This is a genomic window from Nonomuraea sp. B1E8, from assembly GCF_039871515.1.
Lineage (GTDB): Bacteria > Actinomycetota > Actinomycetes > Streptosporangiales > Streptosporangiaceae > Nonomuraea.
On the sequence record NZ_JBDPLS010000014.1, the window covers coordinates 55962 to 110323 of the forward strand.

The window sequence follows — 54362 nt, forward strand, 5'->3', positions numbered from 1 at the left end:
CAACACGGACGCCTGGGCCACGATGCCGGCCGTGGTGCCGAGGCCCAGCAGGACGAGATCACCGTCGGTGACCTTGGCGATGTCGCCCTTCGCGGTGCTGACCAGGGCGAAGAGAAGGAACGCGCAGATGACGACGACGTTGTTGAGCACCGGCGCCCACATGGGCGCGGCGAAGCGGTCGCGGGTGTTGAGGATGGCGCCCGCCACCGCGCCCATGCCGAAGAAGGCCAGCTGCGGCAGGATGAAGCGGGCCAGCATGACCGCGACCTCGAACTCCCTGCTGCCCCGGTCCCAAACCGTGTAGAGGTCGATGAGCAGCGGCGCGGCGAGAACGGCGGCGACCGCGATGACGGCCAGCGCCAGCGTGGCGAGCGTCAGCAGCCGCTGCTCGTAGGCCCGCCCTCCGTCGGCGTCGTGCTGCTGCGCCCGGACGATCATCGGCACCACGACGCTGCTCAGCACGCCCAGCAGCAGCAGGTCGAGGATGCTGTACGGGATCGCGTAGGCCGCGTTGTAGGCGTCGCCGAGCAGAGCCGTGCCGATGGCGTACGCCAGCACCATGGTCCTGACGAAACCCGTCACCCTGGACACCATCGTGCCCGCCGCCATGATGGCGCTGGCCCGCAGCATGCGGCTCATGCCGTGCTCACCTCCCGGTTCTTGGCGGCCCGGGCGAGCTTGCGTTCTGACCGTCGCCGCAGCACCCGCGTCACCACGGCGGCGAGCATAACGGTGAGAGCGGCTCCGACGATCACCGAGGCGATGCCGGTGTAGCCCGTGGTGCGGATGGTCAGCCGCACCGGCTCGCCGTACGCCTTGCCGTCGGTGGTCTTGAGCTGCACGGTGACCGTCGCGTCACCGTTGCTGGTGGCGCTCATCGGCACCTGGACCGTGCCGCTCTGTCCGACGCCGATGTTGAGCAGCTCGTCCTGATCTTTCACCTGCAGCAGCTTGCGGTTGTTGGACTGCACGTCGATGTAGAGGGCGATGGGGGCGCCCGTGGAGTTCTTCACGCTGATGGGCACCACGCCGTCGCTGCCGGCCAGCGTGCGCGGCCGATCGGGGCCGGCCCCGGTGATCGCGACCTTCTCCAGGCGGTCCTCGACCTCCGCGCCCACCACCTTGGTCAGCGCCCGGCCCGTCCGCGAGCTGGTGCGCCAGGCCGAGGAGGAGAGCCTGAGCACGGCCGCGTCGAAGCTCGACTGCGTCCTGGTCGTCGTGATCTCGGCGGTCAGCTGCGCCTGCGCCCAGGTTTCCTTGACCCGCTTGAGGTATTTGCCGCTCAGCTCGTCCTTGCGGTCGGCGTCGGTGTAGGTCAGCCCGGCGCGCGGCACCGACGCCTTGCCCGGCTTGATCGACTCGAGCGTCGTCATCTGCAGCCACGGCAGGCGGCCCGCGGTCTTCATCAGGGCGGAGACGAGCGCCGGGTCGGGGTCCCAGCGCCGGGAGGGGGCGACGACCAGCGACCTCGGCCTGGTCTGGCCCTGCTCGGCGGAGATCATCGCGGTCTCGGCGATGAAGCGCTGCGTGCTCAGCAGCGTGCTCGTGGCGCCTTCGGGCTCGAACAGGGCGCTCAGCTGGGGGTCGGCGACGAGCGCGGTGACGGGGCCGTTGACCGAGTCGAGAGTGGAGGCGGCGTCGGGGGTGAAGGTGACGGGCGGCTGCGGCGGCAGGTTGCCGGCGTCGAGCAGCACCCGGTCGACCTTGGCCTCGGCGACCGAGAGCAGGTCGAGCGCGTCCGGGTCGAGCCGGCCCGAGGGGGGCCAGTTGACGTTGGTCTTCACCTCGCGGCCCAGCAGTTCCCTGGCCTTCTGCCCGGCCAGCTGGATGGCCCTGTTGGGCTGCACGTCGAGGCCGCGGTGGGCCAGCCCGGTCACGTCGGGGTCGGCGTAGGGGACCGCGACCACGGGAGAGGAGGCCAGCGAGGTGCGCATGGTCGTCAGCCACGCGCCGGCCTCGGCGCTGGCCGGCCGCTGCTCGTCGCCGTCCTTCGTCTTGACCGTGTAGCCGCCCTTCATCATGTTGACGTCGTCGAGCAACGCCGGGTCGACGAACCAGCTGACGGTCTTGGGCGCGACCTGCGCGATGCGGGCCAGGTCGGCCAGCCGGCCCTTGCCGGTGATCGACTGGCTCAGCTTGTCGTCCACGAACCGCGACCCGTCGGTCGCCCGGTGCGGCTGGTCGATGACCGGCAGGGCGATGGCCAGCTTGTTGCGCGGCGGCTTGGGGACGGCGGGCGGCGCGTACGTGAGGAAAGTGCGCTGCGCGTAGACCGGCACGCCGTACTGGGCCACGTCGATGGCGATCGGATAGACCCCGAACGAGCGGTAGCCGAGCTGCACCGGCGTCGCGGTGAACTCCCAGCGCGCCTCCTCGCCGGCGGCGAGCGGCGGGATGTCCATCGCCGAGGAGCCCGAGACGTTGCCCGGGAGCGTCGCGGTGTTCTGGTCGGCCGCGTAGGCCGCCATGGAGGCCCGGTCGGTGAGCCTCTGCGGCGTGTAGCGCAGGCGTACGCGCTGGGCCGGCGTGGCCGCGCCGGTGTCGTTGCGGACCGTGCCGGTGAACTTGATCTCGTCGGCCTGCGAGGTGGGCACGTCAGGCGTGATCGACGCGAGCGACACGGTGACGGTCTGCCTGCTCGCGCTGGTGGCAGCCATGCTCGGCGTCGCCGCCACCATGGGGGCGAACAACGCGGAGGAGAGCACGGCGAGCAGCGTGGCCTTACGGATCACGCGGATGCCCGGGCTGGAGTACGACGACGCACGCCCGCAATGGTACGGGTTCAGTGCCGCCGCGCGACCGCCCCACGTGATCCTCTCAGGCGTGTGCCCCGTAGGTCGGCCAGCTTCCCCGGCAGGAGTGTCAGCAGGTCAACGGCGCGCAGGGAGAGCGCGGTGTGGCGTTCGCCGATGGGCATGAACACCGGTCCTTCGTCCACGCGCAGCCGGTCGTCGATGAACACGGGCAGCGACTCCGGCAGCAGCAGCGGGCACACCAGCCCGTCGGCGTAGTCGGTGGCCGCGTTGACCACGTGGGCCTGGGCGTAGCGCACCTGGCGCGCCGAGAGCAGCCCGCCGACGGCTCCTGGCCTGGGCGGCAGGGCGACGGGGGAGGTCACCGCGACGACGACCTCGCGGCCGACCCTGGTGGCCACCTCGAACACGGTGACCATCAGGCACCTCTCGGGCGCCTCGGAGACCGCCTTCGGCAGCTCTTCCGCGGATGTCATGGGACGCGGAAGGCGTACGATCTCATGATGGACCTGGTGTGCGAGGAGCCAGCGGTGGATCGCGAGGGCGTCCTTCATATAGTCCTCCTTACCTCGTTCCATGGCCCCCGACGGTCCCAAGACCGAAGGTAACCCGGACCTGGTGTGGCTCGGGGGATATGTTCCGGAAGGACCCACTGAGTTTGTCCGACTCAACTCTGACCGAAAGCCAGCGGCAGGCCATGCACGGCCTGCTCCGCAAGATCGCTCCGGCGGCCGACGAGCTCGGCCGCCTGTTCGCCGCGCACGGCCACGAGCTCGCCCTGGTCGGCGGGCCCGTACGTGACCTCCTCCTCGGCCGCATCGGCAACGACCTCGACCTGACGACCGACGCCCACCCCGAGCGGGTGCTGGAGCTCGTCAAACCCTGGGCCGACTCCGTGTGGACGATCGGCATCGACTTCGGCACCGTCGGCCTGCGCAAGGGCGGCTCGCTCATCGAGGTCACGACCTACCGCAGCGAGTCGTACGACCCGAAGTCGCGCAAGCCCGAGGTCATGTACGGCGAGACGCTGGAGGCCGACCTGGAGCGGCGCGACTTCGCGGTCAACGCGATGGCGGTGCGGCTGCCAGGGCACGAGTTCGCCGACCCGTACGGCGGGCTGCGCGACCTGCGCGCCAAGGTGCTGCGCACTCCGGGGCCTCCCGAGCGGTCCTTCGGCGACGACCCGCTGCGCATGTTGCGGGCGGCCAGGTTCGCCTCGCAGCTCGGGTTCGAGGTGGACGACGAGGCGCTGGCGGCGATGTCCTCGATGGCCGACCGCATCCAGATCGTCTCGGCCGAGCGCATCCGCGACGAGCTCGACAAGCTCCTCTGCGGCGCCTACCCGCGCGAGGGGCTGCGGCTGCTGGTCCAGACGGGGCTGGCGACCTACGTGCTGCCCGAGCTGCCCAAGCTGCGCCTCGAGATCGACGAGCACCACCGGCACAAGGACGTCTACGAGCACACGCTGACGGTGCTCGACCAGGCCATCGCGCAGGAGGAGGACGGCAAGCCCGACCGGATCCTGCGCTGGGCGGCGCTCATGCACGACGTCGGCAAGCCGAAGACGCGCCGCCACGAGCCGGGTGGGCGGGTGTCGTTCCACCACCACGAGGTGGTCGGCGCCCAGATGACGAAGAAACGGATGACCGAGCTGAAGTTCCCGAAGGACGTCGTGTCCGACGTCTCCCGGCTGGTCGAGCTGCACCTGCGCTTCCACGGTTACGGCACGGGCGAGTGGACCGACAGCGCCGTGCGCCGCTACGTGCGCGACGCCGGCCACCTGCTCGACCGGCTGCACAAGCTGACCAGGGCCGACTGCACGACCCGCAACAAGCGCAAGGCGGCGGCGCTGTCGCGGACGTACGACCACCTCGAGGAGCGCATCTCCAGGCTCGCCGAGGAGGAGGAGCTGGCCAAGATCCGGCCCGAGCTCGACGGGAACGAGATCCAGCGCGTGCTCGGGGTGGGGCCGGGGCCGGTCGTGGGGCGGGCGTACAAGTTCCTGCTCGACCTCAGGCTCGACAAGGGCATGATCGGCAAGGAGGCGGCCACGGAGGCGCTGCTGGAGTGGGCCAGGTCAAACGACCTCGGCACGTGACGTGGTGGTGATCATCCGGTAGGCGAGCGCCGCCGCGGGATAGCCGACCGAGATGATCAGCACGGCGGCGTACGACTTGCCGTCGGGAGGCAGGATCACCGCCGACAGGGCGGCGGCGAGCACGTACATGCCGTTGAAGAGCATGTCGTAGATGGAGAAGGCGCGGCCCCGGTAGATGTCCTCGACGTCGCGCTGGACCGTCGTGTCGGCGCAGATCTTGACGCTCTGCCCGGCCAGTCCCAGCACGAACCCGGCCACCGGCAGCCCCCACTCCTGGAACGGCAGCACGAGCACCGCCGTCAGCACCCCGGCTCCGGCCATCGCGATCTGCACCCACCGCTCGATCCCGAACCACTCGGTCGCGTACGGGGTGACGATCACGGCGAGGGCCGTGCCGAGGCCGGCGCCGACCACGACCAGGCTGACCCCGCGCAGCGCGGTCTCGGCGTCGCCGTCGGCGAAGTAGTAGCGGTAGAGGATGATGCCGAGCGCGGTGGACATGCCGAACAGGAAACGGTGCGTGGCCATCGCGCCCAGCGTCGCGGCGGCCACCCGGTGGCGCAGCAGGTGCTTGACGCCGTCGGCCAGGCCGGTGACGACGTTGCGCAGTTCCTGGCGCGCCTGCGGCCGGTCGGGGTCGGGCCACGGGCCGAGGAGCTGACGCTCCATCGTCCGCGCCACCAGCGCGCTCAGCGTGAACACCACGCCGGACGTGGCCAGCAGCAGCGCCACGCCGAAGTCGCCGCCGCCGAAGATCTCCCGCAGCAGGAATCCGACGCCCGCGCCGATGAACGTGACGACCGTCCCCGAGGTGGGGGTGACCGCGTTGGCCGCGATCAGCCGCTCAGGGGGGACGACGTGCGGCAGCGAGGCGCCGAGCGCGGCCAGGAAGAACCGGTTGACGCCGAGCACCAGCAGGGCCGCGCCGTAGAACAGCGGATCCGGCACGTCGGCGGCGATCAGCCCGGCGGCCACGAGCAGCAGCAGACCGCGTACGACGGGCGCGACGACCAGGATCTGCCGCCGCGACCAGCGGTCGATGAACACGCCGACGAAGGGCCCGAGCACGCTGTACGGCAGCAGCAGCACGGCCAGCCCCGCGGCCACCTGGAGCGCTGTCGTCTGGTTCTCGGGGCTGAAGAAGGCGAAACCGGTCACGCCGAACTGGAAGATCCCGTCGGAGAACTGGGAGACCAGCCGGGTCCCGAACAGGCGCCGGAAATCCCGGCCTCGTAGGACCACGCGGAGATCTTCGACGAACGACACTCCGTCAGCCTAGCCCCGTGCCCGCAGCCTGGGACGCGTGGATGCCGGTCCAGCAGGTGACCCCGGGGTTCCGCACGGTGCACATGATCACGTACGCTTCGAAGCGTGACGACTGAGGAACACGTTGTGCTGGTCGATCGCAGTGGCCACGCGCTCGGCACCGCGCCGAAGACGTCGGTGCACTCCCGCGACACCCCCCTCCATCTGGCCTTCTCCAGCTACGTCTTCGACCGGGAAGGCCGCGTCCTGCTCAGCAGGAGGGCCGACCACAAGATCACCTGGCCGGGCGTCTGGACCAACAGCTGCTGCGGCCACCCGCTGCCGGGCGAGCCGCTGGATCGGGCGGTCCTGCGCCGGCTCTCCTACGAGCTGGGGCTGAAGGCCGATCGCGCCGACCTGATGTTGCCCGGCTTCGCCTACCGCGCCGTCATGGCCAACGGCATCGTCGAGCACGAGCTCTGCCCGGTCTTCCGGGTCACGGTCGACGCGCCCGCCGTGCCCAACCCCGACGAGGTGGGGGAGGTGTCGTGGATGCCGTGGAAGGAGTTCACGGAGGGCGTGCTGAACGGCATGCTGGCGATCTCGCCGTGGTGCAGGGAGCAGGTGCCGCAGTTGGCGGAGCTCGGCTCCGATCCGCTCACCTGGCGGCCGGCCTCCGTCGGCGAACTGCCTCCGGCCGCCCGCCTCTGAGCCGCCCGCCTCAGCGTCGCCTCTGACGCGGAAGGCGCCGCGCCCGTTCGCGGGTGCGGCGCCTTGGAGACGGTCAAGGGGTCAGCGCTCGACCTCTCCACGGATGAACTTCTCGACGTAGTCGCGGGCCTGGTCGTCGGAGTACTGCTCGGGCGGCGACTTCATGAAGTAGGAGGACGCCGACAGGATGGGTCCGGCGATGCCGCGGTCAAGGGCGATCTTGGCGGCGCGGACGGCGTCGATGATGATGCCGGCGGAGTTGGGGGAGTCCCATACTTCGAGTTTGTATTCGAGGTTGAGGGGGGTGTCGCCGAAGGAGCGGCCTTCCAGGCGTACGTAGGCCCACTTGCGGTCGTCGAGCCACGGCACGTGGTCGGAGGGGCCGATGTGCACGTCGCTCTTGCCCATTTCGCGGGGGATCTGGGAGGTGACCGACTGGGTTTTGGAGATCTTCTTGGACTGCAGGCGCTTGCGCTCCAGCATGTTCATGAAGTCCATGTTTCCGCCGAAGTTGAGCTGGTAGGTGCGCAGCAGTTCGACTCCGCGGTCTTCAAACAGCTTGGCCATCACACGGTGGGTGATGGTGGCGCCGACCTGGGATTTGATGTCGTCGCCGACGATGGGGACGCCGGCTTCGGTGAATTTGGCGGCCCAGGCGGGGTCGGAGGCGATGAAGACGGGCAGCGCGTTGACGAAGGCGACCTTGGCGTCGATGGCGCACTGGGCGTAGAAGCGGTCGGCGTCTTCTGAGCCGACGGGCAGGTAGGAGACCAGGACGTCGACCCGGTTGTCGCGGAGCACTTGGACCACGTCGACGGGGGTTTCGTCGGATTCTTCGATGATGTCCTGGTAGAACTCGCCGAGGCCGTCGAAGGTGTGGCCGCGTTGGACCGTCACGCCTGTGGGCGGCACGTCGGTGATTTTGATGGTGTTGTTCTCGCTGGCGACGATCGCCTCGGACAGGTCGCGGCCGACCTTCTTGGCGTCAACGTCGAAGGCCGCGACGAACTCGACGTCGCCGACGTGGTAGTCGCCGAACTTCACGTGCATCAGGCCCGGGACCCGTACGTCCGGGTCGGCGTCCTTGTAATAGTGAACGCCCTGGACCAGCGACGACGCGCAGTTGCCGACACCGACAATGGCCACGCGAACCGAACCCATCGCACTCGCTCCCTTACTCATCAGTTGACGTGGTGTCTCTTCCGGGCTCTTCCGAGGCCCGGCGCTCCGTTGCGATCAGCTCGTTGAGCCAGCGCACCTCGCGCTCGACCGACTCGAGCCCGTGACGTTGCAACTCGAGCGTGTAGCTGTCGAGGCGTTCCCTGGTGCGCGCCAGCGCCGTGCGCACCGCGTCGAGCCGCTCCTCCAGCCGGCTGCGGCGGCCTTCGAGAATGCGCAGACGGACTTCGGCCTCGGTGTGCCGGAAAAAAGCGAAATGCACACCGAAGCTCTCGTCCTCCCATGCGGAAGGACCTGCCTGGGTGAGCATGTCCTGCAGGCGTTCCTTGCCCTCGGCGGTCAGTTTGTAGACGATCTTCGACCGGCCGCCGACGATCGTGGCGGGAGCGGGCTGCTCCTCCGCGATGAGGCCCTGAGCCAAAAGTGATCGCAGACAGGGGTACAGCGACCCGTAGGAGAACGCACGGAACATCCCCAGCAGGGCATTGAGCCGTTTGCGCAGCTCGTAACCGTGTAGCGGCGTTTCGTGCAGCGACCCGAGCACGGCCAGTTCCAAGACTCTGCCCTGTCCGCTGGCCATGGGAACCGCCCTCCTCTCGTGTCGATGTATCGAGCCGATACATCTTGAGGATACGTCGTGGCGCTATATCGCCGCAATCTATGAATCCGCGGAGTCGTTGGGATGGACACGCAAAACGCCGTAGTCTGGCGCTCATGTGGTCACAGCGAAGGGTGGTGGATTACGGTCTCGCGAAGAGGGCGGCAGTCCGCTCCCTGCGTTCCGGGCGAGCTTCGCGCGGTGACGTCTGTGACGCACAGCCCTACCTCCTTCGCGCGGCACGCCACTTCGGCGAGCCGACCGAACGTCTCTGCCCGGTCTGCGAAAGGGAGAACGTCACCCATGTGACTTATGTCTACGGTGAGTGCCTCGGGCGCCATGCCGGCCAGGCAAAAGTCACATCAGAGCTCATCGCCATGGCTCATGATTACGATGAGTTCCGGGTGTACGTTGTCGAGGTCTGCCAAGGTTGTTCCTGGAACCACTTGACGGTTTCGTACGTACTCGGGAACGGACCGCCTGACCTCGTCGGCCAAGCGTGAAGACCGAGGGCGGCGAGGAGCCTCACGCCCTACCGCCGTTTCAGTTCCGACGACGTTGCGAGGACGTGTGAGTAACAGCATGAATGAGGGGACGGCACGCCAAGGAAGGCGCCGTCGCTCCAGCTCATCCCGTTCTGTGCCCCAAGGTTCCTCTCGCCAAACCGGCGGACCCGGCTGGGGCGAGGCGCCGGAGGCTCGACGTCCTGAGGCGGCGTACGAGCAGACCGGGGCCATGGCCGCACAGCCGTACGACGAGCCTCCCCGACGCGGCGACCCGGCGGGCGAGCGCGGCGACCAGCCGCCGCCGCGCTCCCGCTCGCGCGAGGAGTCGCGCACGCTCGGTAACCAGGAGACGATGGTCAGCGACGCCCCGCGGCGCCGCAGACGGGGGCAGGGCGGCCCGCCCGACCCCCCGGGACCGCCCGTCAAGAAGGGCGGCGGCGGCCGGGGCGGCTGGCGCAGGTTCGTGCCGAGCTGGAAGGTCGTCGTGGCCGGCGTCGTGGTGCTCGCGGCCGGCATGTTCGGCATGATCATGGTGGCGTACGCCAACACGCCGGTGCCGACGACCGTGCAGGCCGAGGCGACCGCGCAGCAGAGCACCATCTACTACAACGACGGCAAGACCGAGATCGCCAGGCTGGGCATGCCCCGCGAGAGCGTCGAGATCAACGAGATGGCCGACAGCGTCAAGGACGCCGCGATCGCCATCGAGAACGACACGTTCTACGAGGACTCCGGCATCTCCTTCTCCGGCATGGCGCGTTCGCTGTACATGACCGTGACCGGGCAGCAGCTGCAGGGCGCCTCGACCATCACCCAGCAGATGGCCCGCGGTTACTACGACGGCCTCAGCCAGGAAGTGTCCATCGAACGAAAGATCAAGGAGATCTTCGTCGCGGTCAAGCTCGACGACCAGCTGACCAAGGACGAGATCCTGCGCAACTACCTCAACACCGTCAACTTCGGCCGCGCGTACGGCGTCCAGGCCGCCGCGCGGGCCTACTTCGGCAGGAATATGACGGCCGCGAAGTTGTCCCCCGCGCAGGGCGCCTACCTCGCCGCGCGGATCCAGCAGCCGGCCTGGGAACCCGACTCCCCGGCGCTGAAATATCGCTTCGACCGGACCATCAAGAGGATGGCCGAGCTCTGGCCCGAGAAATACGGCCAGCTCCCGCAGACCGCGAAGTTCCCCAAGACGAGGAAGAGCACCAGCAGCAACTCCCTGGGCGGTGACAGGGGCTACATGGTGCGGCAGGTGCTGAACGAGCTGGAGTCGCGCGGCCTCACCCGCGACGAGGTCGAGAGCGGCGGCTTCAAGATCACCTCCACCTTCGACAGGAAACTGATGAAGGCCGCCCGGCAGGCGATGAAGACCACGATGCAGGGCATGTCGAAGGAGTTCCACGGCGGCCTGGCGGCGGTCAACCCGAAGAACGGCCGCGTCATCGCCTTCTACGGCGGCGACAACTACGTCAACGACCCGTGGAACGAAGCCTTCGAGTCGAAGAAGCAGGCCGCCTCGGCGTTCAAGCCGTACGTGCTGGCCGCCTGGCTGCAGGCCGGCTACTCGCTCAAGAGCTACGTGCCGGGCAACGAGACCGTGCCGAAGGAGCTGCCGGGCCAGCAGAAGGGCGGCATCACCAACAGCCACAACGTCGGCAGGGCCGTCGACGTCGTCAAGGCGACCGCCCAGTCGGTCAACACCGCCTTCGTCTCCATGGCGTACGCGCTGCCCAACCAGCTCGACGACGTGAAGAACCTCGTCGTGGCGGCCGGGTTCAACGAGAAGGCCATGACAGCCGACATCGAGGAGCACCACTACCAGTTCGCCATCGGCAGCGCCCCTGTGACGCCGGTCGAGCAGGCCGCCGGCTACTCCATCTTCGCCAACGCCGGGAAATACACCCGCTACCACGTCGTGCAGAAGGTCGAGCAGAACGGCCAGGTCGCCTACCCCGAGCAGCAGCTCACCAAGTCGGTCATCGACCCCGGCGTGGCCGCCGACTCCACCGTCGCCATGGCGGAGGTGCTGCGCAGCGGCACCGCGTCGGGCAAGGGCCTGGGCAACAGGCCGGCCGCCGGCAAGACCGGCACCAACAACGACGAGAACGGCGCCTGGTTCGTCGGCTACACGCCGCAGATCTCCACCGCCGTCGGGTTCTACCGCGAGGAGTGCAGGACGAAGAGCGGCAAGGTCGTCGCGCCGCTCCACTCCAACTGCCCCATCACGCCCAAGGGCAAGGCGAGCAAGAAGTACAACCTCAACAACCCGTACACCAGACCGTACGAAGTGTCCCTGGGCTTCGAGGGCGCGGGTCCGCCCACGATCGCCTGGCAGCGGTTCATGCTGGCCGCGCACGAGGGCAAGCCGGTCGAGGAGTTCCCCGAGAAGGCCGAGATCGGCACGCCGGAGAACATCGTGCCGAGCCCGACGCCCACGCCGACGAAGACGCCGGACAACCCGTTCGACGACGGCGAGAACCCCTTCGACGACGAGACCGGCGACGATCCCGACTGCCTCATCGGCTGTGACGGCGACACCGGCGACGAGCCCACCATCGACGATCCGCCGCCGGCCGACGACGGGTTCCCCGAGATCGACGACCCCGACGTGGCGGGTGGCGACACCGGGCCCGACAGGAGAGCCGCAGGCCCGGGGCCGGCCAACGGCAGGCTCGAGGGCCGATGACGAGCACGGAGGTGCGCGCGCCGCTGGTGGCGCGCGCCATCCCGTACCTTCCCCTGGGGCTGTTCGCGGCCCTGGGGGCTTCTCTCGCGTACGTCGTACGGCTGCCGTGCCGCACCGGCGGCTGGAACGACCAGATCTCGACGTACACCAACTTCTGCTACACCGACATCTACCCGCTCTACTTCGACAGGCAGCTGGCCACCCAGAACCCCTACTTCGCCGATGTGCCGTTCGACAAGCAGGTCGAATACCCGGTGGTGCTGGGTGAGGTCATGCAGGCGTTCAGCTGGATCGTCCGGTGGCTGGAGCCCGACCAGGTCGCGCAGGCCGTCAGGTTCTACGACCTGACGGTCATCCTGCTCGGCGTCTCCCTCGTGGCCGGCGTGCTGCTGATGGCCGCGGTGGCCGGGCCCACACGGCGGTGGGACCCGCTCTGGTACGCCGTCGCGCCCGCCGTGGTCCTGGCCGCGTACATCAACTGGGACCTCATCGCGGGCGCGTTGTCCATGGGCATGCTGCTGGCCTGGGCACGTAAGCGTCAGGTGCTGGCCGGGGTGCTGCTCGGGCTGGCGATCGCCACGAAGTTCTATCCGCTGATGTTCGTGGGCGCGTTGTTCCTGCTCACCTGGCGCACGGGGCGATGGCGGCCGTTCCTGGTCACCATGGGCTCGACCGTCGGCGCGTGGCTGGTGGTCAACCTGCCCTTCATGGTCCTCGCGTGGGACGGCTGGCGCCGGTTCTACGTCTTCTCCCAGGAACGCGGCGTCGACTGGGGCTCGCCGTGGTTGTTCTTCCAGAACAAGGGCTGGCCGGTCCTGGGCGAGGCCGACGTCAGCACGCTCGGCATGGCGTCGCTGGCCGTCCTGTGCCTCGGCATCGCCGTGCTCACGCTGGCCGCTCCGCGCCGGCCGAGGCTGGCGCAGATCTGCTTCCTGGCGCTGGCCGCGTTCATGATGACGAACAAGGTGTGGTCGCCGCAGTTCGTGCTCTGGCTGGTGCCGTTCGCCGTGCTGGCCAGGCCCAACTGGAAGCCGCTGGCGTTGTGGCAGCTCGCCGAGGTGTGGTACTTCATCGCCATCTGGCTCTACCTGCTCGCGCAGCCGCCGCTCAGCAGGGACGACCTGGGCATCGGCGACGACACCTACTTCACCGCCGTCTGGGGGCGGGTCATCACGATCGGCATCATGATGGCGTTCGTGGTGCGCGACATCCTGCGCCCCGACAAGGACGTGGTGCGGCAGGCCGGGCTCGACGACCAGGCGGGCGGCGTGTTCGCCGACGCGCGTGACCGCTTCACCCTGGCGTCCATCGCCCGATGATCACACGCTCGTCCGGCCGGGACGCGCTGCTGCTCTGGTGCGGCTCGCGGGCGGGGCTGCTGCTGGCGACCGTACTCGGCGTGACGCTGGGCGAATATCTGGACAAGTGGCGCAAGTGGGATGCCACGCTGTTCATCACGATCGCCCAGTACGGCTACGACGGCGAGCCGGGCAAGCCGGTGGACGAAGGGCTGCCCGCGTTCTTCCCCGGGCTGCCCGCGGCGCTGCGCATGGTCTACCTGGTCGTCCCCGACTGGGCGGCGGCCGGGCTGCTGGTCTCGCTGGCCGCCGGGGCGGTCGCCATGATGGCGCTGGCCCGGCTCACCGAGTTCGAGGGCGCCTCCGGCTGGATGGCGGTGCTGGCGCTGCTGCTCTTCCCGATGGCGGTGTTCCTGGCCGCGGGCTACAGCGAGTCGCTCTTCCTGGCCTTCGCCATCCCCGCGTGGCTGGCCGCCAGGCAGGGACGCTGGCCTGCGGCGGCGCTGCTGGCCGCGGGCGCCTCATGCGTGCGGATCACCGGATTGTTCCTGGCGGTCGCCCTCATCGTGGAGTTCGTCACGAAGAAGGAGGCGCCGCGCCGGGCGGGGTGGCTGGTGGTGCCCTTCGTCCCGCTGGTGGCGTACTCGTCCTACCACTACAGCAGGACGGGTGACTGGCTGGCCTGGAAGCACGCACAGGAGGCCGGGTGGGGCCGCGACTTCGTGTGGCCGTGGGAGGCCTGGCAGACGACCTGGCACTCCGCCATGGGCGCCGACGACTTCGCGGTCGCCTTCAGGATGGAGATCGTGGGGGCCGTGGTGGCGGTCGCGGCGCTGGGCTGGCTGCTCGTGCTGCGCCGGTGGAGCGAGGTGGTCTACACGGGGGCGCAGGCGGCGGCGCTGATGACGTCGGCGTACTATCTGTCGATCCCGCGCTCGCTGCTGCTGTGGTTTCCCGTGTGGGTGCTGGTCGCCAAGGTGATGACCAGGAAGGCGTGGGTGCTGGCCCTCTATGCCCTGATCTCGGGGCCGCTCATGCTGGTCAACGCCGCCCGCTTCCTCGATGGCGCGTGGGCGGGCTGATCTTTCTACCCCCTTTCCTTCCTCGGTAATCCAGGGAAGTTATCCACAGGCTGTGTGTTTTCCCTAGAGGTTCTTCCTCAGGAAGGCGATGTCGTCGGCCTGGCCCTCGGCCGGCGTCTCCACCACGACGGGTGCCGCGGCCGCCCGGCAGACCGCCAGGATCAGCTCGGGGTCGATCTTCCCCTTGCCCAGGTTGGCGTGGCGGTCGGCGCCGGAGTCGAAGGCGTCGCGGGAGTCGTTGCAGTGGACCAGGTCGATCCGGCCGGTGATGGCCTTGACCCGGTCGACCAGGTCGACCAGCTCTTCGCCGCCCGCGTGGGCGTGGCAGGTGTCGAGGCAGAAGCCCACGTCGAACCCGTCGAGCGCGTCCCACAGCCGGGCGATGCGCTCCAGCTTGCGCGCCATCGCGTTGCCGCCGCCCGCGGTGTTCTCGATCAGCACGGGGATGGGGCACTCCATGCGCTCGAACACCTTGCGCCAGTTGTCGAACCCGGTCTGAGGGTCGTCGTCCTTGCCGACGTGGCCGCCGTGCACGATCAGACCCTTGGCGCCGATCCCCGCGGCCGCCGTGAGGTGCTGCTGCAGCAGCTTGCGGCTCGGGATCCTGATGCGGTTATTGGTGGTGGCCACGTTGACCAGGTAGGGGGCGTGGATGTAGATGTCGACGCCCTCGACCGGTTTGGCGGGCAGCACGGGCTTCTTGTAGCCCTGGGGGTCGCCGAGGAAGAACTGCACCACCTCGGCCCCCACCTCCTCGGCGTGAGCGGCGGGGTCGTCCTGGTCGACGTGAGCTCCGATGCGCACCATGTCACCGAGCTTATCCGTTTGACCAGGGCGCGCCGGGGAAGTCGCCTGGCACCCCCGATTCGAGGAGAAACCATGAGCCGCTGGCGCTTACGAGCGCTGATCATCTTGATCTACGTGGTCATCGGCATCTACGTCGCATGGGTCTACGACTACATCACCCCAGGACTCCTCAAGGATCTCGCCGAGGCGCTGCTCTCCGTCTTCCTCTGGTTCCTGGTGCTGCTCGGGATAGACCTGCACATCAGCGGATAAGTCCGCATCAATGACGGCCCCGGGCGGGGACGCCGGGGCCGTTGCTCCGCCGAAGGGCTCACGGATGGGGAAGGAAGCCGCCGTGGGCGATGCCGAGCGCGGCGCCCACGAACGAACCCACGAGCCCGACGACGTTCAGGGTGCGCTGCGGCGTGGTCGCCGAGATGTACTGAGAGTAGAGACCGACGCCGAACCCCAGCGTGCCGAACCAGGACGCGATCATGTGCGCGGAGGCCCAGAACGTCGCCACGAAAGCCACCACGCCGCAGACCAGTGTGACGACGGCCAGCGTGTTCTCAATCGGGTGCGAACGTCCGTCGGTGTTGAGCCTGAGACGGAACCGCTCCTGTTCGGAGGGCTGAAGCACATGTGGCACAACCACCACCCCCTCGGTTTCCTAAAGGCTTTCCCACCTTGTCGAGGCTGGTAACCTTGGGCACGCTGCGTTGTGATGGATGACCCATCACCCCCGGGCGCCGAAAGGGGCGTCAGGGCCTAGACGTCAGCGTCCTCCTGTCACGGCAGAGTGTCGTGACCGCAAGAGTCCAGAGGAGGTTGGAGTCCCGCATGCGTCGTTACGAAGTAATGGTCATTCTGGACCCTTCGCTCGATGAGCGCACCGTCGCGCCGTCCCTCGACCAGTTCCTCACCGTGGTCCGCAACGACGGCGGCACCGTGGAGAAGGTCGACGTCTGGGGCCGTCGCCGTCTCGCCTACGACATCGACAAGAAGTCCGAAGGCATCTACGCCGTCATCGACCTGTCCGCGGAGCCCGCGACGGTCAAGGAGCTCGACCGGCAGATGAACCTCAACGAGGGCATCCTCCGCACCAAGGTCCTGCGTCCCGACGTGCACTGAGCAAGCTCGTTGCCCGGCATTCTGTCGGGCCGGGACCGTAGTCTGAGCCGAAACCCAAGCGAAGGCGTGCAGGAAGGCGAGCGCTAGCCATGGCAGCAGGCGACACCGTAATCACCCTTGTCGGCAACCTTGTCGACGACCCGGAGCTGCGCTTCACCCCGACGGGGCAAGCGGTGGCTCGATTCCGCATCGCATCCACTCCGCGGTTCATGGATCGCCAGACCAACGAGTGGAAAGACGGCGAGAGCCTCTTCCTGACCTGCAACGTGTGGCGGCAGGCGGCGGAGAACGCCGCCGAGAGCCTCCAGCGCGGCATGCGGGTCATCGTGCAGGGGCGGCTCAAGCAGCGGTCCTACGAGACCAAGGAAGGCGAGAAGCGCACGGTCTACGAGGTCGAGGTCGACGAGGTCGGCCCGTCTCTGCGCAACGCCACCGCCAAGGTCAACCGCACCTCCCGCCAGGGTGGCGGCGGCGGCTTCGGCGGCCCGGCCGACGACCCGTGGGCCTCCGCGACGCCCGCCCCGCCCCAGGGCGGCGGCGGTGGTGGTGGCGGCTTCGGCGGCGGAGGCGGCCAGCAGGGCGGCGGCTTCGGCGGCGGCGGCAACGACTTCAGCGACGAACCGCCTTTCTAACACCCAAGATCCGCGCAAGCGGATGACTGTCCATTCCCGCCCTGGTGCGGGGCTCTGAGAGGAGCACCACGATGGCCAAGCCGGCACTGCGCAAGCCCAAGAAGAAGGTTTGCCTGTTCTGCCATGACAAGATCTCCTACGTCGACTACAAGGACACGGCGCTGCTGCGGAAGTTCATCTCCGACCGCGGCAAGATCCGTGCCCGCCGGGTGACGGGCAACTGCACCCAGCACCAGCGCGACGTGGCGACCGCGATCAAGAACGCCCGTGAGGTGGCCCTGCTGCCTTACACGAGCACGGCGCGCTAAGGAGGCATGTCGACATGAAGCTCATCCTCACCAACGAGGTCTCCGGCCTCGGCACCCCTGGCGACGTCGTCGAGGTGAAGGACGGCTACGGCCGTAACTACCTCATCCCGCGCGGCTACGCCATGCGCTGGACGCGCGGCGCCGAGAAGCAGATCGAGACCATCAGGAAGGCCCGCGACGCTCGCGAGATCCGCGACCTCGGCACCGCCAAGGAGGTCGCCGGCCAGCTCGGCGCCCTGCGCGTGCGCCTGGCCACCCGCGCCGGCGAGTCCGGCCGCCTGTTCGGCTCGATCACGACGGGCGACATCGCCGAGGCCGTCAAGGCCGCCGGTGGCCCGATCGTCGACCGCCGCCGCATCGAGATCGTCAACGCGATCAAGAGCGTCGGCTCGCACAAGGTCACCGTCAAGCTGCACCCCGAGGTGTCCGCCTCGATCGACGTCGAGGTCGTCGCAGGCTGACCTGCTCGAAGGCCCCCGCTCCGTGCGGGGGCCTTCTTTTTTGCGGCGAGTTCTAACGGCGAGCCCGCGCGGAGTGCTGTCTCCATCCGTTGCGCCCGCCACCCGGAGTGCTGCCTTCTTCTGTTACGCGCTGCCGTGGCTCGCCACCCGCCGCACTTCGGCTGAGGGCCTTCCAGGAAACGGCCTCTGACCCGTCACCGGCTGAGCGCCGTGACGCGAGCCCACGTTGCCCGGTTGCCGTGGTGAAAGGGGCACCCGTGAACGATATTTCCTATTAGGGCAGCGTAGAATGCCGTCGTTCTTTCGCACGTTCCCCCTGGAGGCTAGGCCATGGCCCGTCCCTTGATGCTGCTCGCGTTCGCGGTGGCGGTCGTTGGTTGCGCACCCGTCGACGACACGGCCACCACGGCCGCCCCGACCGGTTCCACCGCGTGTGCCAAGGAGCAACTCCAGCTCGTCACCCCCGGCAAGTTGACCGTCGGCACCGACAAGCCGGCCTACGAGCCGTGGTTCAAGGACGACGACCCGAACAACGGGCAGGGTTTCGAGAGCGCGGTGGCGTTCGCCGTGGCGGGTGAGCTCGGCTTCGACCGCACCGAGGTGCAGTGGAGCACGGTCAAGTTCGACTCGGCCTACGCTCCGGGGAAGAAGCAGTTCGACTTCGACATCAACCAGGTCTCGATCACGCCTGACCGGGCCAAGGCGGTCGACTTCAGCAACGGCTACTACACGGTCAAGCAGGCCGTCGTGGCGGTCGACGGGGGCAAGGTGGCCGGGGCGAAGAGCCTGGCCGAGCTGAAGGACGCGAAGATCGGCGTACAGGTGGGGACGACCTCGCTCGAGGCGGTCAAGAGCGTCATCCAGCCCAGCGATGACCCCAACGTCTACAACGAGCAGGTCGACGCCGTGAACGCGCTGAAGAACAAGCAGGTCGACGCGATCGTCGTCGACCTGCCGACGGCGTTCTACGTGACGGCCGCGCAGGTGGACAACTCGAAGATCGTGGGGCAGTTCAGCTCGACGGGCGGCACGCCGGAGGAGTTCGGGCTGGTCATGGAGAAGGGCAGCGCGCTCAAGTCCTGCGTCGACAAGGCGGTGGACGCGCTGAAGTCGAAGGGCGAGCTGGCCAAGATCGAGCAGCAGTGGCTCGGCTCGGCGGCGGGCGCGCCCGAGCTGAAGTGATCTCTCGGTGAGCGAGTGGGTCAAGTCGGAGCGGCAGGCCGAGCGCGAGCGGTTCCGCAGGTCGCGGGGCCGCCGCACGGCCTCCATCGCGACGGCTTCGACGGTCGTCTTCGTCGTCCTGGTGGCGTGGATCGTGACGCGCTCGCCGGGCTGGCCGCGGGTGGAGGAGACGTTCTTCGACTTCGGCCAGTTCCGCGAGGCGCTGCCCGACGTGCTGAGCGGGTTCCTGCTCAACATCAAGATCTTTCTGATCGCCGAGCCGCTGATCCTGATCGTGGGGCTGCTGGTGGCGCTGGCCAGGGGCATCAGGACGCCCGCGTTCTTCCCGATCCGGGCGCTGGCCACGCTCTACACCGACATCTTCCGCGGCGTGCCGACGATCCTGGTGATCTACCTGGTGGGGTTCGGTCTCCCCGCCCTCAACCTGCAGGGCATCCCCACCGACCTGGCCACGCTGGGCATCATCGCGCTGACCCTCTCCTACGGCGCTTACGTCGCCGAGGTGTTCCGCTCCGGCATCGAGTCGATCCATCCCAGCCAGGTGGCCGCGGCCCGCTCGCTCGGGCTGAGCCACGGCAGGACCATGCGGTTCGTGGTGCTGCCGCAGGCCACCCGCAGGGTGGTCCCGCCGCTGCTGAACGACTTCGTCTCGCTGCAGAAGGACACGGCGCTGGTGGCCACCATCGGACCGCTGGAGGCCCTGCGGCAGGCGCAGATCCACGCGGCCAGCACGTTCAACTACACGCCCTACCTCGCCGCCGCGCTGCTGTTCATCCTGCTCACCATCCCCATGGCCAGGTTCACCGACCATCTGGCCGCCCGTACGCGCAGGAGGCGTGGCGCATGAGCGTGCTTTCGATCGACGGGGTGTGGAAGTTCTTCGGCGGGCACGGCGTGCTGCGCGGCATCGACCTGGACGTGCGGCCGCACGAGGTGGTGAGCCTGATCGGCGCGTCGGGCTCGGGCAAGTCCACGCTGCTGCGCTGCGTCAACCTGCTGGAGACCGTGGACGACGGCACGATCCACCTCGACGGCGAGGAGATCACCGATCCCCGCGCGAACGTCGACGACGTGCGCAAGCGGCTGGGCATCGTGTTCCAGGCGTTCAACCTGTTCCCGCACATGACCGTGCTGGACAACGTCACGCTGGCGCCCCGGCAGGTGCACCGGGTGGCGAAGGGGCAGGCGGAGGAGCAGGCGCACGACCTGCTGGCCAGGTTCGGGCTGGCGGACAAGGCGCGCGCCTACCCCGACCAGCTCTCCGGCGGCCAGCAGCAGCGGGTGGCCATCATCAGGGCGCTGGCCACCCAGCCGCGGCTGATGTTGCTCGACGAGGTCACCTCGGCGCTCGACCCCGAGCTGGTGGTCGAGGTGCTGGGCATCATCAGGGAGCTCAAGGAGTCGGGCATGACGATGGTCCTCACCACCCACGAGATGGGCTTCTGCCGCGACATTTCGGACACGGTGTGCTTCCTCGACGGGGGCGTGCTGCTGGAGAAGGGGCCGCCCGAGAAGATCTTCACCGAGCCGGAGAACGCGCGTACCAGGGAGTTCCTGCGCAGCGTGCTCGAATCGGGGCGGTTCTAGCGCCGGTGCCGCCCGCGGGGCGGCTCGACCGGGTCGCGGGGCCGGGCCAGCAGGCTGTGGCGGCGGCCGTACACGAGGTAGACCAGCAGGCCGAAGGCCATCCACAGGACGAACCACGCCCAGGTCAGCACCCGCAGGTTGACCATGAGCCAGAGGGTGGCCACCAGGGAGAGCGCGGGCAGCAGCGGCGAGAGCGGCACCTGGAATCCGCGCTCCAGGCCGGGCATGCGCCGCCGCATCACGATCACCCCCGCCGAGACGAACAGGAACGCGAACAGCGCGCCGATCACCACGAGCTCCTGCATCGTGAGCACCGGCACGAACTCGGCCAGCATGATCGCCACGAAGCCGATCAGCAACGTCACCCTGGTGGGCGTGTGGTAGCGGCGGCTGACGGACGCCAGGCTCCGGGGGATCAGCCCGTCGCGGGCCATCGAGAACAGCACCCGGGTCTGCCCCACGATCAGCACCAGGATCACGGTCGTCAGGCCCAGCACCGCACCCACGTCGATGACGTGCACCATCCAGTCGACGCCCGCCGCACGGAACGCGCTGGACAGCGGCGCCTCCACCGAGATCCGCGTGTACGAGACCATGCCCACCATGACCAGGGCGACCGCGAGGTAGATGACCGTGGTGAGCACCAGGCTGCGGATCATGCCCTTGGGCACGGCCCTGGAGGCGTTCACGGTCTCCTCGGCCGCGGTGGCGAGCACGTCGAACCCGATGTACGCGAACGCGATGGCCGAGGCCGCCGCGAAGATGCCGAACCAGCCGAACGCCTGGCTCTGCCCGACCACGATCTCCAGCACGGTGGCGGGCGGGGTCGGCAGCGTCCTGGGTGGCACGTGGAACTCGCCGATGTTCGCCACGTCGACCTGGGTCAGGCCCACGACGATGACCGCCCCGACGGCCAGCAGCTTGGCCGACACCATGATCCACAGTGCCCGCAGCCCGACCCGCGCGCCGAGCGCGACGATGCCGGTGAGCACGAGCAGGATCACGAGCACCAGCACGTCGCCCACGAGCTCCGCGTCCGGCACGCGCACGCCGAAGGCGGCGATGGCCCCGACCGTTATCGAGGCCCACGCCCTGGCCACCACGGCCGCGGCGAACTGCAGCTCCAGGATCAGCGCCCAGCCGATGATCCACGCCCAGACCTCGCCGAAGATGACGTACGTGAAGGTGTAGGCGCTGCCGGAGGCCGGCATCGTGGAGGCCAGCTCGGCGTAGCACAGGCAGGCGAGCAGGCACGCGATGCCCGCGATCATGAACGAGAGGATCACGCCAGGACCGGCCGTGGTGGCGGCCTGCCGGCCGGCGATGCTGAAGATGCCCGCGCCGATCATCACCCCGAAACCGAGCACCACGAGGTCGGCCGGGCGGTAGACCTCGGCCAGGCTGTGCCGGGCGCCTGTGCGCAGCCCGGTCGCCTCAGAAGGCGGCAGTCGTCGCAGAATCGTGGACACGGAACACCCCTCAGGGAGCCCACCCTGTCTCACCCTGTGGACGACGGCAAGCACGAGCAGGTCACGCCCCGGTCACCAGCCAGGCAGTGCCGGCGGCCCGGCGTACCAGGGTGATCAGGCGCGCGAACATCCACACGCCGAGCGCGCACCAGAGAGCGACCACGCCGAAACCGGCGGCGAGGAGGGCGGCGGGCAGGTAGGCCAGCGTCGTCCACACCCCCGCCCACGCGAGGTAACGCTGGTCGCCCGCGCCGATCAGCACGCCGTCCAGCACGAACACCACCCCGCACACCGGCTGGAACAACGCCACCGGCCACAAGACGGACAGCAGCAGCGCGGTGACCGCGGAGTCGGCGTCGAACAGCCCGGGCAGCAGCGGCCGCGCCGCGATGACGAGCACGCCGAGCACGATGCCCGACCAGGTGCCCCACTGAACCATGCGCCTGGTCGCGGCCCTGGTCGCGGCGACGTCGCCCGCGCCGAGCGAGCGCCCCGTGATGGCCTGCCCCGCGATGGCGATGGCGTCGAGGGCGAAGGCGAGCAGCGTCCACACCTGGGTGGCGATGGCGAACGCGGCCAGCTCGGCCTGGCCCATCCTGGTGGCGACCATGGTGGCCACGAGCAGCACGACTCGCAGGCATGCCGTACGGATGAGCAGCGCGAACCCGGCCGTGCCCGCCTGCCTGAGCCCTTCGAGCCGGGGCGTCAGCGCCGTCCCGAGCCGCAGCGCACCCCTGACCACCACGACGAGGTAGACGGCCGCGCCGAGCGTCTGCGCGAGCACGGTGCCCCAGGCCGACCCGGCGATGCCCCATCCGAGCCCCAGCACGAACCACGCGTTGAGCGCCGCGTTCAGCGCGAACGAGCCCACGGCCACCACCAGCGGCGTGACCGTGTCCTGCAGGCCGCGCAGCACGCCCGTGCCCGCCAGCACGACCAGCATCCCGGGCGCGCCGAGCAGGCTGATCCGCAGGTACGTCACCGCCTGCGCGCTCTGCTCCGGAGCCGCACCGAACACCTCCACGATGGCCGGCGCGAGCGGCCAGCACACGGCGATCAGCGCGACTCCGATGCCCAGCGCCAGCCAGATCCCGTCCACGCCGTTGCGCATGGCCCGGTCGTGGTTGCCGGCGCCCGTCTGCCGGGCCACGGAGGCAGTGGTGCCGTAGGCGAGGAAGACGCACAGGTTGACCAGCGTGGTGAGGACCGCGCCCGCCACGCCCAGTGCGCCCACCGCGGTGGTGCCCAGGCCGTGTCCCACGATGGCGTAGTCGGCCAGCAGGAACAGCGGCTCGGCGACCAGCGCGCCGAACGCGGGCACGGCCAGCCGCAGGATCTCCCGGTCTCTGGAGGTAATGGGCATTAGTCCATTATGGGCCTTACACGGCATGTCGGGGAAACTTTCTTCCCTCCACAGTCGGTGGACGGTCTTTTCCCAGCTCAGGACGGTCTCCGTCGAAACCCGAAAGAGTTATCCCCAGCCCCGTCCACAGGCCTTTCACAGGCTGGGGGCGATAGTGCACAGGTTGACCACAAGGTTGTCCACAGGCCACGTTGCCGACTGACCGCGACTCCGCGAAACTGTCAGACCGGTCGACTACAAGTGGGGGTGGTGCGACCGCCTGCGAGGTGCGAGGGGGCGCGGTGAGCATTGACGAAGAGACCGGTGGCGCAGGTCCAGGCTTCGAGCGCACCCCACCGCACAACATCGACGCGGAGCAGTCGGTGCTCGGCGGCATGCTCCTGTCGAAAGACGCCATCGCCGACGTCGTCGAGATCCTGCGTTCCGACGACTTCTACCGCCCCGCGCACCAGATGGTCTACGACGTCATCACCGACCTCTACGGCCGGGGCGAGCCCGCCGACGCGGTCACCGTCTTCGACGAGCTGCAGAAACGCGGCGAGATGGCCAGGGTCGGCGGCGCCGCCTACCTCCACACCCTCACGGCCGTCGTCCCCACCGCCGCCAACGCCGGCTACTACGCCAAGATCGTCCGGGAGCAGGCCATCCTCCGCCGCCTCATCGAGGCCGGCACCCGCATCGTCTCCTACGGCTACGGCGGCCAGAACGAAGAGGTCGACGACCTCGTCGACCGCGCCCAGGCCGAAATCTACAAGGTCACCGAGCGCCGCACGTCCGAGGACTACGCACCGCTGGCCGACATCATGCCCGGCGCCCTCGACGAACTGGAGGCCATCGGCAGCCGTGGCGGCCAGATGGTCGGCGTGCCCACCGGCTTCCAGGACCTCGACCAGCTCACCAACGGCCTCCACCCCGGCCAGATGATCGTCGTGGCCGCCCGCCCGGCCATCGGAAAGGCGCTCGCGCTCGACACCCCGCTGCCCACGCCTACGGGCTGGACGACGATGGGTGAGGTCAAGGTCGGCGATCAGCTGATCGGAGCCGACGGACGCCCGACGCGGGTGGTCGCCGCAACGGACATCATCTACGCCCGGCCGTGCTATGAGGTGGAGTTCGGCGACGGCACCGTGATCGTCGCGGACGCTCAGCATCAGTGGCGCACCACCACCCGCGCGTCCAGGCGGGCCGCGCACGCCGGCCGAGCTCTCTACTGGTCCGACGCAGCGGTACGGCGGGTGGAAGAAGCCTGCCAGTCGGCTTGTACCGAGCCCGACAAGCCGGTCACTCACCGCGAAGCGCTTGCGCTCGTGGGGGAGGAATTCCGCCACGTCCTGCACACGGTGCAGAAGGGGATCCGGTCCGTCGGCAAGATTCCTGCCCGCGTGGGCGGGCCGATCCGCACCGACTACGTACGACACCTCCCGGCCTATCCGGCGGCGGAGCTTTTCGGAGCCCTCTACGCACGCGTCACGACGCCGAAGAACGCAGCCCTGACGGCAGAGCACAAGAGCGTGGTCACCACTGAGGAGATCGCGGCTTCGTTGCGCTGTACGTCTGACAACCGGCCCAACCACGCGGTGGCGGTCGCGGCGCCCTTCGACCTCGCGCCACAGGAGGTGCCGCTGCCGCCGTACGCGCTCGGGGTCTGGCTCGGTGACGGCGAGAGCGCGGCGGCACGCTTCACCACGACCGACCCGGAGATCATCGCTAATCTGAGGGCCGAAGGGCTGCGCATCACGCGAGCGGGCTCCACCATCACCTATCGCATGAGTCTTCCCGAGCCGGAGCCCGCCGGCGTCCGTGCCTGCGTGGTGTGCGGTTCCACGTTCGTGCCGCGGACTGCCGAGGTGCGCACGTGCGGCCGCACCTGTGGAGGCGAGGCGCGATTCGTCGCGGCGCCCGTGGCGGCACCGACGTGTCCTGATTGTGGTAGGCCTACGAGCGGCCTGCGACGTTGTCAGGAGTGCCACAGGAGTCATGGCACCGTTCAGGGCATTCTGCGTACGCTCGGAGTCCTCCGTGACAAGCACATCCCGCAGGTCTACCTGCGTGGGTCGGAGCAGCAGAGGCGTGAACTGCTGGCCGGCCTGCTCGACACTGACGGTTATGTCAGCGCAGCGGGGCAGATCCAGCTCGCGCTGACGAACCGAAGGCTCGCCCATGACGCCCTCGAGCTCATCCTGAGCCTCGGCTATAAGGCCACCATGCGGACGAAGCCGGTCAAGGGCAGGACCGAGGACTCCTCCACCTGCTACATGATCAACTTCACCACTCCTGACAAGGTCTTCCGGCTGTCCCGCAAGGCGTCCGGGCAGGTCGGCGCCGCACACCCGACCACGCTGGTCCGCTACATCGTCGACGTCCGCCCTGTCCCATCGCGTCCCGTCCGATGCGTTGAAGTGGACAACGCCGACCACATGTACCTTGTGAGCAGATCATGTATACCGACGCACAACAGCACGCTCGGTCTGGATTTCGCCCGGTCTGCGGCTATTAAGCATGGGATGACCACGGTCATCTTCTCGCTGGAGATGTCCCGCAACGAGATCACCATGCGCCTGCTGTCCGCCGAGGCCCGCGTGGCACTGCACGCCATGCGCTCCGGCATGATGGGCGACGACGACTGGACCCGCCTGGCCCGCCGGATGAGCGAGGTGGCGGAGGCGCCGCTGTTCATCGACGACTCGCCCAACATGTCGATGATGGAGATCCGGGCCAAGTGCCGGCGGCTCAAGCAGCGTAACGACCTGAGGTTCGTGGTCATCGACTACCTCCAGCTGATGAGCTCGCCGAAGAGGGTCGAGAGCCGCCAGAACGAAGTCTCCGAGATCTCCCGTGCCATCAAGCTGCTTGCCAAGGAGCTCGAGGTCCCCGTCATCGCGATCTCCCAGCTCAACCGAGGCCCCGAACAACGCACCGACAAACGCCCTCAAGTGAGCGATCTGCGCGAAAGTGGTTCTATCGAGCAGGATGCCGACATGGTGATCCTTTTGCATCGGGAGGACGCTTACGAGCGTGAGTCGCCCAGGGCGGGCGAGGCCGACCTGATCGTGGCCAAGCACCGTAACGGCCCCACCGCCACCGTGACGGTGGCGTTCCAGGGTCACTACAGCCGGTTCGTCGACATGGCCCAGCACTAGCGGCTTGCCAAGGGCCGCGCGGCCGGGCCGGTGCCGTCAGCCGGTCTTCGCGGCGAAGGGGCCGCCGTCGCCGAAGACCAGGCGCGCGAAGTTCTCGCCGATGCGGCGGTGCCCTGCGGGATCGGGGTGGATCTCGTCGGGCAGCGGGAATTCGGCGTAGTCGCTCTCGCCGTAAAGGGCACGGCCGTCGAGGTAGTGCAGGTTCGGGTCGTCGGCCGTACGTTGTTCGACGATCTGCGCGAGTTCGTCGCGGACGACGTTCAGTGTCAGGCGCCCGGCGGCGCGCTCGGCCGGGTCGCCCGTGGCCTTGAACCGCAGGGTCACGCCGTCGTAGTCGGGCGCGAGCGGGCCGGGGGTGTCCTCCTGGACCGGACACAGGATGGGGGAGACGACCAGCAGCGGAGTGGTCGGATGCCCCTCGCGGATGGTGTCGAGGAAGCCGTGGACCGCGGGGGTGAAGGCGCGCAGCCGCATGACGTCGCCGTTGACGACATTGATGCCGAGCTTGACGCTGATCAGGTCGGCGGGGGTGTCGCGCATCGCGCGGGCGGTGAACGGGTCCAGCAGCGCGCTGCCACCGAACCCCAGGTTGACCAGCTCCGCTTCGCCCCGGGCGGCTGCCAGGGCCGGCCAGGTCGCGGTCGGGTGGGCGGCGTTCGAGCCGTGGCTGATGGAGCTGCCATGGTGCAGCCACACCCTGCGCCCGCTGTCTCGCGCCGGCTCGACCGGGGCGTCGGTGCGCAAGGCGATCAGCTCGGTGATCTCCGTATGCGGGAGCCAGATCTCGACGTCCTTGTCACCTGCCGGCAGATCGGTGAACCGGGCGGTGCCGGCGGGCCCTTCACGCACCTCGGCGGACTGGGTGACCATGTCGGTGATCGTACGGACGCGGCCGCCGGCCACCGTGGCCTGTGCGGCGAGGTGTCCCTCGACCAGCAGGTCGTACACGCCGTCGGCAGGGGGCGGGAACCCGTGGAAGACCCGCTTGGTGGGCAGGGTGTCCAGTTCGATCGTGGTGGCGCGGGTGCGGAGGGCCAACCGTACGCCGGAGGGCTGCGCCTCGGCCATGGCCAGCCGGTCGTCGGGGATCTGCCGGCGCGCGCGGGCGGGCAGCCGATGCGGCAGCAGGCCGTGCGCGGTCGTCTCCACGTCGAGGAAGCCGCGCAACAGGTCCGCGGTGACCGGCGTGGTGATCCAATCGGTGATCATTGTCTCCACCATTCTGGGAAGAGTTCGTCAGCGGTGTGGGTCAGGACGCGGCCCGGTTACGTAGCAGGGCGTCGAGGGAGTCCAGGATCCAGGCCCAGGACTCCTGTGTGCCGACGGGAGTGTGGCTGAAGCCGCCGGCCATCTCCAGGCTGACGTAGCCGTGGAAGACGCTGCCCAGCATCCGGACCGCGTGTGTCTGGTCCGGCTCGGTCAGGTCGTAGCCGCGCAGGATCGCCCGCGTCATCTGCGAGTGCCGTACGCCGGCGCTGGCGGCCGCCGTCTCGGGGTCGAGCCGGAGCCGGGCGGCGGCGTAGCGGCCGGGGTGTTCGCGTGCGTAGTCGCGGTAGGCGTCCGCGAATGCGGCCAGGGCGTCCTTGCCGGCACGTCCGGCGAGGGCGGCGGCCACCCGGTCGGCGAGTTCTTCCAGGGCGAACAGGGCGATTCTGGTCTTGAGCTCCTGGGAGTTCTTCACGTGCGAGTAGAGGCTCGCGACCTTGACGTCGAACCGCCGGGCGAGCTCCGAAACGGTCACCTGGTCGAAGCCGACCTCGTCGGCCAGTTCCGCCCCCGCCCGGGTCAGGCGTTCGGGGGTCAGCCCTGCTCTCACCATAAGCCTCCTCCTTTCTGCCGACAACTATAAGGCATTTGCCTAATAGCCTTAGGCAACTGATCCAGGCACGCGGGCGCCGCACGGCCGGAGGCGGCCGGTCACACCGCCGGGATGAGTCCTCCGTCCACCCGGAATTGGGCGCCCGTCCGTCCGTGACGGTGTGACCAAGCAGACACCGGGCCCCGGAATGGCGCCTGATCGCTTCGGTGCTTCACCGGTGGAGCTTCGGTGCTCTGCTGAAAGAGCGAAGCGAAGGGAAGAACACCATGACCATCCTCGTCGCCTACGACGGCTCTGCCGACTCGCGCGCCGCCATCGAGTTCGCGGCCGAACACCTGACCGCCGAGCCCACCGTCGTGGTCACGGTGTGGGAGCCGCTGCTCGTTCAGATCAAGAGATATCCGCTGGCCGCGGCGGCGTTCGACGCGGGCGCCGAGGACGCGGCCCACGCCCAGGCCGAGCAGCACGCCAAGGAGGGGGCCGAGTTGGCGATCGCGGGCGGGATGTCCGACGTCACCTATCGGGCGGTGGCCGACAACGAGTCGATCTGGAAGAAGATCGTGGACGTGGCGGACGAGATCGACGCCTCGCTCATCGTCACCGGCTCGCGCGGCCTGGCCGGGGTCAGATCGGTGCTGCTCGGCAGCGTCTCCAACCACGTGTTGCACCACGCGGGCCGGCCCACGCTCATCGTCCCCCCGCGGAAGGAGCCGTCGTAGCAGCACCTGTGTCGGCGGGCGGGGCGCAGCACAGCGTCCGGGGAGGGCACAGCCGGGTGTCGATGCGCCGGGCGCCCGGCCCTTCGTCGCCCAGCCGATCGTACGGGTTGGCCACCGGGCACCGGTCCAGCGACAGGCAGCCGCACCCGATGCACTCGGTGAGGTCGTCGCGCAGCCGCTGCAACTGCTCGATGCGGTCGTCGAGCTCGCCGCGCCAGGCGGCCGACAACCTCGCCCAGTCGTCGCGGGTGGGGGTGCGCTCGTCGGGCAGCCGGCTGAGCGCGTCCTTGATGGTCTTCAGGGGGATGCCGATGCGCTGCGCCAGCCTGATGAAGGCGACCCTGCGCAGGCTGTCGCGGGTGTAGCGGCGCTGGTTTCCGGACGTACGGCGGCTCGTGATGAGGCCCTTGGACTCGTAGAAGTGCAGGGCGGAGACGGCGACGCCACTGCGCTCGGCGAGCTGGCCTACGGTGAGCTCTCGTGTGTTCCAGGCGACCTTCGTCATACCTGGAGTTTACTTGAGGGTCCGTTCGAAGAGGGTCTGCAGGACGACGACCGTCTGCGTGCCCGTCACCCCGTCCACCTGGAAAACCTGACGCAGCAGGTCCTGCAGCTCCTTGGGCCCGCTCGTACGCACCTTGAGCAGCACCGACGCGGGCCCCGCGATGACGTGCGCCTCCTCGATCTCCGGGATCGCGGCCAGCCTGTCACCGCTGTCGCCCATCCACGTGTTGCCGTCGACCAGCACGTACGCGGTCACCGTTCGCCCGAGCGTCTCCTGGTCGACCTCGATCGTCGTGCGCCTGATGACGCCGCGCTCGCGCAGCTTGCGCACGCGTTCGTGCGCGGCGCCGCTGGACAGCCCCACCGCCTTGCCGAGCATCGCGTACGACCGCGTCGCGTCGTCCTGGAGCAGGCCGATCAGCATCCTGTCGATATTGTCCACGACAAGATGATATATCGTGGTTCGTCGGAAGGTCTGAACTACGTATGGTGGATGACATGACGGACACGATCCCCACTGAGTTCGAGGTGCTCGACGAGCGGTTCGCCGCCGTCGGAGGAGACGACAGGGTCGAACGCCTCCACACCGGCACCCGCTGGGCGGAGGGCCCGGTCTACTTCCCGGCCGGCCGGTTCCTCGTCTGGAGCGACATCCCCAACGAACGCATGCTCCGCTGGGACGAGACGACGGGCGTGGTCGGAGTCTTCCGGCAACCGTCCGGCTACTCCAACGGCAACACCCTCGACCGCGAGGGCCGGTTGATCACCTGCGAGCACGGCAACCGCCGGGTCACCCGTACCGAGCACGACGGCTCGATCACGGTGATCGCCGACCGCTGGCAGGGCAGGCGGTTCAACAGCCCCAACGACGCGGTCGTGCGCTCCGACGGCTCCGTCTGGTTCACCGACCCGCCGTACGGCATCCTCAGCGACTACGAGGGCCACGCGGCCGAGCAGGAGATCGACGGCTGCCACGTCTATCGCGCGGATCCGGTGACGGGCGAGGTCCGCGTCGTGGCCGACGACTTCGTCCGGCCCAACGGCCTGGCCTTCTCCCTGGACGAGAGCCGGCTCTACGTCGCCGACACGCGGGCCAGGCACGTACGCGTGTTCGACGTGCGCGACGATGGCTCCCTCGCGGGCGGCGGGGTGTTCGCCCAGGGCACCGAGAACGACAACTTCGACGGGATCCGGCTCGACAACACCGGCCGCGTCTGGACCGCGGCCGGCAAGGCGGTGCTCTGCTACGACCCCGACGGCACGCTGATCGGCCGCCTCAGGCTGCCCGAGTTCACCGCCAACCTGGTGTTCGGCGGGCCCAAGCGCAACCGCATGTTCATCACGGCCTCGACCTCGCTCTACTCGCTGATGAGCAACGTGACCGGCGCGCCGCCCGTCTGGGCCGCGCGCTAGCCTCACTCCCACCGGAAGAGCCGTACGGCCAGCCCACCGAAGATCACGAGCCCGGCGGCCACCACCGCGAGGTGCCCGAGCTCGGGAGGCTGTCCGGCCCAGGCGTCCTTGAGCGCCTGGGCGAACGGTCCCGCCACGGAGAAGTCGCTGACGGTGCGCAGCGCGTCCGGCATGATGTCGCGCGGCACCCACATCCCGCCCAGGAACATCAGCGGGAACATCACCACGGCCCCGATGCCGGGAGCGGTCTTGCCGTTCGGCGCGAGGGCGGCGATCACCAGCCCGATGGCCAAAAGCGCGGCGCTGCCGAGCAGGAACACGAGGACGAAGACCGCCGGCTGCCCCGGCAGCGGCGAGCCGAACACCACGGCCGCGGCCGTGATGAGGATGGCCGCGGACACCACGCCGACGACCAGGTTGATCAGCAGTTGCACGCCGAGCAGCCGCACCGGATGCACGGGCGTGGTGGACATCCGCCTGAGCACGCCCCGCTCGCGGTAGGTGGTGAGCACCGCGGGCAGGATGTTGCAGGCGAGCGTGAGCAGTGCGAGCAGCGTCATCATGCTGGGCATCTGGGTGTCCATCGGCCGCTCGCCCGACGCGTTCGCCTCAGTCATGAACGGGATGCTGAGGCCCAGTACGAGCAGGAGGGCGACCGGCAGCCCGATGGTGAACAACAACGACGGCCAGTCACGCAGGTAGAGCCTGGTCTCCACGATCAGCATCTTCTTCACGTGAGCTTCCTTCCGGTGAGCGCGAGGAACGCGTCGTCGAGTGTGGCCTGCTCGATACGCAGGTCTCCGGGCACGATCTGCTGCTGGGCGAGGGCCAGGGTGACGGTGGGGGCGAGGTTGCCGGAGCCGGTCACCACGATCTGGTCGCCGCTCCTGGTGACCCCGCGCACTTCGGGCAGGGCGAGCAGCACGGCGTCGTCGACGGGAGCGGACGGCCGGAACTTCACCCGCTGCTCGTCGCCCACCTGCGCGATGAGCCCCGACGGCGTGTCGGTCGCGGCGACCTTGCCGGCGTCGATGAGCGCGAGCCGGTCGCAGAGGCGTTCGGCCTCCTCCATGAAGTGGGTGACGAGCACGATCGTCACCCCGGAATCGCGTACCTGCTCGACGAGCTCCCAGGTGTCTCTGCGGGCCTGCGGGTCGAGCCCCGTCGTCAGCTCGTCGAGCACCGCCACGCGCGGCCTGCCCACCAGCGCGAGCGCGACCGACAGCCGCTGGCGCTGCCCGCCGGAGAGCTGCTTGAACAGGGTGTCGCGCTTGCCGCCCAGCCCGACCCGCTCGATCAGCTCGGACCAGTCCGCGGGGTCGGGGTAGTAGGAGGCGTAGAGGTCCATGGCCTCCCGCACCTTGATTTTCTCCGGCAGCTCGGCGCTCTGCAGCTGCATGCCCAGCACCCGACGCAGCTCGATCCGGTCACGCTGGGGGTCGAGCCCGGCCACCTGTACGGTGCCGCCGTCCGGCGCCCGCAGGCCCGCGACGCACTCCACCGTCGTGGTCTTCCCTGCGCCGTTCGGGCCGAGAATGCCGAAGATCTCGCCCTCCGCAACCTCGAAGGACACGTCCTCGACCGCCACGTGGTTCGGATACTGCTTGCGCAGGTTCCTGACCTCGATGATTTTCATGCCATCGACGCTAGAAAGCCGTGGTCCGCCGGGGAATCCGGGTGGATGCCCGCCAAGGGTGTACTTAGATGCAGTGACCCTGGCGCGGCGTTGCCCCAGACTGGAGGCATGCTTCGAAGCTTCGGCCGGATTCTGGTGCTTCTCGCGCTTCTTGTCCTCGAGGTGCCCGCGATCCCGCTGGCCGGGCTCATGATGCTGCTGACGTTCGGCCTGGGCATGGTCTTCCTGTTCCCGTGGCAGATCATGATGGTCCGGCGCCTGGCGGAGCTGAACCGGCGGCTGATGCGCAGGTGGACGGACATCGAGATCGAGCCCCCGTACCTGCCGGAACCGCCGCCCCCGGTGCCGCAGTCCGACGGCATGTACCGTTCCGACCGCACCCTCTACAAGACGCCACGGATCCCGGCGTGGAACAACCGCTGGAAGTGGCTGCTGTCCGACCCGGGCTCGTGGCGGGACCTGCTCTGGCTGGTGCTCGACGTGGTGGTGAAGCCGCTGCTGGTGCCGCTGTTCATCGTGCTTCCCGCGCGCGGGCTGCGCCTCTACGCGCAGTGGAGCGAGCTGCTGCTCGGCGCGACCACCGCCAGCCGCCTGGCGGGCCAGGTGAGCCATCTCAAGCGCACCCGCAACCTGGCCAACGACTCCCAGGCGGCCGAGATGCGCAGGATCGAGCGCGACCTGCACGACGGCACGCAGGCCAGGCTGGTGGCCATCGGCATGACGCTGGGCGCCGTCGAGGAGCTGGTCGACAAGGACCCCACGGCGGCCAAAGCGCTGCTGGCCAAGGCCAGGGACGCCTCCTCCGAGACGCTGACGGAGCTGCGCCAGGTCATCCGGGGCATCCACCCGCCGGTGCTGGCCGAGCGCGGGCTGGCCGACGCCGTCCGCGCGCTCGCCATGGACAGCCCGATGGACGTCACGGTGGACGTCGACCTGCCCCACCGGCCCGACGCGCCGGTGGAGGCGGCGGTCTACTTCGCGGTCAGCGAGCTGCTCTCCAACGCGGCGAGGCACGGCAACGCCCGCAAGGTGACGGTCGACGTCAGCGCCAACGGCCCTCACCTGCGCATCTCGGTCACCGACGACGGCATGGGCGGTGCCGACCCGTCGAAGGGCACCGGCCTTTCCGGCATCGAACGCCGGCTGGCCGCCTTCGACGGCGTGCTCGCCCTGAACAGCCCGCCGGGCGGGCCCACCACCGTGACGATGGAGATGCCCCGGGTGCTGCCCGAGCACTGGGCAGGCGACCTGCACAAGATGCCGCGCTGGAAGACGGTGGCGGTCGTCGTGTTGTGGGCGACGGCCTGGTGCCCGACGATGCCGCAGGGGGTCGTGGCGGGCGTCTTCAAGGCTCTGGGCGCCGAGCAGAAGTCCTGGTTCCTCGCGCTGTACATGCCGGAGTTCTGGCAGTGGCCTACGATCTTCGGCATGATCACGGTGGGCATCGTCATGCACGTCCTGGCCATCCGCATCCCGGCCGCCCACAACCGTGAGCGCTTGCTCGCCGGCACGCCGGCGGCCAAGGTGTTGTGCTGATGAAGAACCGCGTGCTCGTCGCCGAAGACCTCTACCTGCTCAGAGATGGGCTGGTCCACCTGCTCCAGGCTCACGGCTTCATGGTCGTCGCGGCCGTGGAGAGCGGGCCCGAACTGCTCAAGGGCCTGGTGGAGCTGCGCCCCGACGTCTCGATCGTCGACGTACGCCTGCCGCCCACCTTCACCGACGAAGGGCTGAAGGCGGCGCTGGCAGCCAGGGAGAAGGTGCCCGGCCTGCCGATCCTCGTGCTGTCCCAGCACGTCGAGCAGCTCTACGCCCGCGAGCTGCTGGCCGACGGCTCGGGCGGGATCGGCTACCTGCTGAAGGACCGCGTCTTCAACGCCGAGCAGTTCGTCGACGCCGTACGCCGGGTCGCCGAGGGCGGCACGGCCATGGACCCCGAGGTGATCGCCAAGCTGTTGGCCAGCAACGCCAGGGACGAGCCGCTGGCGGCGCTGACGCCCCGCGAGCGCGAGGTGCTGGAGGCCATGGCCGAGGGCCGGTCCAACGCGGCCATCTCCCAGCGCCTCTACCTCAGCGAGAGCGCCGTGGCCAAGCACACGGCCTCCATCTTCGGCAAGCTCGGCCTGGCGCCGTCCGACGACGACAACCGGCGGGTGCTGGCCGTGCTCGCCTACCTCAACAGCCGTTAGCCTCGCCGCCCGCCGCGAGTTGTCGGTCGTAGCGGCTATTTTCGTAGGGGCACGGCGACGAAGAGGTGGTAACAGGTGAAGATCCGGGTTAACCGCGATGTTTTGGCAGATGCGGTGGCGTGGGCCGCCCGAGTCCTGCCCAGCCGCCCTGTGGTGCCCGTCCTGTCCGGGTTGCTGCTGGAGGCGGGTGACGAGCTCACCCTGTCCGCGTTCGACTACGACGTCTCCGCGCGGGCCGCGGTCGAGGCCGACGTGGCCGAGACGGGCAGCGTGCTGATCCCCGGCCGGTTGCTGGCCGAGATCAGCCGGAGCCTGCCCGCCGACGATGTCGAGATCGTCACCGAAGGCGCCGAGGCGGTGCTGACCTGCGGCAGCGCCGAGTTCGGGCTGATCACGATGCCGGTCGAGGATTTCCCGACCGTGCCGGCCATGCCGCCGAGCGTCGGAGCGATCAGTGGCGTCGTGTTCGCCTCCGCCGTCGGGCAGGTCGCGCCGGCGGCCAGCCGCGACGACACGCTGCCCATGCTCACCGGCATCAGGGTCGACATCGAGGGCGAGTCGGTGGCGATGGCGGCGACCGACCGCTATCGCATCGCCGCCCGCGGCTTCACCTGGCGCCCGGTCGCCTCCGACGTCGCCGTCTCCGCGATGGTGCCGGCGCGGGTGCTGGTCGAGGTGGCCAAGTCGCTGCGCGGCGGCGAGGTGTCGGTCTCGATGGGCGACGGGGTCGCCGGGTTCGAGAGCGTCGGCCGCAGCACGACCGTGCGCCTGCTCGACGAGCAGTTCATCGACTATCGCGCGAGGCTGACCAACGACTGGTCGATCAGGGCCGACGTGGCCGTGGCGCCGTTCGTCAACGCGATCAAGCGGGTGGCGCTGGTGGCCGAGCGCAACACCGCGGTCCGGCTGTCGTTCAGCCAGGGCCAGGTGCTCATCCAGGCCGGCGGCGGCGACATCGGGCGCGGCACCGAGGTCGTCGAGTGCGAGTTGCGCGGCGACGACATCCAGATCGCCTTCCAGTCGCAGTTCCTGCTCGACGGGCTGACCGGCATCGAGAGCGAGCTGGCGCGCATCAACATGGAGTCGCCCACCAGGCCCGCCCTCATCCAGGACGTGCCCGGCGACGCCGAGCCCGCCTTCCGCTACCTCGTCATGTCGCTGCGCCAGTCATGACCCTCGCCTGACGTTCAGGCTTCGGTCAGGGCGATGAGGATGTGCTCCATGCAGGCGTGCCCGGCCCGCTCGGCGGCGGAGGCGTCGCCGGCGGCGATGGCCCTGGCGATCGCGTCGTGGGGGATATAGCTCTTGTTCAGCGACGTGCCCGCGGCCGTGATGCTGGCCCGCAGCGCCGCCGAGAAGTCCTCGTAGAGGTCGATCAGCACCAGGTTGTGCGTGGCGTGCGCGACCGCCATGTGGAAGGCCAGGTCGGCCTCCACGAAGAGGTCGGGGTCGTCCAGTTCCCAGGCCCGGTCGCGCTCGGCCAGCGCCGCCTCGATGCGCTCGATGTCCTCATCAGTGCGCCGCGTGGCGGCCAGGCGCGCCGATTCGACCTCGAGCGCGCGGCGCACCTCGAAGATCTCGAGCTGCTCGGCCTGGCGCAACCGCCGCAACATCGCGCCGGACAGCTCGCTGGTGGCCCGGACGTAGGTGCCGTCGCCCTGGCGGCATTCGAGCAGCCCAGCGTGCGTGAGCGCGCGTACGGCCTCCCGAACGGTGTTGCGGCCAACACCGAGCTGCTCAGCGAGCACCGTCTCGGTAGGGATCTTGCCGTTCATCGGCCACGTCCCTGAGGTGATCTGCTCCTTGAGCTGATCGATCACCTGGTCGACGAGCGAAGCTCGCTGCGCCGTACGCAGACTCACAGTCCGCCTCCTCCGGGAAACCAATCATCCTATGAGTGAATGACTGGTAGACCCTAATTATTCCAGACTCGAAAAGCCAAATCTGGAGCTCCCGGAGGTTCAGCGAGAAACCGTGGCGTCGACCGTCACCCCCGCCATGGCGGAGCGGACTCCGGCCGATTCGAGAGCCTTATGGTAGGCCGCGGTCTGCTGGGTCACGGATCCGATCCTGCCGTAGAGGTCGCCCAGTTCGCGCCAGCAGCGTGCGGCCTGCCGATCGGAGCCGAACACCGGCCGGTCGAGCCCGGCGAGCAGTTCCTGCGCGTCGTGTACGTGGGCCGCGGCGTCGCCGCCCAGGTCGAGCGCGACGGTGGCCAGCACGAGGTGCGCCTCGGCGGCAGTCGTGCCGGAACGGTCGTGCGACAGCCCGAGGGCCACCGTGGCGAGCTCTCCGGCGCGCGCCGGGTCGCCGGCCCGCAGCCGGACCCGCGCGTGCACGACAAGGCTCTCGCCGTGCTCGCGGGTCGTGCCGGGGAAGGCGGCGAACGCCTCGGAGGCGGCCGTGGCGAGCCGCTCGGCCTCGTCGATGTCCGCCGTGGGCAGCCGCGACCAGTGCATGGCGGCCCGCGCGAGCTGCAGTGCCAGCCGTGTCTCGCGCCCGGCCATGATCGCGTCGTCGGCCAGGCTGACGGCCAGCGCGGAGTCCTCGCCCGCGGCGGCGGCCGAGCTCGCCTCCCACAGCGCCCTGATCTCTCCGGAACGGTCCACAACCCGTGGGACCCCGGTCGCGTCGAGCACGCTCTTGACGTAGTCGAGCTCGGGGGAGTCGTCTTCGCGCTCGCTGCGCGACTCCACCAGGGCGGTGGCCAGGTCGATGGCGACCTCACCCTGGGTGATGGACAGCCGCTCGGCCTGCCGCAGCGCGGAGACCGCCAGGTCGTGGGCGCGCAGCCGGTCGCCCGCCCGCTGGTAGCAGCGGCTCAGCGAGATGGCGAGCGGCAGATCGGCCAGCCGCTCGGGGTGGGCCGACGCCTCCCTGCGCAGGCGCTCGAAGGCCTCGACGGCCTGGCCGAGCCGGCCCTGCGCCTCCAGAGCGCGCGCCCTGCCGAAGCGGGCGTGCGCGGTCAGCATGGCGTTTTCCTCGTCGGCCGCCTTCACGATCTCCGTGAAACGGTCGGCGGCTGTGGACGGGTCGCCGTGCTGCAACTCCAGCTCAGCGTGGCGCAGCCCCAGCTCGGTGTCGATCCGCTGACGGGGCTCGATCCCGTGCAGCAGGAACTCGGTCGTGCAGCCGAGTCGCTCGGCGAGCAGCCGGGCCACGACAGGAGTCGGCGTGCGCTTGCCCGACTCTATGAGCGAGACATAACTGTCAGACAGGTCGGGCCCGGCCAGTTGGGCCTGGGACATCCGCCTGTTCAGCCGCAGTCCTCGGACGCGGTCACCGATGGTTCCCTGACTCGGCATCTCATCTCTCAAGGCGGGGAAGGGTCAACAACACGCAATGATTGCATGAAGTAGCCGAATCGGGTATCCCCACATGAAGAATTCCCCGCAGGGAGATTAATCGTCGCTGTCGTCCTTGCCCGGGAAAAGCATCTGACAGACCTCGAGGTAGAGGGTCTCTGGATACGGAATGTACTCGACCGTTGACAGTGCCTGGTCCTGACCTGCCGACTCCAGGATGAACTCACCGTAACCGAGCATGCGCCCAAGCAGAGATCTTTGGAAGCTCATGTCGGTGACCTTGCCCAGGGGCATCATCGCGACCTTGCGGGTGATGAGCCCGGTGGTCAGCAACATTCGTGTGGACGTCACCACAAAGTAATCGACCGACCACTCTGCCACTTTCCATACGAAACGGATCAGCAGCAGGAGCCACAGCCACCAGACGACGACGAGCGCCGTGCCACCCGCCTCGGCGCCGCCGAAGAAGCTGCTGAGCAACCCGGCGACGACCAGGCCGCCGAAGACCTCGGCGACAGGACGGAGCAGGATGGCAGGGTGCCGCCGCACCATGAGGACCTGTTGTTCGTGGGGGAGGAGGTAGCGGTTGACCGACGACGGAGCGGAGTCCCCGTGGGTCACAAGTCTCATGCGAGGCTGTTCACGAATTGGGCCAGCGAGTCGGCCGCGTTGAACACCGTGTCGAACGCTCCTCTCACCGCGTCCGCGGCGTCAGCTGGTCGCGCGAACAGGTAGTACGCGACAAATGCGATACCACCGTATGTGAGGACTTTTTTGACCTGCACTGTCGCCTCCGTGCCACTTACCCACTCCACCCACCGTCTACATTACCCACCCGGGTGCCCGGGTAAAGGTAACTTGGCGGGTATGTTCGGATCTTGCTAACCACGTTCGCTGGCCACCAGGGCCAGCACGTGAAGGTGCTTACGCGCGATGCGCTCCACGAGGCTGGGATGGGCGTAGCCAGTGACCTCCAGCGCGCCGTAGTGCGCTGCTTCGACACAGCGCGTTACGGTGGTCGAGGAATGGATGCCGGCGAACTCGTCGCGCAGCAGCGCCTCCACCTCCGCGTACGGAGTCGGATCGGCCTTGGTGTGATCGTTCACGAGAACACCTCGGCACTGGGCATGTCGCTCATCGTGCTCCCCCACGCGCAATGCGGAAGTTGCCTTCCTGTCTCTTCGTACCCACTCAACCACAGTATGTAACGAAGTGACGACTCCGCGTGACGGAGAAAGGACTTTTCGCGACAGTGCTTCTGCTCACACCGCTCAGACCACGCCGTAGAGCCGGTCGCCGGCGTCGCCGAGACCCGGCACGATGTAGCCGTTGTCGTTGAGTCGTTCGTCGAGCGCGGCGGTCACCACGCGGATCGGCTTGCCGGAGCTGGCGAACACCTTGTCCATGTGGGCCAGGCCCTCGGGCGCGGCCAGCAGGCAGATGGCAGTGACGTCGACGGCTCCCCTGTCGAAGAGGAACTGCACGGCCGCCGCCAGCGTGCCGCCGGTGGCGAGCATGGGGTCGACCACGAAGCACTGCCGCCCGGACAGGTCGTCGGGCAACCGCGTGGCATAGGTCTCCGCCTGCAGCGTCGACTCGTTGCGGATCATGCCGAGGAACCCGACCTCGGCCGTCGGCAGCAGCCGGGTCATGCCGTCGAGCATGCCGAGCCCCGCGCGCAGGATGGGCACGACCAGCGGGTGCGGCTTGGCCAGCCGGACGCCGTGGGCGGGGGAGACGGGCGTGTCGACCGTGACGTCGGTGACGCGCACGTCGCGGGTGGCCTCGTACGCGAGCAGCGTCACCAGCTCGTCGGCGAGCCTGCGGAACGTCGGCGAGTCGGTGCGGACATCACGCAGCGCGGTCAGCTTGTGTGCCACGAGCGGATGGTCGACGACGAGGGTTTCCATAGAGGACCACGCTATCTCGTGACGGCCGGGGGCGCAGATCGTGCTGCGTACGGCCGCTCACCTCATCGGTTTTGATCACAATTTGGTCGGAGAGGCACACGGCCGGTGGCCGACTCTGGAACCATGAGGTGTTGGTGATATCTGTCGTGTCAGAGGTCGGGTGGAGATGGCGATGACAGACGAAGACGCTCTCGACTTCGCCATCGTGGTTTATCGCGAGGACGATCGCTGGGACGCCGGGCTGTTGCCCAGCACGCTCACGTCTGATCTGAAAGGGCTGATCCACGCCCTCAGGCAGCAGCCCAGCGAGAGCAGCACGATCGGCCTGGTCGCCGTGGGCGACGAGTTCTTCGTGGCGCTGCGGGTCCTGGGCGAGCGGGTCGAGGTGTTCCTGTCCGACATCGCCGCCTCGTGGGACTTCCCGCTGGCGGAGCAGGTGCTCGACTACCTCGACGTGCCCGTCCCCGACGAGGAGGAGCTCGACGAGATCCTCCAGGACGAGGAGACCGTGCTTCCCGCAGGAGATCTGTCGATCTTCGCCGATCTCGGGTTGGACGAGATGGAGCTGGGCATTCTCTCCGGCGACATTGACCTGCTGCCCGAAGACGTGTTGTCCAGCATCGCCGCCCGGCTCGGCTTCTCCGAGCCGTTCGAGCGTGCCATCGAATCAGTCTTCGGCTGACCCCCTGGAGCGCGGATATGGCGTCCAACACCTTCTCTGCGGCTTTTGTCAGGACCTCCGATGGTTGGAGTGGCGCCGAGGTCGATCTGGATGACGCCGAGATCGTCGACGACTTCGGCGACGCCGTCATGGAGACGCTGGGGCTCACGGGCGACGAGCTGGCCCTGCTCTGCGTCGAGGTGGAGGACGAGTGGTTCGCCCTCGTCCGCTACCGCGGCGTCGACGAGCCGCGCGTCTTCCTGTCCGACGTGCACGCGGTCGTCTCCCACCGCCTGGGCGAGCTCTTCGCCGAGTTCGCCGGCGTGGTTCCGGAAAAGGAGGGCAGCGGCCTCGGCGTGCGCCCTGCCGGCGACTTCGAGCTGCTCAGCGACCTCGGGCTGAGTTCGGAAGAGCTGCTGGAGCTGAGTGTGGAAGAGGGCATGTTGCCCGCCGACATCCTGTCGGTGATCGCCGAGCGGCTGTCGTTCGCCGACGAGCTCGACCGGCTGCGGTGACCCACGAGGAGGCCATGCGCCTGGCCCTGGCGGAGGCCGCCACGGCCGGCGACAGGGGAGAGATCCCCGTGGGGGCCGTCGTGCTCGACCAGTTCGGCGAGGTCCTGGCCGCGGCGGGCAACGACCGCGAGTCGTCCGCCGACCCGACCGCCCACGCCGAGGTGCTCGCGCTCCGCCGGGCCGCCGCCCGCCGCGGCCAGTGGCGGCTGACCGGCTGCACGCTCGTGGTGACCCTCGAGCCCTGCACGATGTGCGCGGGCGCCGCGGTGCTGGCGCGGGTCGACAGAATCGTGTACGGCGCCGTCGACGAGAAGGGCGGCGCCGTGGGCTCGCTCTGGGACGTCGTACGCGATCGCCGGCTCAACCACCGGCCCGAGGTCGTCATGGGGGTCCTGGCCGCCGAGTGCTCCGCCGTACTAAAGCGGTTCTTCGCTACCCGCAGGATCCGGTAAGCTCGTTCGCGGTGGTGTCGCCTAGTGGCCGAGGGCGCACGCCTCGAAAGCGTGTGATGGGGCAACTCATCCGTGGGTTCAAATCCCACCACCACCGCCGCTCAGTTGGGCCTCCGACCTGGATGAACAGGTCGGAGGCCTTTCGTTTTCCAAGATCATGGGGGCATGTTTCGACACCCTGCTCGCCGCAGCCATGTTCACCGTCGCGGTCGGGCAGGCCGTCGCTGCGGGATCACAGTGACGTGGGAGTGGCCAGCTTCATGGCGGCGCGCATGAGCGCTTCCCTGGCTGTTTCCTGGGTCGCCGGATCGTCGGCATGCATCATGCGCGCCATCTGCGGAACCGCGTACCACCAGCCTGCGAGGGCCAGGATGAGGAAGGCCAGGTCGGGGCCTGGCATGTCGTCGCTGATCAGGTGCGCCTGCTGGGCTCGGGTGAAAGCCGCAACCTTGGTGCGGTAGTAGGCAGTGCGGGAATCCTCGTCGGGCACTTCCGGCAGATCAAGCAGGCCCTCCCACAACAGCAGCCGGGTCAGCTCAGGGTGCTCTGCGTGGTAGTCGTACACCGCGCCGGCGTACGCGGCGACGGCTTCCGGTCCATCCAGGTCGTTCAGCGGCACGGCCGCCGCGACTTTGTTCAGTTCGTCCGCGAGCACGGTGGCGAACAGCCGGGATTTGTCGCCGAAGTAGGTGTACAAGCGCTCCTTGTTGATCCCCGCCCGGCGGGCTATGCGCTCCATGGTGGTGCCGCCGAGGCCGTGAGCGGCGAACTCGGCGACTGCGGACTCCTTGAGCCTGCGTTTGGTCTCGGCGGTGTTCCAGGCCATGCCTGCCAGCATATCCAACGCTTGCGTTGCAAATCCTTGACGGGACGCTAGGATGGATTTCCAACCACAACGTTGGAGTTGGAAACTATGTCCACCCTCGTGAACACGCCGCCGCCCACAGCGGAGCGGGCCGTGCGGGCAGGCACCATCCCTCTTCTCGTCGCCACCGCGCTCGTCGTACTCGTTCAGCTCTACGTGGCCATCCCGCTTCACCAGTCCGTGGCCGCCGACCTCGGGTCCGCCGACGTTACGACCGCGCTGGCCGCCGGTTACTCATTCGCCTACGCACTGGGGTTCCTAATCTACGGGCCGCTGTCGGACCACTACGGTCGCCGCCGAATTCTCGTCTCCGGCCTCGCGGCTCTCACGGTCGCCACGTTCGCCGTGAGCCTTGCCCCCTCAACGGGTGCCCTCGCCGTCCTGCGAGTCCTGCAGGGCCTGGCAGCGGCCACGTTCGCGCCGACCGCCCTGGCGTACCTGGGTGAGGCGCTGCCCCGTCCACGGCGCGCCACCGCGATCGGCGCCATCTCGGTGGCCTTCCTCACCGCGGGAATCATCGGACAACTGGCCGCCACCGCCATCGCCGCCGCCGCAGGCTGGCGCGGCACGTTCTCAACCGGCGGCATCCTGCTCGCCGCCCTCACCCTCGCGGCCTTTGTCATCATCCGCGAACCCCACGCCGACCGGACCCATCAGCCTCTCCCGGCACGCTACGCCGGTCTCCTCCGGCTCGCCCTCCGGCCCCGTTCCCTGTTCCTCGCGCTCGGACATCTGGTCGTGCTGGGCGGTTTCGTCGGGATGTACAACCTGCTCGGCACGCATCTGACCTCGGCCGGTTTTTCCGCCACCGAGATCATGCTCGCCCGCGCCGCCGCCCTGCCCGCGATGCTCTGCTCGCTCCTCGCCGGGCCACTGGCCGCACGCCTCGGTCCGGCGCGTGCCGCGCTCACCGGCTTCATCCTCGCGGCCGTGGGACTGGCGGCCGAGTCCGTACTGGCCGACGCCCTCACAGGTCTCCTCGCCGCCAGCGTTGTTTTCGTCGCCGGCGTCGCCGTACTCGTCCCCACAATGATCACGCTGTGGGGCGAAGCCACGCACCCCGCCCGAGGCGCCGGGATGGCCGTCAACGGGTTCGTCCTTTTCGTCGGAGCCGCTCTGGGCTCCTACGCCATCGAGCTGCGGGGAGGTTTCGGCGGCGCGCTCGGCGTCATGGCCGGGCTGTACGTCGCCGCAGGCGCCATCGTCTACGCGGCCTGTGCCATGAAGGCCGCCACCCAGAGAACCGCCCGTATCGCCACGTGAGGAGTCACTCCATGCCTCGTCCGAACTCCATCGTCCTTTCCGGGGTCGCCCTCGCGGTCCTCGCCACCTCCGGAGCCACCTACACCGCAACCACCCGCGACGAGATCCCGCCGGCGGCCGCCGAGCCCAGAACCGGCCGACAAGCGATGACCATGCCGACCGCCACCGAACCTCGGGACGCTGACGTCAACGGTGCCCAGCGCTTGGAGGCCGGCGCGCTGAACGGTACCGGTCTACGCATCCCCCACGGGTGGGAGATCGTCAGGGTGCGCCGGGAACGGCACGACGACCGTGATGTCGCCGTGATCCGTCACCAACCCGACGGTTACCGCCTCAGCGGCCCTCACACCAGCCTCGTCCTCGACGCCGACGGCACGATTCTCGGATTCACCCGCCTCCAGGGCGACGATCATCGCCCGCTCCCCCACGCACGTCGCGCCGAGGAGATCGCTCTGCGCTTTCTGCGGGAAGTGGCGCCCGACCATGCCGATGGGCTCACCGTCAACTGGGTCGCGCAACACGATGAGACCGTGACCCGGCCCGACGGCGCCACCGAAAGGATCTCCGGGATGAAGGTGAAGACGCGTCACGACAACGGCCTCTACACCTGGGTCATCGTCGGCCCCGACGAGACCGTGCTGACCTATGAGCGCGACATCACCTGGGACTCCGGGCGAGGACGCCGAGGCACCCAGATGTGGCTCCACGACTCCTGGATCGCCGCCTACGAGGGAACCGGCCCGCAACCCGCCTCCCCGTACGCTCTAGGTCGTGTTCCATAAGGCATTGAGCCAGTGGTTGATCGCAGCGATGATGACGACGGCTTCGCAGCGTACGACGAGCTTGTCGTAGCGGGTTGCCATGCCGCGGTTGCCTTTGAGCAGGTCGATGCCGCACTTCACAGCGTGCCGCAACCGGTGGAACGCGGGGTCGAAGGCCGGCGGGCGGCCTCCCTTCGGCCCCTTGGCTCGTCGGTCTGGTCCGCTTCCGTCCGGGAGGGGCTCTCACGCGTGTCCGCGCACCGCAGCGCGGGCCGCGCTCATTCGGGCAGCTCGAGGACCCTGGCGTGCAGGATCGATCGTTGGTGGAGCGCGGTGCGCAACGCGCGGTGCAGGCCGTCCTCCAGATAGAGCTCGCCTTGCCACTGCACCACGTGCGGGAAGAGATCACCATAGAACGTGGAGTCGGCGGCGAGCAGCGAATGCAGGTCCAGCATGGCCTTCGTGGTGATCAACGAGTCGAGCCGGACCTGCCGTGGCGGGATCTGCGCCCACTCTCGGGGCGTCAAACCGTGTTCGGGATAAGGGCGTCCGTCGCCGACAAGCTTGAAGATCACCCCCCTGATTTTATGAGAGAATCCGAATCCTCGCGTTATCCGCGGTGTGTCGGCCCAGCTGAGCCCGCGCATACGGGTTTTCCCGGCCCTGTGGGAAAAGGGGTTTCCCGCGTTCCTTGATCGGTTCTTTCCGGCTCAGATGTCCCCGGAGAAGGTGTCGCACCGCTGGGGCCGGCCGCTCTCATATCCTCTGCCGCGCTGCCGCGAGGTGCCGCGCGTGAAGGCGTCGGGGTTCACCCGGCCCTGGGAGCGCCGCTGGATGCTGTTGACCGTGCCGACGATGCGGCAGTCCTCGGGCTGGTCGGCGTCGGCGCCGGTCCGGCAGCGTTCGGCCAGGTTGCCGCTGCTGCTCGGTGAGAGGGCCGGAGGGTCGCTCGGCGCCTGCCTGTCACGCTGCTCGCCACCCTGCCCGCCGTTCTGGCGGCCGAACGGCGAGGGGACGATCCCGAACAGGAACAGCCCTGCCACCGCCAGGGCCGGCGTCAGGCAGCCGCCGCGCCGGCCGAGGGGCACCATGCAGCCGCCGGGCATGCCGCCCCCGCGTGGTCGCGGGCGCGTGGCCCGTGCGTCCTCGACCTGCGACGGGTCGAGAGGCGCGTCGTCATCGAACTGCATGTCACCTCCGCAAAGGTCATCCTCAGTAGTTCGGCGAAGACGAAGGGTAGCCAACGAAGGTGTTTTTTCTGGATATGCCGGATAATCTTCCGACATGACGGTTGGAATAGTCGGGATTGCGCTGGTTTCGCTGGGCATGGTTCTCACACCGGGCCCCAACATGGTCTATCTGATCTCACGCTCGATCGCCCAAGGCCGCAGGGCCGGCCTGATCTCCCTCGCCGGAGTCGTCCTCGGCTTCACCGTCTATCTGGCGGCGACGTGCCTCGGGTTGACGGCCGTCTTCGCGTACGTGCCGGCCGCGTACACCGCGCTCAAGCTGGCCGGCGCCGCCTACCTGCTCTGGCTGGCCTGGAACGCCGTCAAGCCCGGCGGCACGTCGGCCTTCCAGCCACGCGACCTCCCGGTGGAGCGGCCGGCCAAGCTGTTCGGCATGGGCCTGCTGACGTGCCTGCTCAACCCCAAGATCGCCATCCTGTACCTGTCGCTGCTCCCGCAGTTCATCGACCCGTCGATGGGCCACGTGCTGCTGCAGAGCCTCGCGCTCGGCTCCGTGCAGATCGTGGTCGCCACCACGGTCAACGGCCTGATCGCGATCTCGGCGGGAGCGCTGGCCGCGTTCCTGGCCGGCCGCCCGGCCTGGCTGCGCGTGCAGCGCTACATCATGGGCAGCCTGCTGGGCGGCTTCGCCGTACTCATGGCGACCGACCGCTCCAAGGCGCTCGCCCCCGCCTGAGCCGCGCGGCCGCGGAAGCGCGGGAAAAGGATGAGACCTCGGAGCGGCGGTCTGTCAGCATGCACGCTCATGGACGACTTCGAGCCGACCCGCGAAAGCCTGGCCGCCATCGCGGCCCGGCACGGAAGCCCTGCCGAGACCGTGCGCCCGGCGCAGTCCGGCGTCGCCAACCGGGCCTATCTGGTCGGCGACGACCTGGTGTTGCGGATTCCGCGTACCAGGCGGTTCCTGGCCGACCTCGTGAAGGAGTCGGCGGTCATCCCCGCAGCCCGGCGCCTCGGCGTACGGACTCCCGACGTCGTGACCTTCGATGACACCTGCACCGAGGTGGACGTGCCCTACATGGTCCTTGAGCGGGTGCGGGGCGCCGACCTCGAGCGGCTCGACCTGCCCGCGGACCGGGCGGAGCAGGTCTACCGGCAGGTGGGCCGGGAGCTCGCCAGGCTGCACCGGCTGCCCGCAGACGCATGCCTGCCCGCCGTCCCCCGGGACAGGAGCCCCGGGGATCCGCGGGTGCTCGTGGACCGGCTCCGCGCCGACGGCTGGATCGACGCCGGCGCTGCCCGCTGGCTCACCGGGTGGTTCGACGCGCTCGGCCCGTACGTTCCCGCCGAACCGCCCATGGTCCTGGTCCACGGCGACATCGCCCCGCAGAACCTGCTCGCCGCGGAACGAGAGACCGTACTGACCGGCATCGTGGACTGGGGCGACGCGCAGTGGGCCGACCCGGCGACCGAGTTCGCCAAGACACCGCTGAGCGCCGTGCCAGCCATGCTCGACGGATACTCCCAGGAGGCCGGCGAGGGCACCTCGGCGCGCTCCTGGGAGGCGCGGGTGTTGTGGGTTCACCTCACCTGGGCCCTCGGCCGCCTGGCGGATCCCGTACCGAAGCCAGGCGAGCGCCACTGGACCGCGCCGCCGGCCAGCCGGCTCCTGGGTCTTCTGCGCTTCTTCGCGTCCAACCCGCCATCGCCCTGGGCGGATCTGGTGAGCGGCGCGCCCGGCATCGCGAAGCGCGTCCGGGAGGCGGGCCCGGGCTGAAGGCCGCCGGGCACCACGTCGAGATCGCCTGCGGACACCGCGGTCCTGATGTTCCTGACCTGCTGCGGACGGCGTGGGTCCGCGGGTCGGCGAGCGTGGGTGGTGCAGATCCGGATGCCGGTCCAGTTCACCGTACGTACGCACAGCGTCGGCAGGATGCTCTTTCCCGTGGTGTCGGGGGGCAGCGTCTACGTGACCTCGGGATCGATGATCCGCGACTTGACCGCGATGCCGAGGCCGAGGTTGCCCGGCAGGGAGCCACGGCAGTCGACGATGTGGTCGTCGCTCGGGGTCCTATTCTGTAGAGCGTGATGAACCGGGGACGATCGGTGTCGGGGGAGCTGCACATCACGCGTGCCAACGCACGGTTCCAGCAGTGGCAGGCGCTGCTGGGAAACCGGGCCAAGCGGCAGCGGGCCGGAGAGTTCCTGATCCAGGGGGTGCGCCCGATCAGCCTGGCGGTCGAGTTCGGCTGGCCGGTGCGTGCGCTCATCTATGACGCCGAGCGGCCGCTGTCGAACTGGGCGAAGCAGATGCTGAAGGTGGCCGGCGGCGGGCGGGTGGCCATGTCCGCCGAGCTGCTGCGGGAGCTGGGCGGCAAGGACGAGGACACACCCGAGCTGGTGGCGGTGGCCGAGCTGCCGGACGACGAGCTGTCCCGTATCCAGGTGGGGCCGTCCTTCCTGGGTGCGGTGTTCGACCGGCCGAACAACCCCGGCAACATCGGGACGATGGCACGCTCGCTGGACGCGTTCGGCGGAAAAGGGCTGATCATCACCGGCCACGCCGCCGACCCCTACGACCCCCGATCCGTGCGGGCATCCACCGGGTCGCTGCTCGCGCTGCCGGTGGTGCGCTCCCACTCGCACAGGGAGGTGCTGGAGTGGGTCGCGGAGCTACGCGCCCAGGGGCTGCCGCTGACGGTGGTGGGAACCGACGAGAAAGGCACTCTCGACCTCGCCGACCTGGACCTGACCGGCCCCACCCTGCTGATCTTCGGTAACGAGACCACCGGGCTGAGCGCGGGATGGCGGCAGGCGTGCGACACGATGGCGCGCATCCCGATGTCCGGTTCGGCCAGTTCCCTGAACGCCGCCAGCGCGGCGACCGTGGCGTTGTACGAGGCCGCCCGCCAACGCGGGGCGAGCCGCCCCCGATGAGCTATCGCCACGCGACCGTACGGGCCGACTACAGCGACCTGTCCAGCGGCTCGGTGCTGCACTCCGCCGCCGGGTTTCCCGCATTCCCCGTCCGGCTGGCCAGCGAGATCTTCCAGCGCGCGCTGGCCCTTCGTGGCGGCGACCGGCCCGCCGTGGTCTGGGATCCATGCTGCGGCAGCGGCTACCTCCTGACCGTTCTGGCGTTGTCGCACCGGAGCCGGATCGCCTCTGTGCTGGCCTCCGACCTCGACCCCGAAGCGCTGGGCCTGGCCGGACGCAATCTCGCCCTGCTGGGCCGGGCCGGCCTGGCCGCCCGCGCCGCCGACCTGGAGGCGCGCTCCGTCCGCTTCGGCAAGCCGGCCTATGGCGCGGCGGCGCATGCCGCCCACCGGCTCGCCGCCGAGCTCGACGCCGCCGGAGGGGATGTGCCGCACGCGGTGCGCCAAGCCGACGTGTTCGACCCCGACCAGTTACGGCGGGCACTCGGACACCGTGCGCCCGACATAGTGGTCACCGACGTCCCCTATGGCGAACAGACCCACTGGTACGGCTCCGGGGCGGCGTCAGGAGTCACCGGCATGGTCGCCGCTCTGTCGGCCGTGCTCCCGCCTGGCAGCGTGATCGCGGTGACCGTACGAGGCCGCAAGGTCCCCGTGGAGCACGGGCCACGTCCCCGAACATCCTTCAAGATCGGCACCCGGGCGGTCGCGCTGTTCCAGACCTCCGGCGTCTCCTGAACCCCGCGCCGGTGGCCTGTTACCACCGGTTATGTCGGCGCTGCCGTGGAATCACTTCTGAAGGGTCACGAGGCAGGGCTGGTGGCGATTTCGCCGGAGGGCCCGCCGGCGGAAGCGGAAGAAGCGGTAGCAACGCCGATGCCGAGTGCGAGGAGACCCGTCGCGGCCACGACGGCGAGCTTCTTGAGCAGCCTGGCATGCTTCACGAGGCCTCCCACGCGATGTACACGTGGGGTGATGGTATTGGACGCATAGATCACGACACACTCCTCCATGTAAGGCTGGGGTGCCGACCCTATGCACGCAAGGACGGTGACGGCGTCAGGTGATCACCCGACAAATGCGGGACATCCTTGCCAGGGTGACGGGTGACCTGGCGGTGTGAAAGGCGCCTGTAAGTCCGCACGTCTATACCTGCACAGGCGGAGCACGTAGCCGGGGTTTCACCAACCATCGGCGCGAACGGCCTCGTCCCTCACATGACATTGCCGACCTTGTTGAAGGAGAGTGGCGCTCCTCGTGACGCTGGAGATCAGATTTCTCGGCCCGTTGCAGGTCCTGGCCGCTGACGAACCGGTGCAGTTCGCCGGGCATCGACGTATCGGTGTGCTGGCCAGACTCGCCCTGAACGCGGGGCAGCCCGTGAACGCCGAGCGCATCCTCACGGACATATGGGGAGACAGCTCCGCGGCGACCGCGGCCAAACAACTCCATATCGTGATCTCCAAACTACGCCGGGCGCTCGGACACCACACCGCCGAGGAGATCATCCAGACCGTGCCCGGCGGCTACCGGCTCGCGCTCGACCCCGACCACATCGACGCTCACCTGTTCCTGCGCCTGGCCGAACGCGCCCGCACCGGCCAGTCGCAGGGAGCCGGGGCCGCCGCGGACGCCCTGTTCCGCGAAGCTCTGCGGTTGTGGCGGGGCGAACCACTGGCCGAACTGACCGTTCCCTGGGCACGATTCGAAGCCACCCGCCTGGAAGAAGAGCACCTCACCGTCCTGGAGGACCACGCCGATCTCCGCCTGGCCGCCGGGGACCATCACGCGGTGGCCGCCGAACTGGCCGTACACGTGCGTGCTCATCCTCTGCGCGAACGCCCCGCCGCCCAGCTCATGCTCGCCCTGCACCGTGCCGGCCGCCCATCCGAAGCGCTCGCCGTCTACCAGGACACCCGCCGGCTCATGATCACCGAACTCGGTCTCGAACCGGGCGCCGAACTACGCCGTCTGCACCAGGCCGTCCTGGTCAAGGACCCCGTCCTCGACCTGACCACCCCGGCCCAGCAGGTCACGGTCGGGGGACCGTACACCCTGGCCGAGCCGCCCGCAGACACCCGCACCTTCACCGCCCGTGCCGCCGAGATCCACCACCTGCGCACCGCACTCGGCCCGGACGGAAGCCCGGCCTACGGACCGTCCATCACCGTGATCGACGGACCTGGCGGCATCGGCAAATCCGCCCTGGCCGTCCACGTCGCCCACGCCGCGGCTGCCCGATTCACCGACGGCGTCATCTACATCAACCTGCACGGATCCACTCCCGGACTCGATCCGCTGACCCCGGTCCAAGCCCTGCGCCATCTGCTGCGCTCCCTGGGCCTGGACGGCACCGCGACCTCCACCGACCCCGACGAGGCCGCCGCCCGCTACCGTTCCCTGACCGCGACGTGCAACCTGCTGGTCATCCTGGACAACGCCCGCGACGTCCGCCAGATCCGCCCGCTCATCCCCGCCGGCCCTGGCTGTCGTGTCCTGATCACATGCCGGGACGGGCTGGCCACCTTGGACAACGCTCGTCACCTCCACCTGGGCGCGCTGAACGCTGCCGACGCCGTCGCCCTGCTGTCCCGTCTGGCCGGACCCGACCGGGTACACGCCGAACCGCAGGCGGCCGCACGGATCGCCCACCTGTGCGGCGGCTTCCCGCTCGCCCTGCGGATCGTCGGCGCCCGACTGGCCGCCCACCCCGGCTGGACGCTGTCCGACCTGGAAGGACGACTGGCTGACGCCACTCGCCGCCTGGACATGCTGGAGTACGGCGAGCTGGCCATTCGCGCCAGCATCGCGGTCAGCCATCATCAGCTGCGAGAAGAACCCACCGGCCGTGACGCCGCCCACCTGCTGCCCCTGCTCGGCCTGCTCGACTTGCCCGCTTACACACCCGCCGCCACCGCCGCCCTGACCGGCTGGCCCCACCACCGTGCCGAAGCCGCCCTGGAACGCCTGCGGGACGCCCGCCTCCTCGAACTCGGACCCGACCGCTACCAGTTCCACGACCTGGTCGGGCTTTACGCCCGCGAACGGGCACATCAGGACCTGTCCGAGGAGAAACGCGCCGTCGCTGTACGCCGCGTGCTCCACCACTACCTGACCACCGTCTGGATGGCGGGCACCGTGTTCGACCGCGATGCCATACTGCGATGCCCTGTCGAGTTGCCCGACATCTCCTTCGGGGGCCTGGCGGAGGCGGGACAATGGATGCAGGACGAACGAGACAATCTGCTCGCCGTCGCGCAGCAGGGGCTGGCCGGCCCCGACCCGGCGACTGCCATCGGCCTGGTCATCGGACTCCATTGGCCCTTCTGCTACCAGGGCTGGCACACGCAACTGGGCGAGGTCTACGCGTACGCCATTGAGGTGGCTGATCGTATCGGGGCTTGGGAGGACAAGGCCCAGCTCCGCAGCTTTCTCGGCTGGGTCTACCGAGACGAGGGCCGCTACGACGCCGCGATCGCGCAGTTGGAGACAGCTCTCGCCGACTGGGACCGTGCCGGTCTGCCCCGGCGGAAGGCCGGGGCGCTCAACAACCTCGGCGTCATCAACACGATCGTGGGCCGTCTCGACGAGGCTCTCGGCCATTTGGAGTCCGCGCTGAAGCTCAACGACGACGCCGAACGTCCTGGGGCCACGGCCACGATCCGCAACAACCGGGTGCACGTCTACTACCGTCAGGGGCGCTTCGACGAGGCGATCGCGGAAGCACGCCAGTTGGTGGAGCCGCGGCCAGAGGGGGGCCCGCTCGCCGATGCGGGCATCGCACATGGTTCGTTAGGTGACGCCTACCGCTATGCCGGTCGGCTGGCCGAGGCGGCGGAAAGCTACACGACGGCCGTCCGGCTGCTCGGCGAGTCGGGATACCGCCTGAAGGAAGCAGTGGCACGCTGGTGGTTCGGCGCCACTCTGCACGACCTCGAACGGCACGGTGAAGCCCGGGAACAGTGGAAGGAGTCCGTCCGTCTCCTGCGCGACGCCCGACTGCTCACGCCCCGGGAGGCGACCGAGATCCTCGCCCAGGAGGTGCCGGAGACACCTCAGCCGATCAGAAACATGCTCTGAAACGAGTGGCGGATCTTATCCGGCTTGAGACCGATGCCCGCGTACCATTCCCACATGCTCATGGGCTTAGTGATCTTATGCGTCATCCTCGCTATTCCCGTGGCGTTGGTGTGCGGCTCGGTGGTCTTCGCGTCCGAGTCGGCTCGGCGCGCCCATGTGAGGTCACGGCCCCTGTTGTGGGGGGCGGCCCTGGCGTTCGCCGGTCTTCTGGTGATGGCCCTCATCGCCTGGTCAACACGCGAAGACGAGCACTATGACGACTTCGGATCCGCTCTGCAGCTCTTGGCGGCCATCATCGGAGGGTCGCTGTTTCTCACCGGATTGGGGCCGTTCACTCCGCAGCTGCTCGACATTCTGCGGCGGCGGACCGCCCGGCTGTCGCCGGTGATCCGGTTGGCCGCCCGTGACCTGGCCCGTAACAGCCTCCGTACCGCTGCTCCGATCGCGATCACGATGGTGACGACGGCCTTCGCGGTGGCTTTTCTGATCGTCGCGGTCGCCACGACGGCACAGAACAGGGCTAACTACCACCCCCAGGCTCGCCCTGGCGCCCTCGTCGTGAATGTTTGGGGGGAAGGCGCGACAGGTTTACGGGCGGTCATTCAGCAGGAGCTGCCCGGAGTGCCCATCGTCCAGATGGATATTCTGCACCACCGCGGATATTTCAGCCTGGACGTCAAGGACGTGGACCTCCCGGAGGTGGAGAGCGTCGGTCTGCCTGGTTCCATCGGTGATCAGGCGCTCCTGCGCTATCTCACGGGAAATCCGGCCACGCCGTACGACGAGGGCACAGTCGTGGTGGTCACGCCTGATGACATACAGGTCGACACGGTGACCCTTTCCTACTCGTTGCCCACCGAGAAGGAGGACCGGCACAAGGCCTTCCCCGCGGTCGCGGTCAGATCCTCCGACCCGCACGTCAACGAGGTCTTCATCCCGACGAAGATCGTAAAGGATTTGGGTCTTCGCCCGGAGCCGGACAAACTGATCGTCGACCCCTCCGCCCATCGGACGACGCAGGCCGAGCAGGACCGCATCAACCGGCGACTGGGTGATGGGGAGGGTGCCTACGTCGAGCGAGGGTTCCAGGAATCGGCCGGATGGATGGGCGTGGTCGCGGCGGCGATCGTCGTAGCGCTCGGCAGCGCGCTGGTCGCGGGTGGCCGGGCGGGCGCCGGGCGGTCGAGACGGGTGCTGCTGCGCGTCGGCAACGGTTCGGTCCTGACTCTGCGGATGTTCGCCGCGAGCCGTTCGGGACTGAGCACGTTCTGCGGAACGGCGCTGGGGGCGGCCGCAGGATGTGTCATCGGACTGCTCGTGGCGTGGCCGAGCACGACCTCGATCGACTGGGAGGTGCCACCTCGGGTGTCCTTCGAAACCCCGTGGTGGGCGGTCGCCGCCCTGGTCGCCGGTCTGCCCGTGCTCGCCGGGATCATCGCGGCGCTGCCCAGGCCTCGCGTCCGTGATGAGAGGTCTCATGACCTCCATGACCGAGTGCGTTGAGAACCATCGTCGACCGGACCGTACGCGCTCAGGCGGGCGGCGCCAGCCGAGCTATCCGGTCAAGAAGCACATCGTCCACGTTCCCCGCAAGCAGCCCGTTGTTCGCCGAGGGCCGACAACGGGGAAGGATCCGCACCCAAGCCGGCGGTCCCTCCGCATAGCCGAAGTGCAGCAGAAACATCTCCCGTTTTCCATCGCCGACTTCCCTGCACGTGTTCCCGCCCGGTTCGGGGTCCAGCGAGTTCAGCTCCGCTGCCAGCTCGCGCGCCTGCTGCTCCCCGTGCTCCAGCCCGCGGGGAGTGAAGCCCCCACGCTGTTCATCACGGCAGACCAGCACCTTGATCGCCCCATCGGGCACCATCCGCTCATCCTGCCCTCGCCGTCCGGTCGCCGGGTCGCAGCGGTTCTTCGGCGGGAGGGGCGCCC

57 protein-coding genes, 1 tRNA gene and 1 pseudogene (2 of these 59 cut by a window edge) are annotated in these 54362 nt (G+C 68.9%); 32 read left to right on the forward strand and 27 right to left on the reverse strand.

What is annotated here, in order from left to right:
• The 3 genes in view from murJ to ABGA98_RS36180 are tightly spaced (at most 50 nt apart) and all read right to left on the reverse strand, a layout consistent with a single transcriptional unit that may run on beyond the window.
• On the reverse strand, nucleotides 1-639 hold the start of the coding sequence (gene murJ / locus ABGA98_RS36170; protein WP_347622944.1) for a murein biosynthesis integral membrane protein MurJ. 969 nt of this gene lie to the left of the window's left edge; only the first 639 of its 1608 coding nucleotides appear in the window; the start codon lies at nucleotides 637-639; the stop codon falls past the left edge of the window.
• Nucleotides 636-2732, reverse strand: coding sequence for a DUF6049 family protein (locus ABGA98_RS36175; protein ID WP_347622945.1), 2097 nt, complete (start codon nucleotides 2730-2732; stop codon nucleotides 636-638). Before ABGA98_RS36175 ends, murJ begins: the two co-directional genes overlap by 4 nt.
• 50 nt (nucleotides 2733-2782) lie before the next feature.
• Nucleotides 2783-3307 carry a YbaK/EbsC family protein gene (locus ABGA98_RS36180; RefSeq protein ID WP_347622946.1) on the reverse strand — a complete coding sequence of 175 codons (525 nt, stop codon included), beginning with the start codon at nucleotides 3305-3307 and terminating at the stop codon, nucleotides 2783-2785.
• A gap of 143 nt (nucleotides 3308-3450) precedes the next feature.
• Here ABGA98_RS36180 and ABGA98_RS36185 point away from each other — a divergent pair, with 143 nt between their 5' ends.
• Nucleotides 3451-4851 (forward strand): CCA tRNA nucleotidyltransferase, encoded by a 1401-nt coding sequence (locus tag ABGA98_RS36185; RefSeq protein WP_347623130.1) that lies wholly within the window; start codon nucleotides 3451-3453, stop codon nucleotides 4849-4851.
• Here ABGA98_RS36185 and ABGA98_RS36190 read toward each other — a convergent pair.
• Nucleotides 4831-6117, reverse strand: coding sequence for an MFS transporter (locus ABGA98_RS36190; protein WP_347622947.1), 1287 nt, complete (start codon nucleotides 6115-6117; stop codon nucleotides 4831-4833). The two genes, ABGA98_RS36185 and ABGA98_RS36190, sit on opposite strands and share 21 nt — an antisense overlap.
• Nucleotides 6118-6222: 105 nt before the next feature.
• Between ABGA98_RS36190 and idi the strand changes: the two genes are divergently transcribed.
• Nucleotides 6223-6807, forward strand: coding sequence for an isopentenyl-diphosphate Delta-isomerase (idi, locus tag ABGA98_RS36195; protein WP_347622948.1), 585 nt, complete (start codon nucleotides 6223-6225; stop codon nucleotides 6805-6807).
• An 81-nt stretch (nucleotides 6808-6888) separates the two neighbouring features.
• Here the strand turns inward: idi and ABGA98_RS36200 are convergent, their stop codons facing one another.
• A complete protein-coding gene (locus tag ABGA98_RS36200; protein ID WP_347622949.1) occupies nucleotides 6889-7968 on the reverse strand; it encodes an inositol-3-phosphate synthase in 1080 nt (359 codons plus the stop codon).
• 13 nt (nucleotides 7969-7981) lie between these two features.
• Entirely contained in the window at nucleotides 7982-8566 is a 585-nt protein-coding gene (locus tag ABGA98_RS36205) for a PadR family transcriptional regulator (protein WP_132512827.1), read from the reverse strand.
• Nucleotides 8567-8700: 134 nt separating this feature from the next.
• On the opposite strand from ABGA98_RS36205, the gene ABGA98_RS36210 reads away from it, so the two are divergent.
• From ABGA98_RS36210 to ABGA98_RS36225, 4 genes are all read left to right on the forward strand, one after another.
• The gene (locus ABGA98_RS36210; RefSeq protein ID WP_347622950.1) at nucleotides 8701-9087 is read left to right on the forward strand and encodes a DUF5318 family protein; all 387 of its coding nucleotides are present in this window, start codon (nucleotides 8701-8703) and stop codon (nucleotides 9085-9087) included.
• A 232-nt stretch (nucleotides 9088-9319) separates the two neighbouring features.
• Nucleotides 9320-11776, forward strand: a complete 2457-nt coding sequence (locus ABGA98_RS36215) for a transglycosylase domain-containing protein (RefSeq protein ID WP_347622951.1) — start codon at nucleotides 9320-9322, stop codon at nucleotides 11774-11776.
• The gene (locus tag ABGA98_RS36220) at nucleotides 11773-13095 is read left to right on the forward strand and encodes a glycosyltransferase 87 family protein (protein ID WP_347622952.1); all 1323 of its coding nucleotides are present in this window, start codon (nucleotides 11773-11775) and stop codon (nucleotides 13093-13095) included. Before ABGA98_RS36215 ends, ABGA98_RS36220 begins: the two co-directional genes overlap by 4 nt.
• On the forward strand, nucleotides 13092-14156 hold the full coding sequence (locus ABGA98_RS36225) for a mannosyltransferase family protein (protein ID WP_347622953.1): 1065 nt from the start codon (nucleotides 13092-13094) through the stop codon (nucleotides 14154-14156). The genes ABGA98_RS36220 and ABGA98_RS36225 overlap by 4 nt, the downstream gene beginning before the upstream one ends.
• A gap of 63 nt (nucleotides 14157-14219) precedes the next feature.
• On the opposite strand, the gene ABGA98_RS36230 is transcribed toward ABGA98_RS36225, so the two are convergent.
• Entirely contained in the window at nucleotides 14220-14963 is a 744-nt protein-coding gene (locus ABGA98_RS36230; RefSeq protein WP_347622954.1) for a deoxyribonuclease IV, read from the reverse strand.
• A 72-nt stretch (nucleotides 14964-15035) separates the two neighbouring features.
• Here ABGA98_RS36230 and ABGA98_RS36235 point away from each other — a divergent pair, with 72 nt between their 5' ends.
• Nucleotides 15036-15215, forward strand: a complete 180-nt coding sequence (locus ABGA98_RS36235) for a hypothetical protein (protein WP_132597084.1) — start codon at nucleotides 15036-15038, stop codon at nucleotides 15213-15215.
• A 58-nt stretch (nucleotides 15216-15273) separates the two neighbouring features.
• On the opposite strand, the gene ABGA98_RS36240 is transcribed toward ABGA98_RS36235, so the two are convergent.
• Nucleotides 15274-15591 (reverse strand): hypothetical protein, encoded by a 318-nt coding sequence (locus ABGA98_RS36240; protein WP_347622955.1) that lies wholly within the window; start codon nucleotides 15589-15591, stop codon nucleotides 15274-15276.
• A gap of 191 nt (nucleotides 15592-15782) precedes the next feature.
• On the opposite strand from ABGA98_RS36240, the gene rpsF reads away from it, so the two are divergent.
• The 7 genes from rpsF to ABGA98_RS36275 all read left to right on the forward strand — a co-directional run bounded on the left by rpsF (nucleotide 15783) and on the right by ABGA98_RS36275 (nucleotide 20243).
• Nucleotides 15783-16073: a 30S ribosomal protein S6 gene (rpsF, locus tag ABGA98_RS36245; RefSeq protein ID WP_026214314.1), complete on the forward strand. Its 291-nt coding sequence runs from the start codon at nucleotides 15783-15785 to the stop codon at nucleotides 16071-16073.
• An 89-nt stretch (nucleotides 16074-16162) separates the two neighbouring features.
• On the forward strand, nucleotides 16163-16705 hold the full coding sequence (locus ABGA98_RS36250; protein ID WP_347622956.1) for a single-stranded DNA-binding protein: 543 nt from the start codon (nucleotides 16163-16165) through the stop codon (nucleotides 16703-16705).
• Nucleotides 16706-16776: 71 nt separating this feature from the next.
• On the forward strand, nucleotides 16777-17013 hold the full coding sequence (gene rpsR / locus ABGA98_RS36255) for a 30S ribosomal protein S18 (protein WP_020543048.1): 237 nt from the start codon (nucleotides 16777-16779) through the stop codon (nucleotides 17011-17013).
• 14 nt (nucleotides 17014-17027) lie between these two features.
• Complete coding sequence (gene rplI / locus ABGA98_RS36260; protein WP_347622957.1) at nucleotides 17028-17474, forward strand: 50S ribosomal protein L9; 447 nt, start codon at nucleotides 17028-17030, stop codon at nucleotides 17472-17474.
• A gap of 330 nt (nucleotides 17475-17804) precedes the next feature.
• Entirely contained in the window at nucleotides 17805-18656 is an 852-nt protein-coding gene (locus tag ABGA98_RS36265) for an ABC transporter substrate-binding protein (RefSeq protein WP_347622958.1), read from the forward strand.
• Nucleotides 18657-18663: 7 nt separating this feature from the next.
• The gene (locus ABGA98_RS36270) at nucleotides 18664-19503 is read left to right on the forward strand and encodes an amino acid ABC transporter permease (protein ID WP_347622959.1); all 840 of its coding nucleotides are present in this window, start codon (nucleotides 18664-18666) and stop codon (nucleotides 19501-19503) included.
• Nucleotides 19500-20243, forward strand: a complete 744-nt coding sequence (locus ABGA98_RS36275) for an amino acid ABC transporter ATP-binding protein (protein ID WP_347622960.1) — start codon at nucleotides 19500-19502, stop codon at nucleotides 20241-20243. Before ABGA98_RS36270 ends, ABGA98_RS36275 begins: the two co-directional genes overlap by 4 nt.
• On the opposite strand, the gene ABGA98_RS36280 is transcribed toward ABGA98_RS36275, so the two are convergent.
• Nucleotides 20240-21712, reverse strand: coding sequence for an amino acid permease (locus ABGA98_RS36280; RefSeq protein WP_347622961.1), 1473 nt, complete (start codon nucleotides 21710-21712; stop codon nucleotides 20240-20242). The two genes, ABGA98_RS36275 and ABGA98_RS36280, sit on opposite strands and share 4 nt — an antisense overlap.
• A 61-nt stretch (nucleotides 21713-21773) precedes the next feature.
• Entirely contained in the window at nucleotides 21774-23075 is a 1302-nt protein-coding gene (locus tag ABGA98_RS36285; RefSeq protein ID WP_347622962.1) for an MATE family efflux transporter, read from the reverse strand.
• A 281-nt stretch (nucleotides 23076-23356) separates the two neighbouring features.
• On the opposite strand from ABGA98_RS36285, the gene dnaB reads away from it, so the two are divergent.
• Entirely contained in the window at nucleotides 23357-26215 is a 2859-nt protein-coding gene (gene dnaB, locus ABGA98_RS36290) for a replicative DNA helicase (RefSeq protein WP_347622963.1), read from the forward strand.
• Nucleotides 26216-26251: 36 nt separating this feature from the next.
• Here the strand turns inward: dnaB and ABGA98_RS36295 are convergent, their stop codons facing one another.
• Both ABGA98_RS36295 and ABGA98_RS36300 read right to left on the reverse strand, forming a co-directional pair.
• A complete protein-coding gene (locus ABGA98_RS36295) occupies nucleotides 26252-27424 on the reverse strand; it encodes a GDSL-type esterase/lipase family protein (RefSeq protein ID WP_347622964.1) in 1173 nt (390 codons plus the stop codon).
• Between the two features lie 40 nt (nucleotides 27425-27464).
• Nucleotides 27465-28034 (reverse strand): WHG domain-containing protein, encoded by a 570-nt coding sequence (locus tag ABGA98_RS36300; protein WP_347622965.1) that lies wholly within the window; start codon nucleotides 28032-28034, stop codon nucleotides 27465-27467.
• A gap of 266 nt (nucleotides 28035-28300) precedes the next feature.
• On the opposite strand from ABGA98_RS36300, the gene ABGA98_RS36305 reads away from it, so the two are divergent.
• Complete coding sequence (locus ABGA98_RS36305; RefSeq protein ID WP_347622966.1) at nucleotides 28301-28753, forward strand: universal stress protein; 453 nt, start codon at nucleotides 28301-28303, stop codon at nucleotides 28751-28753.
• On the opposite strand, the gene soxR is transcribed toward ABGA98_RS36305, so the two are convergent.
• Nucleotides 28722-29258 (reverse strand): redox-sensitive transcriptional activator SoxR, encoded by a 537-nt coding sequence (soxR, locus tag ABGA98_RS36310; protein ID WP_347622967.1) that lies wholly within the window; start codon nucleotides 29256-29258, stop codon nucleotides 28722-28724. The two genes, ABGA98_RS36305 and soxR, sit on opposite strands and share 32 nt — an antisense overlap.
• Nucleotides 29259-29267: 9 nt before the next feature.
• On the reverse strand, nucleotides 29268-29699 hold the full coding sequence (locus ABGA98_RS36315; protein WP_347622968.1) for an Lrp/AsnC family transcriptional regulator: 432 nt from the start codon (nucleotides 29697-29699) through the stop codon (nucleotides 29268-29270).
• Nucleotides 29700-29755: 56 nt separating this feature from the next.
• On the opposite strand from ABGA98_RS36315, the gene ABGA98_RS36320 reads away from it, so the two are divergent.
• Complete coding sequence (locus ABGA98_RS36320; protein WP_347622969.1) at nucleotides 29756-30670, forward strand: SMP-30/gluconolactonase/LRE family protein; 915 nt, start codon at nucleotides 29756-29758, stop codon at nucleotides 30668-30670.
• A 2-nt stretch (nucleotides 30671-30672) separates the two neighbouring features.
• Here the strand turns inward: ABGA98_RS36320 and ABGA98_RS36325 are convergent, their stop codons facing one another.
• Together ABGA98_RS36325 and ABGA98_RS36330 are read right to left on the reverse strand one after the other, a co-directional pair.
• Complete coding sequence (locus tag ABGA98_RS36325; RefSeq protein WP_347623131.1) at nucleotides 30673-31395, reverse strand: ABC transporter permease; 723 nt, start codon at nucleotides 31393-31395, stop codon at nucleotides 30673-30675.
• A 5-nt stretch (nucleotides 31396-31400) separates the two neighbouring features.
• Complete coding sequence (locus tag ABGA98_RS36330) at nucleotides 31401-32306, reverse strand: ABC transporter ATP-binding protein (protein WP_347622970.1); 906 nt, start codon at nucleotides 32304-32306, stop codon at nucleotides 31401-31403.
• Nucleotides 32307-32414: 108 nt separating this feature from the next.
• Here ABGA98_RS36330 and ABGA98_RS36335 point away from each other — a divergent pair, with 108 nt between their 5' ends.
• From ABGA98_RS36335 to dnaN, 3 genes are all read left to right on the forward strand, one after another.
• Nucleotides 32415-33842, forward strand: a complete 1428-nt coding sequence (locus ABGA98_RS36335; RefSeq protein ID WP_347622971.1) for a histidine kinase — start codon at nucleotides 32415-32417, stop codon at nucleotides 33840-33842.
• Nucleotides 33842-34495 (forward strand): response regulator transcription factor, encoded by a 654-nt coding sequence (locus tag ABGA98_RS36340; protein ID WP_347622972.1) that lies wholly within the window; start codon nucleotides 33842-33844, stop codon nucleotides 34493-34495. The genes ABGA98_RS36335 and ABGA98_RS36340 overlap by 1 nt, the downstream gene beginning before the upstream one ends.
• A gap of 75 nt (nucleotides 34496-34570) precedes the next feature.
• Nucleotides 34571-35668: a DNA polymerase III subunit beta gene (dnaN, locus tag ABGA98_RS36345; protein ID WP_347622973.1), complete on the forward strand. Its 1098-nt coding sequence runs from the start codon at nucleotides 34571-34573 to the stop codon at nucleotides 35666-35668.
• A gap of 14 nt (nucleotides 35669-35682) precedes the next feature.
• Here the strand turns inward: dnaN and ABGA98_RS36350 are convergent, their stop codons facing one another.
• The 5 genes from ABGA98_RS36350 to upp all read right to left on the reverse strand — a co-directional run bounded on the left by ABGA98_RS36350 (nucleotide 35683) and on the right by upp (nucleotide 39710).
• Nucleotides 35683-36357 carry a FadR/GntR family transcriptional regulator gene (locus ABGA98_RS36350; RefSeq protein ID WP_347622974.1) on the reverse strand — a complete coding sequence of 225 codons (675 nt, stop codon included), beginning with the start codon at nucleotides 36355-36357 and terminating at the stop codon, nucleotides 35683-35685.
• Between the two features lie 99 nt (nucleotides 36358-36456).
• On the reverse strand, nucleotides 36457-37800 hold the full coding sequence (locus tag ABGA98_RS36355) for a helix-turn-helix transcriptional regulator (protein ID WP_347622975.1): 1344 nt from the start codon (nucleotides 37798-37800) through the stop codon (nucleotides 36457-36459).
• Nucleotides 37801-37896: 96 nt separating this feature from the next.
• A complete protein-coding gene (locus ABGA98_RS36360) occupies nucleotides 37897-38430 on the reverse strand; it encodes a PH domain-containing protein (RefSeq protein ID WP_347622976.1) in 534 nt (177 codons plus the stop codon).
• Nucleotides 38431-38681: 251 nt separating this feature from the next.
• Nucleotides 38682-38906, reverse strand: coding sequence for a hypothetical protein (locus ABGA98_RS36365; protein WP_347622977.1), 225 nt, complete (start codon nucleotides 38904-38906; stop codon nucleotides 38682-38684).
• A gap of 165 nt (nucleotides 38907-39071) precedes the next feature.
• Nucleotides 39072-39710, reverse strand: a complete 639-nt coding sequence (upp, locus tag ABGA98_RS36370) for a uracil phosphoribosyltransferase (protein WP_347622978.1) — start codon at nucleotides 39708-39710, stop codon at nucleotides 39072-39074.
• A gap of 172 nt (nucleotides 39711-39882) precedes the next feature.
• Here upp and ABGA98_RS36375 point away from each other — a divergent pair, with 172 nt between their 5' ends.
• The 4 genes from ABGA98_RS36375 to ABGA98_RS36390 all read left to right on the forward strand — a co-directional run bounded on the left by ABGA98_RS36375 (nucleotide 39883) and on the right by ABGA98_RS36390 (nucleotide 41435).
• Nucleotides 39883-40392 (forward strand): tRNA adenosine deaminase-associated protein, encoded by a 510-nt coding sequence (locus tag ABGA98_RS36375; RefSeq protein ID WP_347622979.1) that lies wholly within the window; start codon nucleotides 39883-39885, stop codon nucleotides 40390-40392.
• Between the two features lie 17 nt (nucleotides 40393-40409).
• Nucleotides 40410-40886 (forward strand): tRNA adenosine deaminase-associated protein, encoded by a 477-nt coding sequence (locus ABGA98_RS36380; protein WP_347622980.1) that lies wholly within the window; start codon nucleotides 40410-40412, stop codon nucleotides 40884-40886.
• Nucleotides 40883-41338, forward strand: coding sequence for a tRNA adenosine(34) deaminase TadA (gene tadA / locus ABGA98_RS36385; RefSeq protein ID WP_347622981.1), 456 nt, complete (start codon nucleotides 40883-40885; stop codon nucleotides 41336-41338). The genes ABGA98_RS36380 and tadA overlap by 4 nt, the downstream gene beginning before the upstream one ends.
• Before the next feature lie 10 nt (nucleotides 41339-41348).
• Nucleotides 41349-41435, forward strand: a tRNA-Ser gene (locus tag ABGA98_RS36390).
• Nucleotides 41436-41570: 135 nt separating this feature from the next.
• On the opposite strand, the gene ABGA98_RS36395 is transcribed toward ABGA98_RS36390, so the two are convergent.
• A complete protein-coding gene (locus tag ABGA98_RS36395) occupies nucleotides 41571-42164 on the reverse strand; it encodes a TetR family transcriptional regulator (protein WP_347622982.1) in 594 nt (197 codons plus the stop codon).
• Between the two features lie 87 nt (nucleotides 42165-42251).
• Between ABGA98_RS36395 and ABGA98_RS36400 the strand changes: the two genes are divergently transcribed.
• A complete protein-coding gene (locus ABGA98_RS36400) occupies nucleotides 42252-43466 on the forward strand; it encodes an MFS transporter (protein WP_347622983.1) in 1215 nt (404 codons plus the stop codon).
• A gap of 11 nt (nucleotides 43467-43477) precedes the next feature.
• Nucleotides 43478-44248, forward strand: coding sequence for a hypothetical protein (locus ABGA98_RS36405; RefSeq protein WP_347622984.1), 771 nt, complete (start codon nucleotides 43478-43480; stop codon nucleotides 44246-44248).
• A gap of 60 nt (nucleotides 44249-44308) precedes the next feature.
• On the opposite strand, the pseudogene ABGA98_RS36410 reads toward ABGA98_RS36405, so the two are convergent.
• The 3 genes and pseudogenes from ABGA98_RS36410 to ABGA98_RS36420 form a co-directional block, all read right to left on the reverse strand.
• Nucleotides 44309-44443, reverse strand: a pseudogene (locus tag ABGA98_RS36410) (IS5/IS1182 family transposase); the annotation flags it as partial.
• Between the two features lie 62 nt (nucleotides 44444-44505).
• Nucleotides 44506-44802, reverse strand: a complete 297-nt coding sequence (locus tag ABGA98_RS36415; RefSeq protein ID WP_347622985.1) for a type II toxin-antitoxin system VapB family antitoxin — start codon at nucleotides 44800-44802, stop codon at nucleotides 44506-44508.
• A 135-nt stretch (nucleotides 44803-44937) separates the two neighbouring features.
• On the reverse strand, nucleotides 44938-45417 hold the full coding sequence (locus tag ABGA98_RS36420; RefSeq protein ID WP_347622986.1) for a neutral zinc metallopeptidase: 480 nt from the start codon (nucleotides 45415-45417) through the stop codon (nucleotides 44938-44940).
• Between the two features lie 94 nt (nucleotides 45418-45511).
• On the opposite strand from ABGA98_RS36420, the gene ABGA98_RS36425 reads away from it, so the two are divergent.
• The 4 genes from ABGA98_RS36425 (at nucleotide 45512) to ABGA98_RS36440 (ending at nucleotide 49091) form a co-directional block, all read left to right on the forward strand.
• Complete coding sequence (locus tag ABGA98_RS36425) at nucleotides 45512-46153, forward strand: LysE family translocator (RefSeq protein WP_347622987.1); 642 nt, start codon at nucleotides 45512-45514, stop codon at nucleotides 46151-46153.
• Between the two features lie 69 nt (nucleotides 46154-46222).
• Entirely contained in the window at nucleotides 46223-47194 is a 972-nt protein-coding gene (locus ABGA98_RS36430; protein ID WP_347622988.1) for an aminoglycoside phosphotransferase family protein, read from the forward strand.
• A 311-nt stretch (nucleotides 47195-47505) separates the two neighbouring features.
• Nucleotides 47506-48354, forward strand: coding sequence for a TrmH family RNA methyltransferase (locus tag ABGA98_RS36435; protein WP_347622989.1), 849 nt, complete (start codon nucleotides 47506-47508; stop codon nucleotides 48352-48354).
• The gene (locus tag ABGA98_RS36440) at nucleotides 48351-49091 is read left to right on the forward strand and encodes an rRNA methyltransferase (protein ID WP_347622990.1); all 741 of its coding nucleotides are present in this window, start codon (nucleotides 48351-48353) and stop codon (nucleotides 49089-49091) included. Before ABGA98_RS36435 ends, ABGA98_RS36440 begins: the two co-directional genes overlap by 4 nt.
• A 65-nt stretch (nucleotides 49092-49156) precedes the next feature.
• Here the strand turns inward: ABGA98_RS36440 and ABGA98_RS36445 are convergent, their stop codons facing one another.
• Nucleotides 49157-49351, reverse strand: a complete 195-nt coding sequence (locus ABGA98_RS36445) for a hypothetical protein (RefSeq protein ID WP_347622991.1) — start codon at nucleotides 49349-49351, stop codon at nucleotides 49157-49159.
• A 247-nt stretch (nucleotides 49352-49598) separates the two neighbouring features.
• On the opposite strand from ABGA98_RS36445, the gene ABGA98_RS36450 reads away from it, so the two are divergent.
• Nucleotides 49599-52433, forward strand: a complete 2835-nt coding sequence (locus tag ABGA98_RS36450) for a BTAD domain-containing putative transcriptional regulator (protein WP_347622992.1) — start codon at nucleotides 49599-49601, stop codon at nucleotides 52431-52433.
• A 213-nt stretch (nucleotides 52434-52646) separates the two neighbouring features.
• Complete coding sequence (locus ABGA98_RS36455; protein WP_347622993.1) at nucleotides 52647-53936, forward strand: hypothetical protein; 1290 nt, start codon at nucleotides 52647-52649, stop codon at nucleotides 53934-53936.
• Between the two features lie 28 nt (nucleotides 53937-53964).
• Here the strand turns inward: ABGA98_RS36455 and ABGA98_RS36460 are convergent, their stop codons facing one another.
• On the reverse strand, nucleotides 53965-54362 hold the end of the coding sequence (locus ABGA98_RS36460) for a hypothetical protein (RefSeq protein WP_347622994.1). Its footprint extends 535 nt past the window's final position; the window shows 398 of its 933 coding nt (coding positions 536-933); the start codon falls outside the window, past its right edge — the gene reads right to left on this strand; it ends in the stop codon at nucleotides 53965-53967.

What these genes read in the sequence shown, in the direction of transcription:
- ABGA98_RS36250 (WP_347622956.1), top strand. Translation starts at nt 16,163, where the DNA reads ATGGCAGCAGGCGACACCGTAATCACCCTTGTCGGCAACCTTGTCGAC.
- ABGA98_RS36320 (WP_347622969.1), top strand. Translation starts at nt 29,756, where the DNA reads ATGACGGACACGATCCCCACTGAGTTCGAGGTGCTCGACGAGCGGTTC.
- ABGA98_RS36200 (WP_347622949.1), bottom strand. Translation starts at nt 7,968, where the DNA reads ATGGGTTCGGTTCGCGTGGCCATTGTCGGTGTCGGCAACTGCGCGTCG.
- ABGA98_RS36275 (WP_347622960.1), top strand. Translation starts at nt 19,500, where the DNA reads ATGAGCGTGCTTTCGATCGACGGGGTGTGGAAGTTCTTCGGCGGGCAC.
- rpsR (WP_020543048.1), top strand. Translation starts at nt 16,777, where the DNA reads ATGGCCAAGCCGGCACTGCGCAAGCCCAAGAAGAAGGTTTGCCTGTTC.
- ABGA98_RS36355 (WP_347622975.1), bottom strand. Translation starts at nt 37,800, where the DNA reads ATGCCGAGTCAGGGAACCATCGGTGACCGCGTCCGAGGACTGCGGCTG.
- ABGA98_RS36325 (WP_347623131.1), bottom strand. Translation starts at nt 31,395, where the DNA reads ATGCTGATCGTGGAGACCAGGCTCTACCTGCGTGACTGGCCGTCGTTG.
- ABGA98_RS36235 (WP_132597084.1), top strand. Translation starts at nt 15,036, where the DNA reads ATGAGCCGCTGGCGCTTACGAGCGCTGATCATCTTGATCTACGTGGTC.
- ABGA98_RS36380 (WP_347622980.1), top strand. Translation starts at nt 40,410, where the DNA reads ATGGCGTCCAACACCTTCTCTGCGGCTTTTGTCAGGACCTCCGATGGT.
- ABGA98_RS36435 (WP_347622989.1), top strand. Translation starts at nt 47,506, where the DNA reads ATGAACCGGGGACGATCGGTGTCGGGGGAGCTGCACATCACGCGTGCC.
- soxR (WP_347622967.1), bottom strand. Translation starts at nt 29,258, where the DNA reads ATGACGAAGGTCGCCTGGAACACACGAGAGCTCACCGTAGGCCAGCTC.
- ABGA98_RS36430 (WP_347622988.1), top strand. Translation starts at nt 46,223, where the DNA reads ATGGACGACTTCGAGCCGACCCGCGAAAGCCTGGCCGCCATCGCGGCC.
- ABGA98_RS36340 (WP_347622972.1), top strand. Translation starts at nt 33,842, where the DNA reads ATGAAGAACCGCGTGCTCGTCGCCGAAGACCTCTACCTGCTCAGAGAT.
- rplI (WP_347622957.1), top strand. Translation starts at nt 17,028, where the DNA reads ATGAAGCTCATCCTCACCAACGAGGTCTCCGGCCTCGGCACCCCTGGC.
- ABGA98_RS36395 (WP_347622982.1), bottom strand. Translation starts at nt 42,164, where the DNA reads ATGGCCTGGAACACCGCCGAGACCAAACGCAGGCTCAAGGAGTCCGCA.
- ABGA98_RS36215 (WP_347622951.1), top strand. Translation starts at nt 9,320, where the DNA reads ATGGCCGCACAGCCGTACGACGAGCCTCCCCGACGCGGCGACCCGGCG.
- ABGA98_RS36210 (WP_347622950.1), top strand. Translation starts at nt 8,701, where the DNA reads ATGTGGTCACAGCGAAGGGTGGTGGATTACGGTCTCGCGAAGAGGGCG.
- ABGA98_RS36185 (WP_347623130.1), top strand. Translation starts at nt 3,451, where the DNA reads ATGCACGGCCTGCTCCGCAAGATCGCTCCGGCGGCCGACGAGCTCGGC.
- ABGA98_RS36230 (WP_347622954.1), bottom strand. Translation starts at nt 14,963, where the DNA reads ATGGTGCGCATCGGAGCTCACGTCGACCAGGACGACCCCGCCGCTCAC.
- ABGA98_RS36405 (WP_347622984.1), top strand. Translation starts at nt 43,478, where the DNA reads ATGCCTCGTCCGAACTCCATCGTCCTTTCCGGGGTCGCCCTCGCGGTC.
- upp (WP_347622978.1), bottom strand. Translation starts at nt 39,710, where the DNA reads ATGGAAACCCTCGTCGTCGACCATCCGCTCGTGGCACACAAGCTGACC.
- ABGA98_RS36420 (WP_347622986.1), bottom strand. Translation starts at nt 45,417, where the DNA reads ATGCAGTTCGATGACGACGCGCCTCTCGACCCGTCGCAGGTCGAGGAC.
- ABGA98_RS36225 (WP_347622953.1), top strand. Translation starts at nt 13,092, where the DNA reads ATGATCACACGCTCGTCCGGCCGGGACGCGCTGCTGCTCTGGTGCGGC.
- ABGA98_RS36425 (WP_347622987.1), top strand. Translation starts at nt 45,512, where the DNA reads ATGACGGTTGGAATAGTCGGGATTGCGCTGGTTTCGCTGGGCATGGTT.
- ABGA98_RS36285 (WP_347622962.1), bottom strand. Translation starts at nt 23,075, where the DNA reads ATGCCCATTACCTCCAGAGACCGGGAGATCCTGCGGCTGGCCGTGCCC.
- ABGA98_RS36265 (WP_347622958.1), top strand. Translation starts at nt 17,805, where the DNA reads ATGGCCCGTCCCTTGATGCTGCTCGCGTTCGCGGTGGCGGTCGTTGGT.
- ABGA98_RS36305 (WP_347622966.1), top strand. Translation starts at nt 28,301, where the DNA reads ATGACCATCCTCGTCGCCTACGACGGCTCTGCCGACTCGCGCGCCGCC.
- ABGA98_RS36300 (WP_347622965.1), bottom strand. Translation starts at nt 28,034, where the DNA reads ATGGTGAGAGCAGGGCTGACCCCCGAACGCCTGACCCGGGCGGGGGCG.
- ABGA98_RS36455 (WP_347622993.1), top strand. Translation starts at nt 52,647, where the DNA reads ATGGCCCTCATCGCCTGGTCAACACGCGAAGACGAGCACTATGACGAC.
- ABGA98_RS36330 (WP_347622970.1), bottom strand. Translation starts at nt 32,306, where the DNA reads ATGAAAATCATCGAGGTCAGGAACCTGCGCAAGCAGTATCCGAACCAC.
- ABGA98_RS36180 (WP_347622946.1), bottom strand. Translation starts at nt 3,307, where the DNA reads ATGAAGGACGCCCTCGCGATCCACCGCTGGCTCCTCGCACACCAGGTC.
- ABGA98_RS36375 (WP_347622979.1), top strand. Translation starts at nt 39,883, where the DNA reads ATGACAGACGAAGACGCTCTCGACTTCGCCATCGTGGTTTATCGCGAG.
- ABGA98_RS36360 (WP_347622976.1), bottom strand. Translation starts at nt 38,430, where the DNA reads ATGAGACTTGTGACCCACGGGGACTCCGCTCCGTCGTCGGTCAACCGC.
- ABGA98_RS36205 (WP_132512827.1), bottom strand. Translation starts at nt 8,566, where the DNA reads ATGGCCAGCGGACAGGGCAGAGTCTTGGAACTGGCCGTGCTCGGGTCG.
- ABGA98_RS36335 (WP_347622971.1), top strand. Translation starts at nt 32,415, where the DNA reads ATGCTTCGAAGCTTCGGCCGGATTCTGGTGCTTCTCGCGCTTCTTGTC.
- ABGA98_RS36440 (WP_347622990.1), top strand. Translation starts at nt 48,351, where the DNA reads ATGAGCTATCGCCACGCGACCGTACGGGCCGACTACAGCGACCTGTCC.
- ABGA98_RS36220 (WP_347622952.1), top strand. Translation starts at nt 11,773, where the DNA reads ATGACGAGCACGGAGGTGCGCGCGCCGCTGGTGGCGCGCGCCATCCCG.
- ABGA98_RS36400 (WP_347622983.1), top strand. Translation starts at nt 42,252, where the DNA reads ATGTCCACCCTCGTGAACACGCCGCCGCCCACAGCGGAGCGGGCCGTG.
- rpsF (WP_026214314.1), top strand. Translation starts at nt 15,783, where the DNA reads ATGCGTCGTTACGAAGTAATGGTCATTCTGGACCCTTCGCTCGATGAG.
- ABGA98_RS36295 (WP_347622964.1), bottom strand. Translation starts at nt 27,424, where the DNA reads ATGATCACCGATTGGATCACCACGCCGGTCACCGCGGACCTGTTGCGC.